Raw genomic sequence first — 57671 nt, forward strand, 5'->3', positions numbered from 1 at the left:
CCGGTGTACATGTTCGGCATGTTTTCGATGGCACCCAGTACGTTACCAACCGAAACGGTGAAGCCGTTCGAAGTTACCCAGAAACGCGGGGTGTTGAAGCCTGCGGTACCATTCGAAACCGAAGTAACAACGGTAATTGTGGTGGTGCCACCTGGGGTCAGGACGGGGCCCGACGCGGTGCTGGCCGAGTCACGGGTTGCGCCGTGGCCATCAGCCTGGTAGCGAACCTGTGCGCCGAACGACAGGCCGTTGTCCGACTCTGCAGTGCCAGTCACGATCAGGCGGAAACGGCTGGTCAGCGACCATTCGTCAGCAGCACCTTCCGAATACAATACACCAAAGCGGCCGTAACCGCCAAAGGTCACGTCTGCTGCTGCGACACCGGCGGTGGCAACCAGAGCAGTCGTTGCGAAGAGAACTTTTTTCATAGTTTTTCCCTCGGATTTCCAATTCATGCGCCCAAACCGGGGAATCCGGAATGGGTATGCAGTGTCTGTCGCTTTTTTCAGGGGGTCTTTGCAAGCATGCGAAGCCTGATCGAACCAAAGCCGAAGGATATGGTGCAGGGATGCCACAGTTTCGGCCGCCCAAATCCAATCAAGCAGGGAATCGCCCGCAATTGCTACGCGATATAGCCTTGCCCAAATGAGCCCTCTTGGATAGGACGGTATCAACATGACGAACTGGGCAGGTACAATGACGCAAAGGGGCACCCTCGGGATTCTGGCGGTCTGCATCGCGCTGACGATGCTGTCATCCTGTGGTCGCAACAGAACGGTGACAACATCGGGCGAAGGCGGCTCTTATCTGGATCGCGACAATGTCGGCAATCCAATCGAGAACGATCAAATCACAGGAACCAAGAACGGCTCGACCATCTGGGAGATTTTTGAGCCCGACAATTCCGACGTGACCGTGCGGGTGAACAAATACATCTGGAATGCGTCGCTCGAAGTGCTGGATTTCCTGCCGGTTCAATCGGTTGACCCATTCTCTGGCGTGATTATCACGGGGTATGGCACCCCCCCCGGTGGCGGGCGCTCTTATCGGGCAACCGTATACATCCGCGACCCCGCACTGGACGCACGCTCACTCAAGGTGGCCATGCAGACACGCAATGGCTCTGCGGTATCTCCCGCCACCGTCGAAGCTGTCGAAGATGCGATTCTGACACGCGCGCGGCAAATGCGGATCAAGGACGGCAAGTTCTGATCCAACGCCGACTGTGTCGCTCTGTACTTAGAACGTGAAGCGTCCAGGCTGCATCGCCGCCAATCGGTCGATCCAGTCCAATTGCTGTGGCAGACAGACTGACCGCAGATCAAAGCGCTCAACGGCATGTTTTCGGGCCGCCGCTCCCAAACGCTGACGCAGGTCCGGGTCGTCCAGTGCGCCGTTGATCTCCTGCACCATCTGTTTTGGGTCAAAAAACGGAAACAGCCGCCCGGTGTCATCCTGACTGATAACTTCGCGCAAGGGGGCTGTGTCGCTGGCCACGATGGCGGCACCGGCGCTCATCGCTTCGATCAGCGACCAGCTCAGCACAAAGGGATAGGTCAGGTAGACGTGGCACCGGCTGACCTGCAACAGGGCGATAAAACGATCATAGGGAATCTTGCCCAGGAAGTGCACCCGCGCCCAATCCTCGTCCGGGATCTGAGCGCGCACCTCGTCTATATAGATCTGCTTCCAGGTTTGCCCCTTGGGCGGTTTCGCCCCATAGCTGACCTCGTCTCCCCCCACCATCAAAACCTGAGCCTTGGGGCGCTCTTTCAGCAACTGCGGCAGGGCACGCATAAAGACATGATAGCCGCGATAAGGTTCGAGGTTGCGATTCACAAAGGTGATGACCTCATCCTCGCGCGTCAGCACCCCGGAACCTTCGACCGGAAACTGCACCTCTGGGTTGGGACACACGACATCCGTATCAATACCGTCATGAATCACGCTGATCCGTGAGCGCACGGCCTCGGGGAACGTGTCTGCCTGAAACGCGGTCGGGCTGATCCCCAAGTCCCCCACCTCTGCGTGCAGAATGCTGTTGAGGTTCTTCAGCCGCAGGCGGATCGGTTCCTGATCAGCGATGCGATTGGGAAACTCGGGGTCAAAATTGATGTCGCCATCCTGTGCCTTGTAATACAGCTCGCAATACAGACCAATCCGCGCCTCGGGCCAGAGATCACGCAGGAACATCGACTCGCCCCAGCCCGGATGCGCAATGATGACATCAGGCATATACCCCTTTGCCTTGAGCTGGGCCGCGGCCGCATAACAGCTTTCTGCCCGCAGTAACTTGGTTTCAAAGTCCACCAGCCAAGGATGCAACCCCTTCCCCGGTTTGCGACGCAACCCATAGGGCAGGATCTCAACCCCTTGCCACTTAGTCGGCTCTTTGACCCGCAAGGTCAGCGCCAACACCCTGTGCCCACGCACCACAAGTGCCGGGGCAAGATGTTTGAACTGTCCGGGAAAGTTCTGGTGAATGAAAAGAACGTTCATCTTATGGGCCTGCTCGAAATTGGCTTTTCCTTATCTATAACGCAAATCCATCCTCGCGAAAGTCGTGCATTTTTTGCCGCGAACCCCTTTCACCCCCTAGACCACGCCGCCCGGGCCGCATATCACCCCTTGCAAACAAGCGTTTGAGTGAAAGGTGACATCCATGTCGCGCTATTCCGCCACCGAAATCGAGGCCAAGTGGCAAGAGGCCTGGGACAAGGCCGAAACCTTCAAGGCCGTCCGCGATGCATCGAAGCCAAAATACTATGTGCTTGAGATGTTCCCGTACCCCTCGGGCAAGCTGCACATGGGTCACGTGCGCAACTACACGATGGGCGACGTGATTGCGCGCTACAAGATCTCGACCGGCCACAACGTGCTGCACCCGATGGGGTTCGACGCTTTCGGCATGCCGGCCGAAAACGCCGCCATGGCCATCGGCGGTCACCCCAAGGAATGGACCTATTCCAACATCGACACCATGGTCGAGCAGATGAAGCCGCTGGGCCTCTCGCTCGACTGGTCGCGCATGTTCGCCACCTGCGACCCCGAATACTACGGCCAGCAACAGGCGCTGTTCCTCGACTTCCTCGAAAACGATCTGGTCTACCGTAAGAACGCCGTAGTGAACTGGGACCCTGTCGATATGACCGTGCTGGCCAACGAACAGGTCGAAGGTGGCCGAGGTTGGCGCTCGGGCGCTCTGGTGGAACGCCGCGAGCTGACCCAATGGTTCTTCAAGATCTCGGATTACTCCGAAGAACTCCTCGACGCGCTCGACACACTCGACAACTGGCCCGCCAAAGTGCGCCTGATGCAGGAAAACTGGATCGGCAAATCGCGCGGTCTGCAATTTGCGTTCGAACGCACCGATGGCTCCGAACCGATCACCGTCTACACCACCCGCCCCGACACGCTCATGGGTGCGTCCTTTGTCGGCATCTCGCCGGATCACCCGATCTCCAAGGAACTGGAAGAGGGCAACCCGGAACTCGCCGCCTTCCTCGCTGAATGCCGCAAGGGTGGCACCACCGAAGAAGCCATCGAAACCGCCGAAAAACTCGGATATGACACCGGCATCAAGGTAAAACACCCGCTGAACCCCGATTGGGAGCTCCCGGTCTGGATCGCCAACTTCATCCTGATGGATTACGGCACCGGCGCGATTTTCGCCTGCCCGGCCCACGACCAGCGCGACCTCGACTTCTGTCGTAAATACGATCTTCCGGTGATCGACACCTTCTTTGATCTCGAAGACCCCAAGCCTGTCGAGACCGAAGCCTTTGTGCCGCCAAAAGAGCAAAAGGTGAAATGGATCAACCACTTCGCCGGTCTGGACGAGGCCACCGGTCAGGACGCCATCGACGCCACCATCGACTTTGCCGAAAAGGCGGGCTGGGGGACCGGCGTGACCAAGTTCCGTCTACGTGACTGGGGTCTTTCCCGCCAACGCTACTGGGGCTGCCCGATCCCGGTTGTCCACTGCGACAGCTGCGGCGTGGTGCCCGAGAAGAAAGAGAATCTGCCGATCACCCTCCCGGATGACGTCAGCTTCGACAAACCCGGCAACCCGCTTGACCGCCACCCAACGTGGCGCGATTGCGCCTGTCCGTCCTGCGGTGCGCCGGCCAAGCGCGAAACCGACACGATGGACACTTTCGTCGATTCGTCCTGGTACTTTGCCCGCTTCACTGCGCCCCGTGCGGAAACACCGACCGTGGCCGAGGACGCCGAGTACTGGATGAACGTCGACCAATACATCGGCGGCATCGAACACGCGATCCTGCACCTGCTCTATTCGCGCTTCTTCGCCCGTGCGATGCACATCTGCGGCCACCTGCCGGAGTCGGCCAAGGAACCCTTTGACGCGCTCTTTACCCAAGGCATGGTGACTCACGCGATCTATCAGACCACAGGCGACAATGGACGCCCGGTCTATCACTACCCGGCAGATGTCGAAGACCGTGATGGCAAAACCGTGCTCAAAGCCACCGGCGAAGAAGTACAGGTCATCCCCTCGGCTAAGATGTCGAAATCCAAGAACAACGTGGTGGACCCGGTGGATATCATCACCGCCTATGGCGCCGACACCGCCCGCTGGTTCGTCCTCTCCGATTCACCGCCAGAGCGTGACGTCGAATGGACCGCCTCCGGTGCCGAAGCCGCCTTTAAACACCTCTCCCGTGTGCACCGCATCGCCGCCGAAGTGGCAACCGCCGAAGACGGCCCGCAAGGGTCGAATGAGGACCTCCTGCGCGAAATGCACAAAGCCATCCGCGACGTGACCCTTGGCGTCGAATCCTTCGGCTTCAACGCCTCGATCGCCAAACTCTACGCTTTCACCAACACGCTCGCCAAATCCAGGGCAGGCGCCGCCGCCAAACGCGAAGCCACCAAAACCCTCGCCCAGCTCATGGCCCCGATGACCCCGCACCTCGCAGAAGACATCTGGCAAATGCTGGGCGGCGAAGGCCTCATCATCAACGCCCCTTGGCCGTTTGCCGACGAGTCCATGCTGGTCGAAGCCAATGTCACCCTGCCGATCCAGATCAACGGCAAACGCCGCGCGGAAATCAGCGTGCCCGCGGATATGCCCAAGGAAGAGGTTGAAAAACTTGTCCTGGCCCACGAAGCTGTCACCAGCCGGTTGGAAGGGGCCCAGCCCAAGAAACTCATCGTTGTCCCCGGTCGGATCGTGAATGTCGTCATATAACCGCCGCCACTTCCTGATGCTCACAGCTGCCAGCCCCGCGCTGGCGGCCTGTGGGTTTGAACCCACCTATGGGGCCAAGGGGGCCTCGTCCCATCTGCTCAACCAGGTGGTTGTCGACGCACCCTCGACCAACGAAACCTATCTCCTGGTGCGCGAGCTCGAGGACCGTCTGGGTCGTGTCAGCGAAGGCAAGTACGGCTTGACCACCTCGGTTGAAACCGACGAGCAAAGCGTCGGGCGAACGGTTGAGGGCGTGACCTCGCGCTACGACATCGTGGCTGATGTGACCTATGCCCTGCGCGATATGACATCCGGCGAGGTTCTGACCACAGGAAAGCTGCGCAACTATGTCGGCTATTCCGCGACGGGCACATCCGTTGCGACCCTTGCCGCACAGGATGACGCATATGCGCGGCTGATGTCGATCCTGACAGACCAGATCGTCGCCGAACTGTGGGCCTGGTCGGCTCAAAACGCCTCATGAAACTGACGGCGCGGGACGGCGCCCGGTATTTCTCGAAACCGGACGCGGGCCGCACGGGCGTCCTGATCTACGGCCCCGACGCCATGCGCATCGCCCTGAAACGGCAAGAGCTGATCGCCGCCCTAATCGGCCCACAAGGCGAAGAGGAAATGCGCCTAACCCGTATTCCCGCCTCTGACCTGCGCAAAGATCCGGCATTGTTGGGGGACGCCATCAAGGCCGCCAGCTTTTTCCCTGGCCCCCGCGTCGCCTTTGTCGAAGACGCCAATGACACTGCCGCCCCGGCCATTCTTGCCGCATTAGAAGACTGGGCCGAAGGCGACGCACAGATCGTGGTGACGGCAGGTTCGCTGAAAGCATCCTCCAAGATTCGCAAGGCCTTTGAACAGCATCCCAACGCCTTTGCCGCCGCGATCTACAACGATCCCCCCAGCCGCGAAGAAATCGAGGCAGACTTGGCCAAGTCGGGCCTGCGCGACGTCGACCGCGACGCCATGACGGATCTTTCGAATCTTGCGCGCGAGCTGGACCCGGGCGATTTCCGCCAAACGCTGGAAAAGCTATCACTCTACAAGATCGGTGACAGCACGGCTGTCTCATCGCAGGACATCATCAACTGCGCGCCAACCTCGACCGAGGCCGAACTGGACGACGTCCTGAACATCGTCGCCGAAGGCCGCGCGCCGGATCTGGGGCCGGTCCTGCGCAAGTTGCAGGCCCAGGGCACCAACCCGGTCTCGCTGTGCATCGGGGCAACCCGCCACTTCCGCGCGCTCTACACGGCTGCCTCGGACCCCGGTGGGGCAGCGGCAGGCATCGCCCGCATGCGCCCACCCATTTTCGGCCCCCGCCGCGACCGCATGCTGCGTCAGGCCCAGGGCTGGGGTGCTGCCAAGCTGGAGCAGGCGCTGACCATCCTGACAGACACCGACCTGCAATTGCGCTCAGCAGGCCAAACCGCACCGACCATGGCGCTGGTGGAACGCATGCTGTTGCGCCTCTCGATGCTCGCACGCCGCTGACACGCGACATTCGGGGGGCAGAACCACCCCCCGCTTCATCTTGCCAAAAATACTCGCGCCGCAGGCATGGGCCGTCAGGCCCATTACTCTTGCGGTGCAAACATCGCAAAGACCTCGGCCCCGGTCATCTTCTTAGTCTCACCGGCAAAACAATAGCTGTTCGGTTTTTCATCAATGAAAATCTCCTGCCCCAGCGGAATGCCATCTGCATCGTCCAGCGTCCCAAGCCCAAAGTGATAGACTCCCTGCTCTGGTCCCGGGGCCGTGACACGGTAGAACAGGCTGCTGCCGCATTTGGAACATGATGCTCTCTCGGCCCATTCCGACGACGTGAACACATGCAAGTGTTCTTCACCGCGCAGCGTTACGGTTTTGGGCGCCGCCATAAAGGCGACAAAGACTCCGCCGGTCCACTTGCGGCACATGCTGCAATGGCAGGCGCCGCTGTGCACGGGGGGTTCCGAAAGCGTGTAGTTGACTGCACCACACAGGCAAGATCCGGTTTTCGACATAACTCATACTCCTAAATTGAATTCCGCAAGGATGGGTTTACCCTCACACCCTGACAGATTTTGGCAATAAGGCTCATGTGCCCCAAGGTCACTTTGCGAAAGACTTGTTGTCCTGAACCTGCGCCGCCAAACTGCCCGGCAAAGCTGAAAGGAAGATCATGTACGAAGTCATCGGAAGCCCCACCAGCCGCGCCTTTCGGGTGATGTGGATGCTCGAAGAGCTGGGCCAACCCTTCACCCTGACCAAGGCCGCGCCGCAGTCGGACGAAGTGCGCGCGCTAAACCCCTCGGGCAAGATTCCGGTGCTGAAGGACGGCGAAGACGTTGTCACCGATTCCACCGCCATCATGACCTATCTCGCTGATAAATATGGCACTCTGACCTTTCCGGCGGGCACAATCGAGAGGGCACATCAGGACGCGCTGACCAACTGTATCCTAGACGAGATCGACTCGGTTCTTTGGGTTGCGACCCGGCACAATTTCATCCTGCCCGAAGACAAACGCGTCCCCGATGTGCGCCACACGTCCAAGTGGGAATACGAACGCAACCTGAAACATCTCATGGATCGGTGCAAAGGGCCCTACCTGATGGGTGATACCTTTACCGTGCCTGACATCATCCTCGCCCATTGCGGTGCATGGGCAAAGGGGGCCAAGTTTCCGTCGGACAACGAAGACTTCAAAGCCTATCTCAAACGTTGCCGCGCACGGGACGCGTTTCAGAAACTCACTGCAGGCTAAGCGGCGTAATGCGCCGCGTGCTGGCCCGCCCAGCGCCCGGTGGCAAGGCACGCGGTCAACAGATAGCCCCCCGTCGGGGCCTCCCAATCCAGCATTTCTCCGGCAGCAAACACGCCGGGGCGGTTTTGCAGCATCAAGCCTTTGTCCAAAGCATCAAGCCGAATGCCGCCTGCCGTCGAGATCGCCTGATCCATTGGACGCGGTCCTTGGTGTGTCACCGGCAACGCCTTTAGCAAAGCCGCGAGGTTGTCCGGAAGAGGACGTCCAAACTCCATCAGCAACGCCTGTTTCACCGGGTCCAGCTTCAATGCCTTGCGCAGATGATTGCCCAGGCTCGCCTTGCCCCTGGGCCGCGACAAGCGCTTGCGAATTTCGCTCTCGCTGAGGTCCGGCAACAGATCCAGCGTCAAAGCATGCCCCTCACGCATCCGCCGGGAAACGGCATAGATGCCACCGCCTTCCAAGCCCTGCGATGACACGACAAACTCGGCGCGCAGCTGCTGATCGCCCGCCTTCAAAGCGACCGATTTCACCGGCGCGCCAAAGTGCTTGGCCATGTGTGGCGACCAGTCGACGAGGAACCCCATATTGGCAGGCTGGAACGGGGCCAGTGGCGTCTCAAACCATCCGGCCCACTCACCATTCGATCCTAACCTTGCCCAACTCGCTCCGCCACAGGCCAGCACGGCCACATCAGGCCGAACACCCTGCACGCCCTCGGGCGTTTCAAACTGAAACCCATCCGCATCCCCAACCCAGCGCCAGCGGCTGCGAACCTCGACCCCCAGGCCCTCAAGCCTGCGCAGCCAAGCCCTGAGCAGCGGCGAGGCCTTCATCGCCTTCGGAAACACCCGCCCCGACGACCCGGTGAACATCTCCTGCCCCAACTCTTCGGCCCAGTCGCGCACCGCATCGGGGCCAAAGGCCTCCAGCATCGGACGCAACACTGGCGCGGCCTCTTCATAGGCTTGCAGGAACCGGTCGAACGGTTCGTCCTTGGTCAGGTTCAGCCCGGATTTCCCCGCCATCAGAAACTTGCGTGCGACCGTTGGCTTGGCTTCGGCCACGACAACCGACAGGCCCCGCGCCGCCATCACATCCGCCGCCATCAGGCCCGCAGGCCCGCCTCCGATCACCAGCGCAAATGTCATTTCGCGCGTGTGCGGATCTCGCCCTTGACGTGAACAACACGCTGCGGGAAGGGGATCTCGATACCGTTGTCCTTGAGCGCATTCCAGATGCGAAACAACACATCCGACGTGTATTTGTAACGCCCGTCATCAATGCCGTTCACCCAGAATTCCACCGCGAATTCAATGCCATTGTCACCAAAGGCCCGCAGCTCGCAATCGGGTGGGAACGGGTCACTCAGAACGTCCGGGTTTTCAGCGACGGCTGCCTCGACGATGGCAGGAATCTTATTGATATCAGTGTCATAGCTGACCGAGAACGGCGCCTCGTAGCGATTTGCGCTACCTTGGTCAGAATAGTTGACGACCCGCGTCGTGATGAAATCTTCGTTCGGAACCACGATCCAACGCCCGTCATATGTCTCAAGGATCGTGGCGCGCGCAGTCATCTTGACGATGGTGCCCGCTTCGCCGCCATCAAGCTCGACATAATCGCCAACAGTGGCCTGACCTTCGAGCAAGAGGATGACACCGGAGATGAAGTTCGAGGCGATTTTTTGCAGGCCGAAACCAAGGCCAACACCAATCACACCGGTCAGCACCGCCAGCGACGTGAGCGAGATACCCATGATGTTCATCACCAAGAGGAAGGCGACACCAAATATGGTAATCTCGGTGGCCTTGGCGGCCAGCTCGCGCATGGCGGGGCGCATTTCCTGTTGGGACTTGATAAAGGCGGCGGACTGGTCGTTGGACCAGCGACCGAGCCAGAAAATCGCGCCCGCCACCACGGCAAAGCGCACCAGGAACAACAGCGAGAACGACAGGTTGCCTAGGGGTACCACCGTTTCGTCCATCTTCATCATGACTTCGTCGAGGAAGCCCAGCGCATAAAGCCCGGCGATGGGAACCAACAGGTATTTGCCGAGCACTTTCAACAGCGGGTCGTCGATGATTTCCTTCACCAGAATACGCGCGGCAAGGAACATGAAGACGCGCTTGCCAAAGGCGATCACCTCACCCGAGCCAAAGGCGGCGCGGGTCACGGTTTCGCCCAGTCCGGTCAGTGCATAGGCCAGGAGAGGAAGTAGTAAGGGTATGAAAATAAACAGAAACCTGCGGCTTTTGGCAACAACGTTCTGGGCATCATCCTGAGGTGTGAGGAGGCGTTCCAGCAGCGGTTTCAGACGCCGCGACACCAGCACGGCGGCACCGTAGGCGACGACCAGCAGTCCGAACTGCGTCCACGCGGCGGGGCTGAGCAGCCACTCTAACGCGAGGTCCCTGCCCTGCTCAAAATAGGCCTGAGCCTGTTCCAACAATTTTGTGCGATCCACCGTCAAACCCCTTGAGAAACTCAAAACTCACGTCATTCTCTTGCCTCATAAGCCCTTGGAACTCAAGAAAAACGCTGTGCCAGACCCGATTTGCCCCATTTGCGCGCGCCCGATCCCGGCGGAGGTCCCGCAAAGCCTGCACCACCTGATCCCGCGGCTCAGGGGTGGCAAGAACGGGCCAACGGTGCTGCTGCATCAGATTTGCCACAAAGAGATTCACGCCAGCCTGACCGAGACAGAGCTGGCGCGAGAATACAGCACGATCGAGGCGCTGAGGAGGCATCCGAGACTGGCGAAATTCATCCGCTGGGTGGCGAAACGTCCGCCGGATTTTCTGTCAAAAACCACCGGGCCGCGCAGGCGTCGAAAGGGTTAAGGTGTGGTTAAATGACCAAGTTGTACAACTTTTTTCGGGGCGACTCTCCAAGTTGTACATAACTTTCCGTTAACAAAACCCGGAAAGTTTTAGACAAATTGGCGCGTTCAGGGGGCCGGAATGAGGGATGTTCCAAAAATGTCCGGCTGGGGTTCGGGCAGACCCTCGAGCTCGAGGCCAATCAACGACGGAACCGGGTCAAACACCTGACCGGCCACGTGCTGAAATTCGAGCGTGGTGTAGGGGCGCTTCCACAGCCACGCGCGATTGCTGACGGCGCGCAGATCGGGGTTGGGTGGCCTGTCGTCGGTGAAGGCAAAAAAGTGCAGGTCAAAGCCATGGGGTGCGACCGGTTGGAGCGACAGACAGCGCATGCCCAGCGCCGCACAGGCCGCCATGTCAGTGGCGATGTCACCGGTGCGGAGCGTGATCTGGCCGATCCGGGCATCCCCGCCAAGCGGCAGGGTTGCGTCCCCTGCCGAAACCGGGCGGTTGCCGTCAAAGTCATGCTGGAGCAGTTCGATGACGAACCCATGGGGGTCCGAGAGGTGGCACATGTAGCCGATGTCGCGGAATTGTTGCGGTGGGCTGACGGCAAGGCCCGCATCGCGAAGCTGCTGACAGGCGATGTCCACGTTGGGCAGGGTGATGCCGATCTTCCAATAGCGGTCGGTGCGCGCATGGGCATAGGTGACGCCGCCGGGATGCAGCACCAGGTCCGCGTCCTGACCGGGATAGCCAAGCCGTAGGGTGTCGCCCCGCACCTCTGCCAACATGCCGAGGTGATCGACATAGAAGCGCGCCAGAGCTTGCGGGTCAGGTACGCGCAGGTGCAGGCCGCTCAGTCGCACGGGATCAATGCCCGTTCTGGCAGAGCGCCTTGATGCCGGTGGCGATCTCGGGTTTGGCGGCAAGCGTGTCGGCGGCGATCTCGCGCGCGGTGTCGAGGAGAGCCGCAGGGTCAACGAGACGATCCACCAGACCAAATTGCAGCGCCTCATCGGCGAGGATCTTTTGTCCGCCCATCAGGATCAGCTTGGCCCGCGACGGGCCGATCAGGGCGGCCATGCGGGCGGGGTCCGAGGGTTGCGGCAGAAAGCCGAGCTTCATCACCGGGTAAAAGAACTTGGCCGTCGGCACCGAAAGACGCAGGTCGCAGGCCAGCGCCATGCCCATGGCACCGCCCGCGAGCGTGCCGTTGAGGGCCGCGATGGTCAGCCCCGGCAATGCGGCGATGTTGCCCGAGAGCCGTTCCCACACATCCGATGTGGCAAGGCCGGCGCGGGCCTCGTCCAGATCAGCACCTGCGGAAAACACCTTGCCCGTACCGGTCAGGATCAGCCCACGCGCGTCCTGAGCGGCCTTGGCGATGTCGGCCAGTTCCGAGAGCATGGCGTGGGTCAGCGAATTGGCCTTGTCCGGGCGGTTGATCGTGACGATCCACAGCCCGGTGTCTTCTTTTTGCAGCTCGATCATCAGATCAGCCCAACCTTGCGGCGAATGTCTTCGTCGCGCAGGGAAATCTCGTCTCCGATCCAGTCGTCGGCCTCGGGGCTGCACATCCACAGCAGGCATTGGCCGACCCATTCCGGTGGAATGTGGTCGGACCAGTCGAGTTTCGACACCGGGTTGATGCCGCTGGCCTTGATCTCTTTTTGCATCTGGGTGGCGACGGTGCCGGGTGACAGGCCGATGGCGCGAATGCCCTGATCGCGGGCCTCTTTGTCTACACAGCGGTTCAGCATGTTGGCCCCGGCCTTGGAGGCGCAGTAATGGCTCCATGCCTCAACCGGGCCGTGGGCCGCGCCGGAGGAAATGGTCAGGATCGAGCCACCTCCGGCAGCCATCATGATCGGCATGGCCGCGCGCATGCCGTAGTAGACGCCCTTGAGGTTGATATCGATGATCTTGCCCCAGTCGTCGGGGTCCGAGGTGGCCAGGTGCGAGATCGGATCGACCAGGCCTGCGTTGTTAATCAGCACGTCCAGGCGGCCAAATTTCGCGACCGTGACGTCGACCACGGATTGCACCGAGGCGTAATCGGAAACATCGCAGGTCAGGGCGATGGCCTGATCGCCGATCTCGCCCGCGATGCGCTCAATGTCGCCCGCGCTGCGCGCTACCAGCGCCACGTTGGCCCCGGCTGCGGCAAAAATGCGCGCTGCGCTTTCGCCGATCCCGCGGCTGGCGCCGGTGATCAGAACGGTTTTCCCAGTCATGTCAGTCATGGTGTCGCTCCTCGCGTTTCATGTTGTGCCCAGAGGTAAACCGCCGGATGAAAATGGTCCAGCCATTGCCCCTTGACCCCGCCGGAAAGGAGTCCGAAGCTATAAGGGAATTTCAGAGGATAAAGCATATGAAAAATTGGAAGAAATTTTCCGGTGCGGGTGGGCTGGCCCTCTTGATGTCCACCACTGCGGCGCTGGCCGACGTGAGCAATCGCGATGTCTGGGATGCGTGGAAGGGCGTGCTGACCAATGTCGGTTACGAGGTCAGCGGCAGCGAGAGCGAATCCGGTGGCGTGCTGACCGTCAGTGATCTGGTGATGAGCTTTGACATGGCGCCCGAAGAGGGTGACGTGCGCGTGGAGATGGGTGAGCTGCGCTTTGAAGAGCAGGGGGATGGCACCGTCCGGGTGATTATGCAGGACAGCATTCCGGTCCATGTGAGTGTGACCGAAGATGGCGACGCCAGCGACATGACGGTCCTGTCCATGATGAAGGGGGCCGATATCGTGGCCTCGGGCGATCCGGGCGACGTGACCTATACCTACAGCGCCGACACCGTGGACATCGTGCTGGACAGCATCACCGAGAACGGTGAACCGATTGAGGATCTGGAGTTCAAGGTCAACGCCATGGGTGTGTCCGGAAAATCCGCGGCCAATGTCGGGGATACGGTCAAGTTCTCGCAGCAATCCGCGATCAACAGCATGTCCATCGTTGCAAGCGGCGAAGACGAGGAAGAGGGCAGCTTTGATCTCAAGGCGGATATCATCGGCATGGCCATGGATTTCGCCGGTCTGGTGCCCGAAGGGATGGACGAAGCCGAACCGGGTGACGCGTTCCGGGCGGGGTTCAACATGAGCGGCACCTTTTCCAGCGAAGGATCGACCATGGTTCTTTCTGCCGATGAAGGCGCGGGGCCGACCAACCTCAACATGACCACCGGCAAGAGCACGTTGTTGGTGCGCGCGGGCGACGGCGAGTTTGAATACGATGGCGGTGTCAACAATCTGGCGGTGAACATGGTGAGCCCTGATCTGCCGCTGCCGGTCGTGCTGAACATGAACGAGTTCTCTTATGGCTTCCTGATGCCATTGCTCAAGGGCGACACGCCGCAGGACTTTGACGCGAGCTTTAAGCTGGCCGGGCTGACGGTTTCGGACATGCTGTGGGGAATCTTTGATCCCGGTGGCATGCTGCCACGTGACCCGGCGACCCTGTCGCTGGCGGTGACGGGCACGGCAACGCTGTTCGAGGACCTCGTGAACGAGGAAGAGATGGAAGGTGGCGACGAGATACCGGGTGAGCTGAATTCGCTGACGCTGAGCGAGATCGTGCTGGACATGGTGGGGGCAAAGATCACCGGCGACGGGGACTTTACCTTTGACAACACCGACCTGCAGACTTTTGACGGTTTCCCGCGTCCGACGGGTGCGGTCAACCTGCAGGCCAAGGGCATCAACGGGCTGCTGGACACGCTGGTGGCCATGGGCCTGTTGCCGGAAGAACAGGTCATGGGCGCGCGCATGATGATGGCGATGTTCACCGTGCCGGGTGAGGCCGAAGACGAAATGTCGTCGAAGATCGAGATCAACGAAGCGGGGCATGTGCTGGCCAACGGTCAACGCATTCAGTAACCGCTGACCTAAGGTTTCAAGGGCCGCACGGGGGTATCCGGCGCGGCCCTTTTCCGTTGCCACCCTTGCGTGTTTGGGCCGTGCGGTCTACCTCATGTGAGGAGAAAATGAGGGGCATATGGGCGACACTCTTGAAAAGCTGACACAGGCGATGCTCGAGGCGGCAACCCGCGCAGGTGCGGATGCGGCGGATGCGATGGCGGTGCAGGGCACTTCGGTTTCAATCGACGTGCGCGGAGGTGTTTTGGAACAGGCCGAGCGGTCCGAGGGTGTTGACCTGGGATTGCGGGTCTTTGTGGGTCAGCGGCAGGCCAATGTGTCGGTCAGCGACACCAGCCCAGAGACCCTGACCACCATGGCGGAACGCGCCGTGGCCATGGCCCGCGAAGCGCCGGAAGACCCCTATATCGGCCTGGCAGACCCCGACCAGATCACCACAAACTGGGACATCGCGGCGCTGGAAATGTCGGACCCGACGGCGGAACCTGCGCCGGCGGACCTGCAGCGCGATGCCTGCGAGGCAGAGGCCGCGGCAGCTGCGATCAAGGGCGTCTCCCAGGTGCAATCGGCCACCGCGGGCTACAGCAATTCAACCGTGCATCTGGCGGCCTCGAACGGGTTTTCGGGCGGCTATGGGCGCACCAGCCGGGCCGTGTCCTGCGTGGCCATTGCCGGGACCGGAGACCGCATGGAGCGGGATTTTGACGGTGACGGGCGCACGTTCCAGTCGGACATGCGGTCGCCCGAGGACGTGGGCCGCGTGGCAGGCAAGCGCGCGGTGGAACGGCTGGACGCGGTGCAACCGCCGACCGGTGCCTATCCGGTGCTGTTTGACGAGCGCATATCCTCGTCTCTGGTGGGGCATCTTTTGGCGGCGGCCAATGGCGCGATGATTGCGCGCGGCTCGAGCTGGTTGCGCGATGCGCTGGGCGATCAGGTTTTGCCCAAGACCCTGTCGATCATCGAAGACCCGTTCCGACCGCGCGTCAGCGGATCGCGTCCATTTGATGCAGAGGGGCTGGCCACCAAACGCCGGACCATTGTCGAGAACGGTGTGCTGACCGGCTGGACGCTGGATCTGGTGAACGGGCGCAAGCTGGAGATGCCCTCGACCGGGAATGCCGCGCGGGGCGTGTCGTCACCGCCGTCGCCCAGCACGTGGAACATCGCGCTGACCCAGGGCAACAAGAGCCGGGCGGGGTTGCTGGCCGATATGGGCACGGGGCTGCTGATCACGTCACTGATCGGGTCGACCATCAACCCCAACACCGGCGATTACTCTCGCGGGGCGGCTGGGTTCTGGGTGGAAAACGGCGCGATCACCCATGCGGTGAACGAATGCACCATCGCGGGCAATCTGCGCGATATGCTGAAGACGCTGGTGCCTGCCAATGATGCGCGCAGCCACCTGTCACGCGTCGTGCCCTCGGTATTGGTCGAAGGTCTGACCCTTGCCGGAAACTGATCTGCAGCTTTTGATTGCGGCGGCGCGGGAAGCCGGGCGTATTGCCCGGCGGTTCACCGGCAAGACAGCCGAGACCTGGGACAAGCCGGGCGGCGCCGGACCGGTGACCGAAGCCGATATTGCGGTGAACGACATGCTCGAGGCCGAGCTGCGGAAGGCACGGCCCGACTATGGCTGGCTGAGCGAGGAATCGGCGGATAGCGCGGCACGGCAGAGCGCCGAGAGGGTGTTCATCATTGACCCCATCGACGGCACCCGCAGCTTTATCGAAGGCTCGCGCACATGGGCGCATTCGCTGGCGATAGCCGAGGATGGCATCGTAACCGAGGCGGTGGTGTATCTGCCGCTGCGCGACAAGCTGTATCACGCCCATCGCGGCAAGGGTGCCTTTCTGAACGATATCGCGATCACGCCCACCTCGCGCGGAGAGCTGACCGGCGCCGAGGTGCTGGCCGCGCGGCCGGTGATGGAACGGCAACACTGGCAGAGGGATGTGCCCGCCGTAAAGCGCAGCCACCGCCCCTCGCTGGCCTATCGCACGGCATTGGTGGCCGAGGGGCGCTATGACGCGATGCTGACGCTCAGGCCCACATGGGAGTGGGACATTGCAGCCGGAGACCTGATCCTGCGCGAGGCGGGTGCGGTGACCAGCGACCGCTATGGCCACGACCTGCGGTTCAACAATGCCGATCCGCGCCTGCAGGGCATGGTGGCGGCGGGCAAGCACGTGCATCGCGAACTGACGCGGGAGTTGCGGTCAAAAGGCAGCGCGCCAAGGTTCTGACCTGTCCGGTAGGTCGGACAGTTTGTCCGACCTACGAGGTGGCGTAGCGATCCACGAAGTTTTTCAACACCGCTTCGGGTGCGTGCACATGGGCGGCGCGGCACATGGCGATCAGCTTGTCTGCGTCTTCAGGTGGAAAGTAGCCACGGTGTTTGTAGATGTTGATACGCACTTCAAAGCCGTCACTGTCGGCTTCGGGGTGGAACTGCGTGGCATAGACGTTCTGACCATAGCGGATCATCTGGTAGGGGCAGGTGGGCGACGAGACGAGGTGGGTGCAGCCCTCGGGCAGGCGTTGCACGGCCTCTTTGTGGCCAACGAAGGCGAGGAAATTCTCGGGCAATCCTGCGAGCATCGGATCGGTGCGGCCCGCGTCTGTCAGGCTGCAATCCGAGGTGCCGACCTCTTCTGAATAGTTTTCCTTGGAGACCACCTTGCCCAGATGATGGCCGAGGATGCCGATGCCGTAGCAACAGCCCAGGAACGGGAAGTCGCGGGTGGTGATCTCGGGCATGAGGCTCATCACCGCGTCTTCGATCCGGGCCTCGACCGGGGTTTTCTTATCCGCCGGGTCACTGACGCAGCCGGGGCCGCCGCCTACGATCACGCCGGAGAACTCATCGAGGTCGAGGTCCTCGGGGAGAGGCGATTGATCGAGCCGGATACGCAGGGTGTCAGCCGCGGACAACCCGCTTTTGCGCAGGATGGCGGCAAATTCATCGTCAGAGGCTTCGGTCTCGGGGCGGAGTTGCAGGATCAGGAACGGCTTCATGGTTTTCGCCCTGCCGCATTATGCCAAAGAGGTCAAGATGGCAGGGGGTGGTCGGACAATTATGTCCGACCTACGCGGAGCGCGCTGCCCTTGTTCCTGCCGGGGCATGGGCCTAAGTTCGGCGCCAACGCAACGGAGGTTCCCCCATGGCCCAACATCATTTCCCTTTGACCGGCACGCAGGGCTAAGGCGGGTATATGGCGCGATCGCTGGGACTGTCGGCCTATCTGGCCTTTGCGCGCAGGCAGGCGCCTGTTTTGGACCGGATCGAGGGCGAGCGCCCCGAGGGTCAGCTGGTCTGGCTGCATGCGGCGGACCCTGCGCGGGCGCATGTGCTGGCACAGATTGGTGTACGATTGGCGACGCAGCGCGGACGCACAGGGCTGATCCTGACCACACCACCGGGGCACCCGTTGCCACGGGCCTTGCCGGGGGATGTGGTGCATGTGGCCTGCCCTTCGGAAAACCCGACCGACATCCGGGCCTTTCTGGAGCATTGGCGTCCGGATGCCTGCCTGTGGGACGGGCCCTGGCTGCGTCCGGCGCTGATCGATGCGGCCTATCGCCGGGGGGTGGCGCAGGTGCTGCTGGATGCCGACGACCCGGCGCTGGCACACAAGCGGTGGCGGCTGGTGCCGGAACCGATCAAGGGCACCCTGCCGCTGTTTGACGCGATCCTGAGCCATTCGGACGAGGCCGCGAACAGGCTGTCACGCCTGGCGCCGGTGTCGGACCGGATGCATCGCAGCGGCCCGTTGCTGGAAGACAGCCCTGCCCTGCCCTGCAATGACACCGACCTTGAAGATCTGAGCGCGGCGCTGGGCGGGCGTCCGGTGTGGCTGGCCTCGCAAATCCACCCTCACGAGCTGCGCCCGATCCTGATGGCGCATCGCAGTGTTCAGCGGCTGGCGCACCGCACGCTGCTGGTGATCACGCCGGACGATCCGAAAGAGGCCGAGGCAATCCGAAACCTGTGCCGCAAGGAACGCTGGCATGTGGCTTCGTGGGATGACGGCGAAGTGCCGGATGCCAACACGCAGATCCTGATCAGCGAGGACAAGCGCGAGCTGGGCCTGTGGTATCGCGTCGCCCCGGTGACGCTGATGGGCAGTTCGTTGATCTCGGGTCAGGGTGGGCGCAATCCGCTGGAGGCCGCGGCACTGGGGTCTGCGGTGCTCTATGGACCGGGGGTTCGCGATTACCTCGACAGCTATTCGCGGTTGGCGCAGGCCGGGGCGGCGCGTATCGTCAAGGATGCCGACAGCCTCGCCAGCGCGCTGGGGCTGGTGACAGCCCCGGACCAGGCGGCGTCGATGGCGCATGCGGGCTGGGAGGTGGTGTCGGAAGGGGCAGAAGTGGCGGATCAGATCATCGCGATGGTGCAGGATATGCTCGACGCAAAGGACGTGGCCTGATGCGGGCGCCGGAGTTCTGGGACCTGCCGCCCGAGCGGCCGGGAGTGCGGGCAAGGCTGCTGGCACCTTTGGGGGCGATCTATGCGCGCGCCACGGCGAGGCGTGTGGCGCAGGCGGCGGGCTACCGTGCCAGCGTTCCGGTTATCTGCATCGGCAACATCAATGCGGGCGGCACCGGCAAGACCCCCACGACCATCGCGCTGGCCCAGCATTTGCAGGGCAAGGGGCTGGTGCCGCATGTGGTGACACGCGGCTATGGCGGCTCGCTGGAAGGGCCGGTTCGGGTCGATGAACGGACACATAGTGCTGCCGAAACCGGGGATGAGCCATTGCTGCTGGCGGCATTCACACCGACATGGGTTGCCAAGGATCGTGCGGACGGAGCCAAAGCGGCCGAGGCGGCCGGGGCCGATGTGATCCTGATGGATGACGGGTTTCAGAACCCGGCGCTGCACAAGGACATCTCGATTGTGGTGGTGGACGCCCATCGCGGCTTTGGCAACGGGCGTTGCATCCCGGCGGGACCGTTGCGCGAACCTGTCCGTGCAGGATTGGCGCGGGCGGATCTGGTGCTGTCGATTGGCAATGATGCGGCGCAGGCACGGTTTGGCGCGCAATGGGCAGAGCAGCTGGACCTGCCCCATGCCAAGGGTGCGTTGAACCCGTTGCAGATGGGTATGGATTGGACCGACACGCCGTATCTGGCCTTTGCCGGGATTGGTCATCCGGAAAAGTTCTTTGCCACGCTGCGCGAGCTGGGAGCGACCCTGTTGCATTGCGAAGCGCTGGAGGATCATCAGCCGCTGAGCCCGGCGCTGTTGGCGCGGCTGGAACGGGAAGCCGCAAAGCTGGGGGCGCAGCTGGTGACCACGGAAAAGGATCAGGTGCGGCTGCCGCCCGAATTCCGCCACAAGGTGCTGACCCTGCCTGTGCGGCTGGAGCTGGAAGACTGGTCTGTGGTGGATACGGTTCTGGAGCGGGTCGTGCCCCGGGGGTAGGTCGGACAAGATTGTCCGACCTACGGGATGCGGGATCAGCCGCCGATCTTGGCGTCGAGGATCGCTTTCAGATCAGAATAGCTCATGTTCGAGTGTTTTTCGCCATTGATGATCATCGTGGGGGTGCCGGAAATATCGTGGGTTTTCAGGTTCTTTTCCGACCACGCCACCAGTGCCTTGGCCTTGTCTTCGTCCTGCATGCAGGCATTGATCTGCTCTTCACCGAGACCCGCGAGGCGGCCCACCTTGCGTAGTTCACCCGAGATGGTCGCCGGATCGCCTGACCCGGCCCAGTCCTTCTGACCCTTCATCAAGAGGTCGGTCATGCCCCAGAAACGCTCTTCTCCGCCGCAGCGGGCGACCATCGAGGCCCAGAGACCAACGCGGTCGAAATAGACATCGCGGAACACGACCTTGACCTTGCCGGTGTCGACATAGTCAGCCTTGAGCGGTTTCAGCACCGCCTCGTGGAAGCTGGCGCAATGCGGGCAGGTGAACGAGGCATATTCGATCAGCTCGACCGGGGCATTGGGGTCGCCCATGACCATCTCGATGACACCCGAGGTGTCAGTAGTGGTGTCAACGTCGCCCGAGGATGTCACCTGGGTTTGGTCGGTTGGCGTGTCGCCGCCCTGGGTCAGATACCAAGCGCCGCCAGCCACAATGGCCAGGACGACAACAATGATGGGAATGAGACGGTTCATGCGGAAACCTTTCTTAGCGGTTCGTTTTGTTCAGAACATTTGCGGCCAGACGTTCAAGCGCCTGTCGCAGGTCGGGATCTTCGGTTGAGCGCGCCATGTCGGCGGCTTCGGCCTGGATTTCTGGCGAGGGCGTCTTGTCCTCGGGTTTTTTCTTGTGGGCAAAGACCGCCTGACCCTCGGCAAAGCCGGTGGCGGCGGTCTGGGTGATGCGCAGGCGGGCGATGGCGTTATAGCCGTAAACCGCGTTGACCTTGGCGCGCAGCGTTTCCTTTTGCATTTCCAGCATCGGTGCCTGCGGGCCGGTGGTCAGCACGGTGAGCGTGGCGCCAAAGCCCTGACGGCCATAGCTGACATCCACCGGCTGGCAGATGGTGGCGATGTCCTGGCCGACGATCTCGGCCCAATGGGTCAGCACACGCGACACCGCGAATCCCCGGCTTTCCCCGGCCTTGCGGATGTTCTCGCGCAAGAGGCTGGAGGTGCGGGCAAAGCCTTTGGTGGTGGATCGGCGCATTGCTGTCTTGCATCCTTGGTACGCGCGCTATTTTAGTGTGCCAAAAGCGCTGCGCCAGCGAAACCGACCCGAGGGGGGAATAAAACTTGCGTGATGAGGCCAAACCCGGGGAGTTGCTGGAGTGGTATGACCGCCACGCGCGGGTGATGCCGTGGCGTGTGGGGCCAGAAGAGCGGCAGGCCGGTGTGAGGCCGGACCCCTATCGGATCTGGATGTCCGAGATCATGTTGCAGCAGACCACGGTGGCTGCGGTTAAGGAATACTTTCAGCGGTTCACGGCGCTTTGGCCAACGGTTGAGGCGCTGGCCGGGGCCGAAGACGCGCGGGTCATGGGGGAATGGGCGGGCCTTGGGTATTATGCCCGCGCGCGGAACCTGTTGAAGTGCGCGCGGGTCGTGACGGAAGAACTGAACGGCGTGTTTCCCGAGACGGTCGAAGAGCTGCGCAAGCTGCCGGGCATTGGACCCTATACGGCCGGAGCGATTTCCGCGATTGCCTTTGACCGGCGTGCGGTTGTTGTGGATGGCAATGTCGAACGGGTGATGGCGCGGCTGTTTGACATTCACACGCCCCTGCCCGCCGCCAAGCCGGAACTGACAGAACGCGCCGAGGCGCTGACGCCCGAGATGCGACCCGGAGATTATGCCCAAGGGGTTATGGACCTCGGGGCGACGATCTGCACGCCGCGCAACCCGGCCTGTGGGATTTGTCCGTGGCGCGCGCCCTGTATGGCACGCCAGACCGGAACCGCAGCAGAGCTGCCCAAGAAAACCCCGAAAAAGCCCAAGCCTGTGCGGTTTGGCACCGCTTATATCGCGCGCCGGGTCGATGGGGCCCTGTTGCTGGAGCGGCGACCGGACAAGGGGCTGCTTGGCGGGATGCTGGGCTGGCCGGGGTCCGAATGGGCCGAAGGCGAGACCCCTGCCCATGACGCGCCGATCCGCGCAGAATGGAAAACGCTGAATGGCGAAGCGCGCCATACGTTCACGCATTTTCATCTGCGGCTGACTGTAAAGACCGCCCTCGTGCCGATGGAGCGCGCACCGAAACGTGGCGAGTTTGTCGAAGCGCAACGCTTTTCCAGCGAGGATTTGCCTACCGTGATGCGCAAGGTGTTTGATCTGGGCAAAGCAACCTAGAATCACGTTGCAGAAACGGATGATCCGACTCAGAATAGCGCCGCGCAAAGACCTCAGGAGGGTACCATGATCCCGTCGTCCCAAGTCGCGAAATTGCAGAGCGCATTGCCGTTCTGGATGACGCTGTTGCTGATCCCGTTGATCTGGATTGTCGCCGGGCTGGGCGGATGGTGGGTGCTCTTGGTGCCTGCATCTACGTGGTATCTGTTTTCGATTCTGGATGGGGTGCTGGGGCTGAATACTGAGAATGCCGATCCTGAGACCACGGACGACGACCTGTACTGGTATCGGTTTGTCACGATGATCTGGCCGATTGTGCAGTTCGTCACGCTGTTTGGCCTGATCTACTATGCCACGCACACCGACCACCTGTCGGTGGCGGCCAAGATCGGGCTGTTCTTTGGCGTTGGCGTGGTCACCGGCACGGTGGGGATCGTTTACAGCCACGAGCTGTTGCACCAGTCGAACAAGACCGAGCGCCGGCTGGCAGATCTGCTCTTGGCGATGGTGCTCTATTCACATTTCCGCACCGAACATCTGCATGTGCATCACCCCCATGTGGGCACGCCGCGCGATCCGGTGACGGCGCGCTACAACGAAGGATTCCATCGGTTTTTCCCGCGCGTTCTGATCGGTTGCTGGCGATCCGCCTTTCGGGCCGAAAAAGAGCGGCTTGCCAGGAAAGACCTGCCCTGGACCGACATGTCCAACCCGTTCTGGCGGTATTGGGCGTTGCAGGCAGCAATGCTGGTGCTGGCCGTTGTGGTGGGCGGCTGGGCCGGGTTCTTTTTGTTCATCTGGCAGGCCTATGTCGCGGTGTGGCAGCTGGAACTGACCAATTACGTCGAACATTACGGGCTGACCCGAAAGCATCTGGGTGAGGGCAAATACGAACACGTCAAACCACATCATTCATGGAATGCGGCGCATAAGGCGTCAAACTGGCTGCTGATCAACCTGCAGCGCCACTCGGATCACCACTATAAGCCGAGTCGCCGGTTCCCGCTGTTGCAGAACTATACCGAGGACGAGGCGCCGCAGCTGCCCTATGGTTATCCGATCATGACCATGGCGGCGATGGTGCCGCCTGTGTGGAAGCGCATCATGAACCCACGGGTGAAAAGGTGGCGGGGAATGTATTATCCTGAGATCACCGACTGGCACCCCTATAACAAGGCGCTGAACCCGGAGCCGGGGTCTGGATCGGCAGGGTGATAGCTGCGCAACAGGGATTGCATCGAGAGTGCCCGCTTTGACGGCACTGTCGCGTGGTCGAAAGCCCAATGGAGTAAAGAATGAGACTTGCGAATACCGTCACGGCCATGCTGGTTTCAGCCAGCCTGATTTTCTTCACATCCGGAGACGCCTTGGCAAAGGACAACAAGCCCAAGAAATCCAAAGCAGGTAGCGGCGCCAGTATTCAAATTCAGGACAAACCTGGAAATGGACCCAAAGCCGTACCACCGGGTCAGATCAAACGCTATACGCGTGGGGCCAAGCTGCCTGCGGATCTGAGGTTTACGGAGATCAAGGATCTCTCAAAGTGGAAACTGAAGGCACCCGGAAAAGGCAACCGTTACATTCGGATTGATAATGACATTCTGGAAGTGACAGACGATTTTTCGACGGTCGTTGACGCGATTGGTATCGTTGGCGATTTGGCGAAGTAACGAATGCACCATTGGGCCAGGATTGGGTGATGCGGAGTGCAAAACTCATGGGCGTTGGTAGGTCGGACATATTTGTCCGACCTACGGGTCAGGCGATATTCTGGTTCTCGGGGCGCTCGAACGCCCAGACTGTCAGCTTTTCCTCAACCCCGCGAATGTCCTGATCGTCGAACCGCAACAATCCGTCGAGGCATTTGTCGCCGCCCTCTTGCAGCACTTCGTTGCGCATGTTGTCTGAAATGACCAGTCGGGCATTGAGACCACGGGTCAGCGCCTCGAGCCGCGAGGCGATGTTGACGGTGTTGCCAACCACCGCAAACTCCAGCCGGTTGGCACCGATGTCGGCGAGAACCGCAGGGCCATAGTGCGCACCAAAGCCCACGCGCAGGGGCGGTTGGCCGCGCGCGATACGGTCGGTGTTCCATTCGTCCAGAACGTCCATCATGGCGCGCACACAGGCCAGGGCGTTCTGGGCGTCATGCTCGGTCGGCTCGGGTGTGCCGAAGGTCACCATCAACCCATCACCAAGGTATTTGTCGAGCGTCCCGCCGTGGCTGAACACCTCTTTCTCAAGCAGCCCATGGAATTCGCGCAGCGTTTCGATCACCTCTTCGGGGCGGCGCGCGGCGGCGAACTCGGTAAAGCCGACGATGTCGATGAACAGCACCGCGATCTTGTGGCTGCGGATCTTTTTCAGTGGTTCGTCATTGGTCGAGAGCGCCTCGACCACGTTGGGAGAAAAGTAGCGCGACAGGTTGGTGCGTTCGCGTTCAAGCGCGGCGTTTGAGCGGAGTAGTGTATCAAAGCGCCGCATCGACACGGCCAGCGTCAGCGCAATGATCATGAACAGCGCGATTTCCTGAATGCGGCGATCGATCTGGTAGCTGTTGGGATCAAGAAGATACGCTATTGCCGGGTGATCCGGAAAGGCCTCGACCATGGCTTCGCTCAGGCCCGGTGTTGGTTCGATGACCCAGATCGACAATGACAGCCCCACGATCCACATGGCCGAGGTCCAGGTGCCGATGGCAATCAGGGTGCGCCAGGAATAGGCGAGCGTTCCGCTTGCCAGGATGATGAAAAAGTATTGGAAGTTGTCAAAGCGATACTGCATGGCATGAGGCCACGAGTGATCGCTGAGAGGGTTTGGTCCCACCATACCAACGGTCATGATCAGCAGGTCGGCAAAGATCAGGGCCAGCTCGGCACGGGATTGGCCGACTTTGGCAACGCGGCGCATGATCCAGCCATTGATCGCCAACAGGGCCAGGATGAATTCGTAGTACAAAACATCGGGCCATGGCGCGATAAACAGGATGAGAATCGCGACGGCCGCCAGCGCGAACCAGCGCGCGCGCAAGGCCAACTCCTGACCCTGCTGCTTGTGCCGCTGAATGGTGGCTTCGGTGTAGCGGTATTCAGGGCTGTCTTTGTCCGGGAGATCGTCATCCCGGCGACGACGAAAGATGGACAGGATGGAGTTGTCGGCCATGGGTGAGGGCCCTTCGATAAAGATTTGTACCCTACATAGTGCCACAGAGGTGAAATAGAAGACAAAAAAGCCCCGCCAAGGTGCGGCGGGGCAAGGTGTAGGTGCCATGTGTAAGTCAGGCCACAGGCACCCGGCGGTATTCTTGGGTCTTACGAGGTATTCAGTTCGGGCGGTCGGCCATTTCGGCGCGGATCTGCTGGCGCAGCACGTCGATGGGCACCTTTTTGCCGTCTTGTTTGAAGCACCAGTAGGTCCAGCCATTGCAGCTGGGCGCGCCCTCGAGGTGGGCGCCGACCTGGTGGATCGATCCCTTGATGTCATCGCCGATCAGGGTGCCGTCTGCACGGACCTTTGCCTTGTGGCGTTTGTTCATCGAGTAAAGCTCTTCGCCGGGGCGCAGCATGCCGCGTTCAACCAGCTGGCCAAAGGGCACGCGGGGCTCAGCACGTTTGCTGACCGAGACCTGCAGGGCCTCGCGGTCGAATTTGCGGGTGTTTTTGAGACGCTTGAGGGCGACCTTGCGATAGGCCTCTTCCCGTTCGATCCCGATAAAGTCGCGGCCCAGCATCTTGGCCACTGCGCCGGTGGTTCCGGTGCCAAAGAACGGATCAAGCACCACGTCGCCGGGATTGGTCGATCCGACCAGCACACGGTGCAACAGGCTTTCGGGTTTCTGGGTCGGATGCGCCTTGTCGCCGTTTTCGTCCTTGAGACGTTCATGGCCGGTGCAAATGGGCAGAACCCAGTCGCTGCGCATCTGGATGCCTTCGTTCAGCGCCTTGAGGGCTTCGTAGTTGAAGGTGTATTTGGCGCCTTCTTCTTTCGAGGCCCAGATCATGGTTTCATGCGCGTTGGTGAAACGCTTGCCGCGAAAGTTGGGCATCGGGTTGGATTTGCGCCAGACAACGTCATTGAGAATCCAGAAGCCCTGGTTCTGCAACTCGGCCCCAAGGCGGAAGATGTTGTGATACGAGCCGATCACCCAGATCGCACCATTGGGTTTCAACAGGCGGCGGGCGGCTTTTAGCCATTCACGAGAGAACTTGTCATAGGCCTTGAAGCTGGCGAACTGGTCCCATTCGTCATCGACCGCATCCACCTTGGAATTGTCGGGACGGTGCAGGTCACCGCGCAGCTGCAGGTTATAGGGCGGATCCGCAAAGATCAGGTCGATCGAATTTGCGGGCAGACTGTTCATCATTTCGATGCAGTCACCGTCCAGAATCGTGTTCAGAGGGAGCGCTTTCGCGCCCTTTGCTTTGGTCTTTGTCGTCATATTCTGCCTCGTTACCCGGCGCAATTTTTTACGCTCTTTGGTTAAGACAAAGATGAGTCAAAGCTGACTCGCCGTCAATTTCTTTTTTGAATCAGTAGGTTACATTTTACTCTTGATACAAGATATTGTGCACCGGCTTGAACGAACGTCTATGGTGTGGGGTTACCCCAAGATTTTGCAGCGCCGCTTTGTGGCTTTTTGAAGGATATCCGGCGTTGGTCTCCCAGCCGTAGCCGGGGAACTGTTGCGCCAAATCCCACATCAGCCTGTCACGACATATTTTCGCCACAATTGAGGCCGCCGAAATCGACACTGATTTGCTGTCGCCTTTGACAATCGCCTCGCTGGAAAGGGTCAAACCACGCGGGATCATGTTGCCGTCGATAAGCAAGTGATCGGGCGGTGAGGAGAGACCGGCCACGGCGCGCTCCATGGCAAGGTGACTGGCGCGCAGGATGTTGATGTCGTCAATCTCGTCGACCGTGGCATGAGCGATGGAGACGTCGGCCACATCAAAGATCACATCATAGAGGGCTTCTCGTTTTTTCGCGCTGAGCACTTTGGAGTCATTCAGGCCCTCGGGGATATTGGCCGGGTCCAGCACCACGGCAGCGGCGGTCACCGGGCCGGCGATGGGTCCGCGCCCAACCTCGTCGACACCGGCGATGCGTTGAAATCCATTTTGATGGGCGAGGGCTTCATAAGAATAGTCTGGTCCGGTCATGTCCCCCATCAACAGGATGCGCCGGTCTCGTGCAACCAAAAACCCCGGGCAGCGGAACTGCCCGGGGCGGGGAAGAGAAGGCATGAGATGGACGCTCATTCTGCTCGGGCCTTCTCAATCCGTGAGTGGTTAGTATTGCGCCAGGCGGAAGCCATGTTTGCGCACGCAACGCGGTTTGTAGCCATGGCGGACACCGTTGCGCGTGCGCACTTTGGTCTCGCACCGCTCGGGCAGGCGATGCACGTGGCGGTAATGGCGGTTCAGGCAGCGCTGACCCAGCAGGCGCACGGTATCGCCGCGACGGCTCTCGACATACTTGAGGCAATGCGCCGGAATCGGTTTGGCCTTGCGGGCGCGGTCGGGCAGGGGGCGTGGGCGCAGGTCGGGGCGATAAGCAGGCGGGTACTCATGAGAGTTGGTGCTGACGCGGGGGCGATCTTTCTTGACGGTCTGCGACAGAGCATAAATCGCGGCAGCGCCCATGATGAGTTTGACAAAGTCGTCGTCGGCGCGGGCCGGGGCCGAAGAAACGGCGGTGACGGTCATGGCAGCGGCAACGATGGTGGCGATGAACTTGCGGGACATGAGAGTTTCCTTTCGGGTCGGGACTGTTTCGAACTGAGTTCAGCAGAGTTGCCAAACGGGATGACCCAACCCTGGCCCCGACCCCGAAAGACAGGCAATAACGGCGCCGTGTTATCGGATAGCAGTGCCCAAAACCCATTGGTGTTATTGAATATCATGCGAATTGCGCGCAGATTGGATGCCATGAAACACATGCGTGCCATAACCCTTGCCGTCTGTATGTCGGCCCTTGCTGCGCCGGTTTTCGCCGAGCAGTGTTTTGCCGACTACAAGGCCAAGAAGGACAATCCGTTGCGCCTGCATTATGGTGTGGCGGAGTTGTATCAGGGCTGTTCCAAGAAATCGGCCAAGTCCGAGATCAAAGCCCGGATTTCTGCTGATGGCTGGAAGCTGTTGAACGTGCTTTCGGTCTTTGGCCCCGAAGGACTTGCCGGAAAGGAATCCAGTGCCGGACAATTCTATCTCCGCTATTGAGGCGCGCCGCCATGGCGGGCGTGTGGTTGGCTTTGGGATTGCGGCCATTGTCGCGATTCTGGCGGCTGTGGCGGTTGTGCTGCTGCTGACCCTGCCCGACGCCAATGCGTTCAATGCGCGGGTCGAACTGTTGTTCATGGAGAATGACGACCTGACCAGTCAGGCGGAAATCAAGCTGTTGGAAATCCTCGCCCAGTCGGGCACGGCATTCTCGGACACGCTGGCCAGCTATCGGTTCGTGATCTTCGTGCTCTTGGTCTTTGCCAGCGCCATGCTGATCGCCGCGGTGATCTTTCTGGTAATGCTGATCGTCATGAACCGTCGTATGGCGGCGATCGAACGGTCGGGGATTCAAGTGAACTCGCTGTTGATCAGCCGCGAGGAAAAGGCCGTGTATCTGAACAACATGGGTTTCAAGCTGACCGATGCGGCGATGGAGACGCTGTCGGTATTGGCCGAGGCGCGCATGGATGACGACATGCTGAGCGGTGTGCAGATCGAGGCGATGATCTCGGGGCGCAGCGAGGCCGATTGTGAAGAAGCCGCCGGTGCGACACGCATCAAGCGGCTGCGCGACAGTCTGGGCAACCAGCTGGTCAGCGAGTTGCTGGTCAAGAATATCGCGCGCAAGGGCTATATGCTGGCGATTGACAAGGACGTCATTCGCGTTCTCTGATGGCCTGACGGGGCAGTCGGAGCAGACATATGGCATGGCCATCCAACAGGGGTGTGAGCAAGGAGCAGCTTGCCGACTGGCAAGCGCGGTTTCGCGAAAGCGATGCGGCTGCGGGGATTGAGGTCACCGAGGATTTCGAGCCCTTCAACCAGATCAACGACATGTTCACGCGGGCATTCTGGGATGACAGCGTCAAAAGCAAGCACACCGAGGCGTTCTTTGAGAGTTACCGGATGCAGGCGAGCTATCGCAAAGGCGATGGGTTCCGGCAAAAGGACTTTGCCCTGCGCAATGCCAGCTGGCTGATCTCGGATGTGATCTCGGACCGGGCGGCGCATGAAGGGCGACGCGAGGGGTTTCAGGCCCCGATTGCCACTGACACGCCGGTGGCTGAAAGCAAGGCTGAGATCGAAGACGCCGGATTGATGGCGGATGAGATCAAACGGATTGCCAGGTTCTTTGGCGCTGACTTGGTGGGCATCACCGAGATGGATGAACGCTGGCTGTATTCGGCGCGTGTGGACGTGCGGGACTTTTCCGAGGCCCCGAACGATCTGCCCGAGGGGATCACCTCGGTCATTGTGCTGGGGCATCAGATGGAACGCGAGCTGGTGGCGACCTATCCCAGTGCCTTGGCGGGCGCCGCGACGGGCCGCGAATACAGCCACGAGGCCGCGATTGTCATGCAGCTGTCGGCCTATATCCGTAACCTCGGGTACGAGGCTGTGGGGTCGATGAACGACACCGGGCTGGTGATCCCCTATGCGGTCAAGGCGGGTTTGGGCGAATATGCCCGCAACCAGATGGTCATCACGCCCGAGTTTGGGCCAAGGCTGCGGTTTTCCAAGATCTTTACCTCGCTGCCGCTGACCCATGATCGCCCGCAAAAGCTGGGGGTGACCGAGTTTTGCAACATCTGCACCAAATGCGCTGATGGCTGCCCGGCCAAGGCGCTGCCGTGGGGGCCGCCGGAAACCTCGAACGACGACCAATCCGCCATTAGCGGGGTCCGGAAATGGACCTCGGACGCCAAGGCCTGTTTCGGCTATTGGGCCAAGCTGAGATCAGACTGTGCGATTTGCATGCGGGTGTGTCCGTTCAACCGCGATTTCAGCCGTTGGCAGGACCGGCTGTGGCTGCGGCTGGCGTTAAGCCCGTGGCGCAAGCTGGCGTTGTGGTGGGACAAGAAACGGCCACAGGATGCGCGGACCAAGCCTTCGGACTGGTGGGCCGGCAAGGAAAGTTAAGGCGCTGGCCCTTGGCATGTCCTGTTTGAAGCCACATCTTTGAAAGCAACGGACATGCGACAAGGACGAAGTCATGAGCCAACATCCGCGCGACTTTACGCAGGATTACGCCATTCGGGTCGAACCTCTGGGCGGCGTGGTACGCGCCTGGATCGGGGATACACTGATCGCGGAAACAACCCGCGCGCAGGTGATGTATGAAACCCGCCTGCCCCCGGCGATCTATTTTCCCCGCGAGGATGTGTTGGTCGACCTGTCCGAGCCGACAGAGTTAAAGACCTTTTGCCCGTTCAAAGGCACGGCGCGGTATCGCGACCTGAGCAGCGGTGAAGACACGATCACCAACGCCGTCTGGAGCTATGACAATCCCTTGCCCGAGAGCATGGAGATTGCCGGGCATGTCGGGTTTTCCCAAGGCACCGCTGTACGGGTGGATCTGGGAGAGATTACGCTGAACCCACCGATGGAGGGGTCCATCAGCGCGCCATTGGTCGACTGGCTGCTGCGCACGGCTCCTTTTCTGGCAACACCAGAAGATTTTTCCAAGGCGCTTGCCGAGCAGTTGCTGATCAACGGCATCGCCGTTTCGCGCATCAGTGTCATGATGTGGTCTCTGCACCCCTCGATCGCCGGACGCCACTATATCTGGAACAAGGGTCAGGACGAGCTGACCACGATGTTGCCGTCTTATGAAATCTTCGATCATCCGGCCTTTGTAAACAGTCCGCTGTATCACGTGTCGCAAGGCCGGGGTGGTGTGCGCCAGAAGATTGGCGTGGATTACGAGGACAACAGCTTTCCCATCATCGAAGACCTGCGCAAGGAAGGGGCGACCGATTATGTCGCCATGCCGCTGTTCTTTTCTGACGGCACGGTGAACGTGTTGACCATGACCAGCGATCATCCGGATGGGTTCACCACGGGCAATCTGGGGCTGGTGTTTGAATGCAGCTTCATGATCAGCCGGATATTCGAGGTGTTTACCCTGCGCGATACGGCCCAGGGGGTTCTGGAGACCTATGTCGGCAAACGCACCGGCGCGCGGGTTCTGGGCGGCGAAATTCGCCGTGGGGACGGGGATGAGATCGACGCCGCCATCATGTTCTGCGATTTGCGATCCTCTTCACGGCTGGTCGAAGACCTTGGCCAGGCGGCCTATATCGAGATGCTGAATGCGTTTTTCGACACGGTGACTGATTGCATTCAGGACCACGGTGGAGAGGTGCTGAAGTTCATTGGCGACGCTGTGCTGGCGGTCTTTCCTGATGAGGGGGACGCCGACAAGGCCCGGTCCGAGGCCATGGCAGCCGCCCGCGAGATCATCGCACGGCTCTTGGTGCTGCGAGAAGAAGGGCAGCCCTGTGATTGTTCGATTGGTCTGGCTTACGGGCGGGTGACCTATGGCAACATCGGATCGCGAGACAGGCTGGACTTTACCGTGATTGGCCACGCGGCCAATGTTTCGGCCCGGTTGGGAGATTACGGCAAAAAGGCCGGGTACCGGATCATTGCAAGCAGCGATTTCTCGACTGCGGACTGCCCGGGCACGCCGCTGGGTGACGTCGAGCTGCACAATGTACGCGAGGCGGTGCCGTGTTTTGGGGTGTCGGACTAGGGGTCAGGGGCGAAAGCCACCTGCCTTGCGGAACAGGGCTGCAGGTTCTTCGATAAGATCTTTGGAAATGAACGTTTGCGCCATCAAGAGGTCGATACGCCCCTTGGGCCAGGCCTTTTGGTAATAGGATACGTAGTCGCGCGCGGCATCATGTGATCCAAGCTGCCAGAGGGCGGCGGCAATATAGAACACCGAGATTTCGCTGATTGGTTCACCCAGTTCGATGGCGGTTTCAATCTGACGCACGGTTTCCGCGTAATTGCCCAGATAGAATTGTGCGAGGGCATAGACATTTCTGTTGGTTGTCCGGCCCGTGGCCTCCCAATTGTGGGTCGCGGGGTCACTCATGGTGGCGGCACGTTGGAAATCAGCCGTGAAAAACGAAATGATGGCGTCGATCTCACCTGCATGTAGATCGGTTGGATCGAGCTCGATCGCGGTTTCCGAAAGACGTTTTGCGGTGGAATAGTCTCTGTTACTAAAGGCAACCCAGGCCGCGGCGGACTGTACCCAGGACGAGTCCGGGCGCAGCTCGACGGCCCTGGCCGCATAGCTGCGGGCCTGTTCCAACAACATCTGACGGCTGGCTGTCTCTGGCGTAAGGGACGCGATCAGCGCGCTTACCTGAGCGGCCCCGGCGTAGCCACCAAAGTAGGATGGGTCCAGGTCGATGGCGTGTTGCAGCAGGTTCAAAACAAGACCAAGGCGCACGGGATCAATTGCCGGGAACAACAAGTCACGCGCCTGTTCCGCCTGATTTGCAGCCTGGAGCGAGGCGGGTGATTTCTGCAGCATGGCGCGGCGGATGGCGGATTTGCTGTCCGCTGTCATGTCCACGCTGGTGGTGTCTGTGCCCTTCAAACGGTCGGTGAGCAGAAACGCCGTCAAAGCCACCACACCCAACAAAGCCACAATCGCAAGCGGGCTGGCGGCGCGCCGGCGTGATCGCTGTGGCGCGGGTTCCGCGACAACCTCGGGGGGGTGTTCAATGGTGAACTCGGGGCTGTAGCTGCCCGTGGGCACGTCGATCCTGAGCGGATCGTTTTGACCGGTGTTGGCGTAATACTCGCCAAGCCGACGTCTCAACCGACCCGCATCGACGCGCACAACACTGAGATCCGAGTCATTGCCACGCTTACCGCGCCCATAGACATCCTGAGCGATGGTGCGGGCACTGATCGCATCCTTGCGACCGGCGAGGGTTTCAGAGACGACATACTCTAAAAACTCGCGCAGCCGTTTGGCATGGCTGAATTCGGCACTGCGCAACACGCGTGCAACGGCGTCATGCACGTTTTGCGGGTCTATCTCGTTACGTGACGGCTCCAACACCACACCCCTTTGAAAAACACTAGAAATCAATAGGTTACCACCGGTTTCGATCTGCAGGAAACCGATTTTGTTACCGTAACAAACCTATTCAAGCCTATCCAGACAAATGGCGGTACGATAGGCTTGTACGTGTTTTAAGTTGGCAATTGGTCAACCGTGGAGGGACGGCGCGGGTGAGCTATCTAAGGTCCAGATTTCCAGGGCTTCACAAGCAGATCGAAGCGAGCCGCAAGCAAAATGCGGTTCTGGCCGAGATTTGCGACGATCTGGAGGCGCTGGCGGCTCTCTACGACCGAACCGAAACTGAGATGGATGCACAAGCGAAACAGGATGTGTTGGATTCGATCCGTGGGCTGGAGAATGAGATTTCCACCCTGTTTGAACCAACCGACCAATAGAAAAGAGATCCGGAAGGGGGCCTCAATGAAACGTCTGTTATTTACGGCTATCGCGGCAAGCGCCTTGTGCGGCGCGGCGGCGGCCAAGGACAAGCCAGTCGTGCATGACGCGGAGTACTATATTCTTCACGCCCAGAATGCCGAACAATGGGCCGAGGACAATGCCGCGGTTGATGAGAGGCTGGGCAAGTTCCAGGAAGGCAACGAGGGCAAGCCGCCAAACATCCTCTACATTCTTGTCGATGATATTGGCTTTGGCGACATGGGCATCCCCGAGCTGAACGCCGTGCGCGGTATCTCGACCCCGAACATCAATGAGCTGTCGGATCAGGGCATGCGCATGGCGCGGATGTACACCGAGCCGTCCTGTACGCCGACGCGGGTGGCCTTTACCACCGGGCGCCTGCCTGTGCGCATGGGTATGGGCGACACCACCGTGGACATCGCGGGATTTGGTCTGCCGGGCGCAGAGGTCACGCTTGCCGAGCTCTTGAAGGAAGAAGGGTACAACACCGTTCACGTGGGCAAGTGGCACATGGGTGATATTGCCGAAAGCTGGGCGATGAATCAGGGCTTTGACTGGGCCGGGCATCCGATCCACCAGCAGGGGCAATTGACGATCTATTCCGACTCGGCTGTGCGTGAGCAGGTCTCTGTCGGCATCAAGGACTTTGACGACAAATACGTTCTAGACAAGATGTTCCGCCCCAACCCATCTGCCATGGTTCTGGGCATCGAGGGTGAGGCCGGCGGCCCGATCCGCGAAGTTGGTATGGAGCCCGGCGAAACCTGGGATGCGCATAAATACGACGACATGAACCAGCGCTATCAGGATCAGACCATTGAACATATGCGCGCCTTGGCGGCCAAGGACGAGCCGTTCTTTCTGCAATATTGGCCGCTGATTCCGCTCGACAACACACGGACGGGCCGCACAGGGCCTGAGTCTCCGAATGGTGGTCTCTATGCGGATAAGCTGCAGCAGCTGGACACCTGGGTCGGCGATATCATGGCCGAAATGGATACCTTGGGAATTGCTGACAACACCATCGTTGTTCTGATGGGCGACAACGGGCACTTTACCAAGTACTCACCCCAATCCGGGTTTACGCCCATGGTTTTCCGCGGTGGCAAAGGTGACACGACCGAAGGTGGTATACGTGTGGATGCGTTCATTCGCTGGCCGGGCATGATTGAGGCCGACAGCATCGTGAACAACATCATTCACGTGTCTGACCTCTATACCACGCTGGCGCGTATGACCGGAGCGGACAAGCACATCCCACGTGATCGTCTGGTGGATGGTGTGGACCAATCCGCCGCCATCTTGATCGACGACACCAAGGGACGTCGGGACCACCTGATTGTCTATTCGGTTCATTCGCCCAAGGCGATCATCAAGGATCATCTGAAGCTGAACCTGCCCGGACCCGGTGAAAGCCCGATCCTTGCGGACTTCTTCGACGTCTACCGCGATACCCATGAGAAGTATCCGGTCTCGACCGAGGTGGGCGCCTGGGGCGGCAAAGAGTTTGTGCGCATTCTGGAGCGTCACATGGCGCGGAAACAGAAGTATCCCGACACTCCGCCCGCCTATGGCGTGCCGTATGAGGGCATCGAAAACCTGCGTCCCGAAACGCAGGCTGCGGTCGAAGCCTTTATGCTGAAACGCGCGTCGGTCGAACAATAAAGTAACACCGCCGGGGCGATATCTGCGCCCCGGCATTTCAACATTGGCGGGTGAAGCTGGCGGGTGGTACCCTGTCGGACAAGACAATGGCAAACCCGCATTTTCGTGAGGCTATTATGAAACATCGCAGACTTGCAGCGCTTTTGCTTTCGGCAGCAATCCTGCCCGCAGCTCAAGCATCCGCCCAATCCCTGGCCGCACCCGGTCAGACCGAAAGCGACTCGGAATGGCGCCACGCGGTGGGATTGTACATGTTCGCCCCGCTGCGCACCAAGGGCACGTCGACGGTTGGTGGTGTGTCGGCAGGCATCGATATGGATCTGGGCGATGTTCTGGATGTTTTGGACTTTGCGGCGTCTGGCCGTTACGAGGCATGGAAGGGTGATTGGGGCATCATCTTTGACGCCAACTATGCCGGGATTTCGGAAGAGTCCCCACTTGGGATTGGGAACGTCAAGGTCACCTCGCGCCAAAAATGGGCGGCTATTCTGGCTGGTTATCGCGTGGCGCAGGGCACCTCGGGCAATGGCCAGCCCTTTGCAATTGATGTTCAGGGCGGCGCACGCTGGAACTCGATCAAGCAGACCATTCGGACCGCCGGGCCGACCTTTGGTGGTGACGAGGGTTGGGTTGAACCTGTGATTGGTGTTCGCGGCATGTGGCGTCTGAACGACCGGTGGACAACCATAGCATCTGCGGATGCCGGTGGTTTTGGCGCTGGCGGCAATGATCTACAGTACAGCCTGAACCTGGGCTTTGATTATCAACCGTGGGAGAGAACGGCGATCACTTTTGGCTATCGTTACCTCAATGTGGACTACAGCACCCGTGGCGGCACGTTTGCCTATGATGTCGAACAGCACGGCCCCTATGTCGGTGTGAAGTTCTTCTTCTGATCCGGGTCAGATAGTCCAGAGTTTTTGGGCCGATCCCGCGGGGGTTGGCCCTTTTTCATGTCGCGGGATGCAGAAACGACAAGGGCGCCACGGAAACCCGTGACGCCCTTGCGAAGTGTTTAAAGTGATGGGTCGACTTTAGAAATGCATCGACTTGGCACCGGCCGGCACCTGCAGCGGCGGGGCGAATTTGGTCAGGTCGATGCCTTCGACAGCGGCCTTGTATTCTTCCAGCGTCGGCGTCCGGCCGAGGATGGCTGAGAGCACAACAACCGGGGTCGACCCCAGCAGCGATTCACCCTTCTTGTCAGGCGCATCGGCCACAACGCGGCCCTGGAACAGGCGCGTCGATGTGGCGAGAACCGTGTCACCCTTGGCCGCCTTTTCCTGGTTGCCCATGCAGAGGTTACAGCCGGGGCGTTCGAGATAGAGAATGTTCTCATACTCGGTACGTGCCTGCGCCTTGGGGAACAGATCGTCAAACTCAAAGCCCGAGTACTTTTGCAGGATTTCCCAGTCGCCTTCTTCTTTCAGCTCGTCGATGATGTTGTAGGTCGGTGCGGCCACAACAAGCGGCGCTTTGAATTCGACCTTGCCATGCTCTTTCTCGAGGTTCTTCAGCATCTGGGCGACAATCTTGATGTCCCCCTTGTGCACCATGCACGAGCCGACAAAGCCGAGATCCACGTGCTTTTCAGCGTTGTAGAACGAGATTGGGCGAATGGTGTCGTGGGTATAGCGCTTGGACACATCGGCGTTGTTCACGTCGGGGTCGGCGATCATCGGTTCGTCGATGACATTCAGATCAACAACAACCTCGGCATAGTATTTGGCGTTGGCGTCCGGGGTCAGGGCGGGTTTTTCACCCGACTTGATCTCGGCAATACGCCTGTCGGCGATGTCGATCAGCTTTTGCAGCATGCCATTTTCATGCTCCATGCCCTTGTCGATCATGATCTGGATGCGGCTCTTGGCCAGTTCCAGCGAGCCCACCAGCGTGTCGTCGTTCGAGATACAGATCGAGGCCTTGGCCTTCATCTCGGCAGTCCAGTCAGTAAAGGTGAACGCCTGGTCCGCCAGCAATGTGCCGATGTGCACTTCGATCACGCGGCCCTGGAAGACGTTGTCACCGTGCTGTTCCAGCATCTGTTTCTGGGTGGCATGAACAACGTCGCGGAAGTCCATGTGGTCGGCCATCTCGCCCTTGAAGGTAACCTTGACCGATTCCGGGATCGGCATCGAGGCCTCACCGGTTGCCAGTGCCAGCGCCACGGTGCCCGAGTCCGCGCCAAAGGCCACACCCTTGGACATGCGGGTGTGGCTGTCGCCGCCGATGATGATCGCCCAGTCGTCCACGGTGATGTCGTTCAACACCTTGTGGATCACGTCGGTCATGGCGTGATATTCACCTTTGGGGTCACGCGCAGTGACAAGGCCGAAATCGTTCATGAACTTCATCAGGCGCGGGGTGTTGGCCTGTGCCTTGGCATCCCAGACAGACGCGGTGTGGCAGCCAGACTGATACGCACCATCAACCGAAGGTGACAGCACAGTGGCGGCCATGGCTTCGAGTTCCTGGCTGGTCATCAGGCCGGTGGTGTCCTGCGAGCCAACGATGTTGACCTGAACCCGCACGTCCGATCCGGCGTGCAGGGTTTTGCCGGGGGTCGTGCCCTTGGCGTTCTTGTTGAAGATCTTTTCAACGGCGGTCAGGCCCTGACCTTCGTGGCTGATTTCTTTCGAGGTGGCAAAGACCTGTGGGGCCTCAACACCCAGAGTTTCAGCGGCAAATGTTTGCAGCTTTTTGCCAAAGACGATGGCGTAAGAGCCACCGGCCTTCATGAATTCCATTTTCTGGGGGGTAAACGCCGAGGACACATCGACCAGCTCTTGGCCGTCTTCGCTGTAGAGCTTCTGATCCTTGGTGTTGATCTTGAGAACGGTACCGGTTTCGACCGAGTATTTCTGCTCGAGGATCGGGTTGCCGTCGTTGTTCAGAATGGCGTTGCCGTCTTCGTCAACTTTCTTGACCCAGTTCTTGAGGTCCAGACCAATACCGCCGGTCACGCCCACGGTGGTCAGGAAAATTGGCGAGATACCATTGGTCCCCGCTACAACCGGCGCGTAGTTCACGAAAGGCACATAGGGCGAGGCCTGTTTGCCGGTCCAGAGCGCCACGTTGTTAACGCCCGACATCCGTGACGAGCCAACGCCCATGGTGCCCTTTTCTGCGATCAGCATCACCCGCTTGTCAGGGTGCTGGATTTTCAGCGCTTCGATTTCTTTCTGCGCTGCTTCGGTGATCATGCATTTGCCGTGCAGTTCACGGTCCGAACGCGAGTGGGCCTCGGCACCCGGGGACAAGAGGTCGGTCGAGATATCGCCTTCGCCAGCGATGTAGGTCACGACCTTGACTTCGCCATCCACATCGGGAAGCTTGGTGAAGAACTCGGCCTGCACATAGCTTTCCAGAATGTCCTTGGCCACGGCATTGCCATCGGCATAAGCCGCCGCGAGGCGGTCGGTGTCTGCTTCGTAGAGGAAGACCTGGGTCTTGAGCACATCCGCTGCTTTTGACGCATTCGACGCATCGTCCCCCAGGGCCAGATCCAACAGAACCTCGACCGACGGGCCGCCCTTCATGTGCGACAGCAGTTCAAAGGCAAAATCAGGGGTGATTTCTGCGACATCCGCAGCGCCCAGGATGATCTCTTTGAGGAACTTTGCCTTAACACCCGCAGCGCTGGTTGTGCCCGGCAACGTGTTGTAGATGAAGAAATTCAGAGAATCTTCACGATGCGCGTTGCCAGTGTCCCTGATTTGCGCGATCAGCTCTTTAACAAGCGCGCCGTCGTCGATTGGTTTGGGGTGCAGTCCCTGCTCTTTGCGAGCGTCGATTTCGGTTAGGTAGTCGGTGTAGAGGCTCATGACGTTCCCTAGAATTGATGGTCTCGAAAGCTCGATCACCGGCCCTCAGACATTTCTGGGAACCGGTGATCAACGCTGTTGTATGCTATTGTATACTGCACTGGTCCCGTTTGCAAGATACCCGGCAGCGACAAGTTGAAACACCTTTGCTTATTGGCGAATACACACGGGTTTGCCAAGTACGCACCTCGCCACAGGTGGTAAATTTCAGCTAAACCAGACATTCCGTCGAATGAAAAACACGCACGGAAAAGTTGCTTAAACTTGTCCAGAGGCTGAGTATGGGATATGCCTTTGATCAATACTGAACGATACATTTTTCCGTCCTCGAAAACAGGTGTCCCGCATTTTTGAAAAACACCTACAGTCCCAACCGAGACGTTTTCAGGAATTGAATATAGAATTGCTTTTTTGAGCACAGGCATTTTTGAAAGTAGCCAAAATGAATGAATCTGAATTGCTCCCTTGGTTTTTGGCCCAGGTCAAACCCAACGCCCACAATATCGCGATCCGGAATCTGGACAGGCAAGGTTACCAGACCTTTTTGCCGTTTCACGAGGTTTCAGTGCGCAGACGGGGAAAAGCGACCCAGGCCATCAAGCCACTTTTTCCAGGCTATGTCTTTGTTAGCCCAACGGCGCGCGTTTCTCGTCTGGACAAGATCAACAACACTTATGGTGTCAGCCGATTGGTTAGTTTTGGTGCGGATGCTGTCGAAGTGCCCGCGGACCTCATAAAGGGATTGCGCGATAGATGTGATAGTGCCGGGATGCTCCTGCCGCCAAAAGAGCTGGTTGCAGGGAGCACGGTCGAAATTGTGCGCGGACCATTTGCGGACTTTGTGGCGACGGTCGAAAAGGTGGGAGATCAACAGCGAGTTTGGGTTCTTTTGGATGTGTTGGGCAAGTCGACACGGGTGAGTATGAGGTCTGATAACCTGCGATCTGCCTGACAGCCCGATTGGGCCGATGCGCCTGAACGTGCACTGCGGGCGCAACTCAAGTTAACGGGGCTTGGTCTACCAAAAAACTGAGCAGGCGCTTGCTCAGTTCGTTCTGCCGGAGGTCTTATTTGTATTCATAGCGATAGTCATAGCTACCGTACTTCTGGCCTTTGGAGCGTTCAAAACCGTTGAAGATCGCACCAGCGATTTTGACGTTTGATGCTTCAAGCTCGCGTTGCATGGCCTGAACTTCTCGTTCCTGTGTTTCACCATATCTTATGACCGCAAGCGTCATGCTTGCATGCCTGGCGATCATCACGGGATCCGTTACAGCAAGCACCGGCGGACAATCGACAATGATGAGATCAAATTGATCTGAGAGTTGTGACAACAGCTCTGAGAGTGCTGGGCGCAGCAGCAGGTCAGCCGGGTTCGGAGGGAATTTCCCAGTCGGGATAAAAGATAGATTCTCGACTGCGGTCTCGGACACCACATCGTCGAGTTTGCCCTCTCCGGTCAGCCAATCCGCCAAGCCAGGTTGGTTCTTTTTCTGCCCAAAAAACTTGCGAAGCTGGCCACGGCGCATATCCGCATCAATCAAGCACACTTTCTGACCGGCTTGTGCAGAGACGGTGGCCAAGTTTACAGAGCAAAACGACTTGCCAACATTTGGGCTGGGGCTGGTAAGTGAAAGAACCTTGGAATCGCTTTCAAGCATTCCAAAATGCAAACTTGTTCGCAGGCCCCGGAACGCCTCGACCGCCAGGTCGGTCGGTTCATCGACCGCCAGGATTGGCCTTGTTTCCTGACCCTTAATGTCCTTTACAAAACTCGATTTCACTAAGTTGATTGCGGCAAAAACCGAAAGTCCAAGGGTTTCGATCTCGTCACTTGATTTGATCCCCTGGGACCTGAAGTTCCTTAGCAGAACCCAGCCAATGCCCAACATCAATCCCAAAATCCCGCCCATCGCGACGATCATGGACTTTCGTGGCGCGACTGGGATCGATGCTGTCTGGGCCCGGTCAATAACCCGCACGTTGCCGATGGTGCTGGCTTTGACCACACGGAGTTCCTGTGCTCGTATAAGCAGCTTGCTGTAGGTTTCGCGGGCGAGTTCCAACTCTTGAGTCAGGTCGAAAATCTCGCGTTGTGTCTCGGGCAGGTTCAACGACTTTGACTTGAGTGACTGGAGTTGATTTTCCAGCTGCTCTTTTTTGGTAAGCAATATCCGGTAGGTCGGATGGTTGGTCGTGTACTTTCTCTGGAGTTCTTGCTCTTCGATTTCGAGAACTGCCAGCTCAGCTTCAATTTGACTTCGCTGCTGCAGAAGAGCCTGTGTTTCAAAGCTCAGATCCAGGGTGTTACGTTCACTTTGAAGGTCTTTCAGCTGGCCCTCAGCACGGTCAACGAGGGCACGAACCTCTGGCAACCGCTCTTCGACAAATTGCAAGCTGCTTTCGGCTTCGGCTGAATTGCGGGAAATATTCTGGCGAAGATACGCGTTCACAATGGCGCCCAGTGCGCGCGAGGCATCTTCCTTGTTCCCATCTCTATATGTCAGATTAAGGACGCCGGAGTTTCGGCCTTTTTCGGACACTCCGATTTTCTCACGAACCGATTTTATGGCGTCCTCTTCGCTCTTTTGAATAACGACAAACTCGCGACCGACTGCCCCTTGAAGCTCGTTGACCTCGATCGAGAGGCCGGTCTCATTGTCGATGAACTGCTCGCCCAACTTGGCTGTAAAGGTTGGACCCTCTGGAACGGCAATAGAGAATTGAGAGTCAGACAGTTTTTCCAGGATAATCTCTTCGCCCAGCAGTTCAGGCGGTACTTGCAAGAACTTGAGAGTGATGGACTCGTCAGATTGCGAATAGGGTTTCAGGAACTCAGGGAGATCGACAAGATATCCAAATCTGGACACAAAGTGACCGACAACAGGGACTTTTTTAGGATTGGCAACCCAATCCAGGTTTTGTTCGGCGACGGCTTGGCCCAACACCATGCGAGACTTGATCAGTTCTATTTCTGTGACACTCGCCGGTTCGTCACCAAACCCCTCCAGCGCGGCAGAAAAAGGGTTTGAACCGGCTTTTTCTTCAAGTTGAAGCAGAGCATCCGCCTGATACGTCGGGGGTGTGTTGAGCGCCCAAAAAACGCTTAGTAGTACTACACAAAATGTGACCGCAGCGATGCGCCATTTACCGTACCACAACGTGGCAACAAGCTGGCCTAGATCAATCTCATCATCGACTCGGTCATTGGAACTGGGTGAAGATACGTTCATTTAGAAACTACTTTATTTTTTAAGCCGCAGCGCCCAACCGGTCATGGCCGCATCGAGTTGCTTATACACGTGTTCATGAAATTCTCTGGATTTTTTGTAGGGGTCCGCAATATCCCCCCCACCGGTCCAGTGGTCTGCCAGCATCACGCGCCCGCTGACCTCTGGGGCTATCCTGCTGACTGCTGCTTTGTGGCCCGTCTCCATGACGAGAATCAGGTCTGCTGATGCCAGTAACTCCGGAGAGGCCTGGCGAGCACTGTGCCCATCAAGCGACACGCTGTTTTCGGCCGCAACCTCTGTCGCCGTTGCATCCGCAGGCTTTCCAACCAATGCCCCTATGCCCGCCGAAGTAACGTTTAACTCGGGAACCTTGTCCTGAAGCAAACGTTCACCCAATGGCGATCGGCAAATATTGCCCACGCAAACGACAAGAACAGACTTAAACATGGCCCAAAACCCGCGCTTCCAAAGTGACGCTAGAAATTCCGCTGGAGTGTTTCAAGCGTACTGATCGCAGACACACTTGGCAAAAGCTGATTGATTGTATCGTTCCAATGCTGAAGCGGTGAACGTGTTATGAACACAACGTCCTGTGGCACCAGAGTAAACTTTGTACCCAAAAGCCACCCTTCTGGTGTCGTTGTGTCAAACTGATAGACGGTCATCTCGCCGCTGACCTGGCGAAAGACAAAGACGCCTCGGGCGTCGGACCGCACCTTGGCAGGGCCGCCGGCCTCGTTCACGGCTTCGGTCAGAGACACCAGCTCGCTTGTCACATCCACGGCTTCGTTGCGCAGCGCTTCGCCCATCACGAAAGCTTCCTGGTTCTCACGTTCGGGGACATGCACGACATCGCCAGAACGCAGGACCGGGTTGTTGCTCGCCATGTTGGCTTCGAGGAAGCCGCGCAAATCAACCTGATATGCACGCCCATCACGGCGTAGGGTGACTTGTCCGATATCCGCGTCCTCTGTCCAGCCGCCAGCGGCGTTGACCGCTTGAAGCATCGTTAGGGGCACAGTTGTCAAAGGTTGGCGGTTCGGTGTCTCAACCTCACCGCTGACCACAACGTTTTGAGAATTGAATGCGATCAGACGGACGTCAACTTGTGGTTCATTGATATAGGCGCGAAGCTTTTGCGAAACCTCCTGCCGCACTGACTGCACTGATTGCCCTGCAGCATGAATCTCACCAATGAACGGAAAGAAGAAGGTTCCGTCAGCCTGCACCTCGAACCCCAGGAGTTTCTCGTTGTCCGAACTTACCTGATTCAAGGAAAGCTCTGGGTGTTCGAATACGGTGACGGAAATGATATCGCCAACACCGATTTTGTACGACCACTCGGTTCCGGCAGGAACGGAGGCGCGCTGAAAGCTGCGGTTTGACGTGTGATAGCGGCCTATGTTTTTACTCGAAATTCTAACGATCTTGACGCTTTCAGGCAGTTCCGCTTGATCCGCTTCGCTAGTCGGAAACACGGTCATTGCCTCGGAACACCCCGACAGCACCACCGCACAGATGAGTAAAAAACGTATCATTCCTGCCCCAGGATAATCGCATTCAATAGCCGCTCCGGCCTCAACCGGTTTATTATGTCTGGTGACTATCATTGCTCAGAAGTCGTTTCAATTGCGCATTTGGGGATGTCCGCACAATTTATTGGTGTTTTTTTACTCGTACGGTCCATTATCTGAAAGCGAAAGGATTATAGGCGAAAATCCGCCGGCCCACGCAACCACAAGCCTTAAATTTGCCACGGCCGAGATCAACGCACCTCTCTGGGGCAAGGGGATAGACTTTGAACGCAAAAGGATTTGCAAGCCGTCAATGGGGCGTGACCACTTTCTAGAACTATCGGTGGTCCTAACCCCCCGCGTTAGCGTTTTATTAGCGAATCGGATTGATTCAACACGCTCTGACGTGTATTTTCGGCAACGGGCAGGACCTTTTTTGCTGCAAGTGCGAAATTGAACTATCGACCAGGCCTCCGAGTTGGGCAAACAACAACCAATTCGGTGAGGGCAGTCTTTTTTGACCGAACGCCTTTTCGGGTCGTACGATTGGTGATTTGATTAATAGCGAAGTGATAATTTGTGATGCAAACTCTATTTAGCCTCCTCTGGTTTTTCTATCCAGCTGCGTTGGTGAGCCTGGTCGTGTCGATCATTATTGTGCTCACCAAAAATTTGCATATCGGCTTTACCGCCAAAGGGCATGCCGGCCTGGAAATTCAAAGCTCTCACATGGTGCCGACACCGCGCATTGGCGGGATCGCATTTATGGCTGGCTTGATCACCTCACTATTTCTTGTGAGCAAAGAGACCGGTTTCCTTGCAATGGTGATGCTTGGTGCGGCTGTCCCGGTGTTTCTGGCGGGCCTTGCTGAAGATATCGGCATTGGCGCTAGCCCGAAAAAACGTCTGCTCGCTGCCATGGTCAGCAGTTTGTTCATGATCTTGTTGTCCGGCTACTATGTGAAGTCCGGTGTGGCTCCGGGGCTGGATTATCTTCTTGGTTTTGCAGTGATTGGTGGCGTTTTCACCATCTTCATTACAGCCGCTGTTTGCCACGCATTCAATCTGGTCGACGGGTTGAACGGGTTGGCGATGTCAATTGCGCTTTTGGCGTCCAGTGCTATGGCAATCATGGCATTGCAGACCGGAGACTTTCCGGTGGCCTTCATGGCCGGAGCAATCGCGGCATCGATTGCAGGCGTTCTGCTGCTGAATTTCCCTTTAGGCAAAATCTTCTTGGGGGATGCAGGGGCCTACACCCTTGGCTTCCTTGTCGCATGGACCGGCGTTTTGCTGATCACCAGGAACCCAGAAGTTTCCAAGTGGGCAGTTCTGCTCGCGGTCTTTTGGCCCTTCATGGACACAACCGCAGCCGTTCTGCGCCGCATCCGCAAAAAAGCCCCTATTGGCGAACCCGACAAGCTGCATTTCCACCACGTGATCAAGCGTGTCATTGATGTGACCTTGAGCTCGGCTGAGAACAACACAATCGCCAATCCACTTGCGACCGTAGCAATGCTGCCGTTTGTTGCGCTGCCTCCGCTGCTGGGCATCCTGACCGCGCAAAGTGTCAGCGCAAGCCTGATGGCGTTGGCGTTTTCGATTTGTATGTATTTTGCGATCAAGATCTCGATCGTGCGGAATTTCAGACGGATTGGCCGGGCAGCAGGTGAAAGAGTATCTGCTCCGGCTCAACAGCCTCTGCGCGAGGTGGCTTCGAACGAAGGTCACTTGTCACGCAAAGAAGAACCAAGCCAGCAAGCGGCGTAATACTGCGCCTGTGAATTTTTCTGCCGGGTGATGACAAGTTGCCCGGCATTTTTCTGTGCACAACACTCTTTCTTACGGTGCACTTGGGGCTGGCTAGAGCGGTATTGGGTCTGGCGGTGCCGTGGGTGCAGCACAGCAGCGTTCCTATCTTAAAGGCGTTCAAAGGGGCCTTTTACGAGGCTGACCTCTGGTTGCGGACACATGCGTCGAAAACGCTGAACCCCGGACATGGCAACACAGTGTTACGCTGACGCCCAAAGGGAGTGTCTGACCTCTCGCCACACACCCCCAAAAGAATACCTGCCAAGTCATCGGCAGGCACATTCCTATCAAACGAGAACGAACATATCCTCGGAGAAGTCCGAGATTTGTACGCCTTCAAAGGTGATAGTAGTCCCACCCTGTGTCAGGGTGACATCATCCCCAACCTGGCTCAGGGCAGCGAGCGCCGCGGCCCCGTTTGCAAATCCAAACTGCTGAAGTTCGATCATATCCCAGGCCTCGAGGCCAATCACCGAATGGGATCCGGCTTCGGTGCTGTCAAATACGAACGTATCTGATCCCCAGCCTCCAAACAACGTATTGGTCCCGGCACCACCATCGATACGGTCATCTGCGCCGTCAGTGCGCTGGAAGTCGATGAAGTCGTCCCAGGAATTTGCAATGAACTCTAAGCTTTCTGAAAATCCGAGAACAATCTCTTCGCGTGTCATGCTCCCGCTTTCCAGCGCGTTCAGCCAGCTCGCCAGACCCGCCGCATCCGGAGCGCGGTCAAGTACGTTGTTGTACAAGAGCGTTACGAACTGTGTATTGGTCGTGGAGCCATAGATGTTCTGGAATTCGGTACTGGCCATCAAACCCGACGCGGCCCATTCCAGCGTTTCTCCATTGGCCAAGGCGGCGGTCCAGTTCCAAAGGCCGGCGATGTCCGGAGCACGGTCCAGAACAGCCTGATAGAGGCGGAACATGTTGTCAGTCCAATACGACTGATACCCGGACCAGCTGTAGGACAGTGCCGAGCCGGATGTGTTGTTTTGGAACTCAGCGCTTTCGGAGAAGCCCAGCACAACTTGCTCTCGGGTCTGGGTGTTGTTGTCCAATGCCGCCACCCAAGGGGCCATTTCACTTGCGCTTGGATTGCGGTCCAACACGTTATTGTAAAGCAGCGTAACAAACTCTGTATTCGAGGTTGCCCCATACGTGCTTTGAAATTCTACGCTGTTAACGAAGCCTGACACGATGTTCTCGAGGGTTTGGCCGCCAATCAGTGCTTCGGTCCAAGAGCGATGCCCGGCATAATCCGGTTCGCGGTCCAAAGTCGCGCGGTACAGGCGATAGACCTGGTTGGCCTGAAAATCAAAACTTCCGATCCCCTGCTCGCCGTTCAGGAAATCGTCGCCCTCGTCCCCTTGAAGGGTGTCCTGACCGTTTGCCCCTTCGAGGTGATCGGCGCCCTCACCACCTGACAAGCTGTCATTTCCTGTGGAACCAACCAAAAGATCGCTGCCTTGATCGCCCATAAGAGTGTCATCGCCCTGACCGCCGATCAAACGGTCCTGACCTCGACCACCCGACACATTGTTGTCAGCGTCGTTGCCGGTGACCGTGTCGTTGCCGTCGCCCAGGATCACGTTTTCGATGGCATCGTTCGCCAGGGTGGCCCATTGGGTGCCGTCCACCTGAATGGACCCGCCGCTGGCCAGATTGATCGAGACGTTGCCGGTTACGGCTGCAAAGACCAACGTGTCCGTACCACCGTCCGTATCACTGATCGACTGGCGCCCGGATTCCACCGAGGCGAGCGCCTGAAAGTCATTGGTAAAGAACCACTCGGTATCCGCAGATTGCGCGCTGCCACGGAATTCAAGATCCAGATCGCGCAGCCAACCTGTATCCCCTCCGGCAAAATCCCGAACTTCAATGCTCCACGTTCCGGCGCTGTCCACTCCGCGGAAATTGGTCATCCCAAAGGTATAGTCACCGGTGATGTCGGTGCCCCATCCTTCGCGGTAGAATAGCTGATGGCGTTCCCCATCTGGTGAAATCAGGGTGATTGCAAGATCACCCGAGTATGTGTGTGTCAAATCGACATTTACATAGAGGTGTTCGATTTCAATACTGCCGGAAACGGTCACACTCATGGTGACGGTTCCATAGTCAGTAATCTGCATCGCCGATTGCGATGAGCTTGCCGTCACAGTCTGCACATTCGCCGAGGTCGCCGCAGTGTCATACATGAGGCCCCAAATTTCGGCCAGACGCACTGCAGCAAGAACATCAATGTGGCCGTAACCATAGCTGGGGTTAAAGCTGACTCCGCCGCCATTCCAGTTGCCAGCTGAGTTGCTGGTCCATGCGGCAACTTCGTACCCGCTGCTCGAACTGCCATAGTTCGAACCGGTCTGTGCCGCAGACATGGCCAGAATGTTCTGAACATCTCTCCAACCCAGATCTGGGTTGGCCTCGAGTATCAGCGCAATAACCCCGGACACCACAGGTGTTGCAGCCGAGGTGCCATTGAAGCCCGTTGTGTATTCCCCGCTGGAATATCCGGCTGACCCGGTCCTGTCAGTTGTCACTGAGGCGGCAGGTGCGGAAATCAGAAGGTTGTGACCGTAGTTCGAGTAGCTGGAAACTGCGCCACCCTGCTCGATAGCGCCAACGGTAATGACGTGATGCGCCGAGTTTAACCCAGCGCCTTGAGCGTTGCCGTACACGCCATAGTTGTTGATCAGAGACGAGTCATTGGCTTCGTTGCCGGCAGCCTTGACGATAATGGTACCAAGACCGCCGCGGCCATTGATCGCGCCGTATTCAAAGGCATTGGCCTGCTGGGCCGCTGCAGAGGAAAAGTCCCCGATATCATGGTTGTTACCATAGACGCCCAAGCTGCCCCAGCTGTTGTTCACGATGTCGAACTCGGCGCTCCACCGCAGTGTAGCCAGGTTGGTTGACCAAACATTTTGGAGATCGTTCAGATAGTCGACCCCGGTGATCGATGAGTCAAAAGCAATCCCGACGCCACCGAGATTGTTATCAGAGGCGCCAATGATCCCTGCAACAGCCGTGCCGTGCCCGTCTGAACTACTGTTGGGTTGTCCATTGTCGCCGCTGAAATGCAACGAGGCATCATAGTTGCCCACGAGGTCCTCGTGCGTACGCTCAACCCCATCATCGTAGACCCCAACACTAACACCTTGTCCGGTGTAGTCTTGCCAAACAGTTTCGATATCGCCGATCTGGGGCAAATGCCATTGCGAAGCGTAAAGTGGGTTTGTGCTGGTCACGGGCCTAACCTATTGTAACTAAAATACAGTTAATACCCCGACGACTTTACATCGCTCAACTTGCAACGCAATTGAAATCACTCGCCTCAGAGTCGATTGGCGGATTTGTGCACAGATTCCCGCCAATGGTCAGGTGAAAGCGGTGAAACCCAGCCTTCCTATGGACTCATACGCTGTGAAGCCTGCCCGCTTGGCGTCACGTGAGCTATAGATGTTACGCAAATCGGCCAGGTGTGGAGTCGCCATTTTTCGTGCGAGTCGCTTGAGGTCAAGCGCGCGAAACTCGTTCCATTCGGTGAGAATTACCAAGAGATCCGCTTTGTGAGCAGCCTTGTAGGCATCTTCAACCCAATGCACTCCGGGCAAAAGGGCTTCGCCTTCGTGGCGGCCCTGTGGGTCGGTGACGCGCACCTTGGCACCCCCGCCAACCAAAGCAGGAACAATGGTCAACGCGGGCGCGTCGCGCATGTCGTCTGTGTTTGGTTTGAACGTGACCCCCAATACGGCAATGGTCTTGCCGTTGAAACTGCCGCCGCAAAGCTCCAGAAGCTTGTCGATCATTCGCCGTTTGACTTCGTCATTAACCTTGATCACGGCCTCGGTGATCTGCATCGGAACAGCATGTTCCTGGCCAATCCGAGCGAGTGCCTTGGTGTCTTTGGGAAAGCACGAACCGCCGTATCCGGGGCCGGCATGCAGGAACTTGTTGCCGATGCGCCCATCCATACCCATGCCCTTGGAGACCTGCTTTACATCCGCGCCAACGCGTTCGCAAAGCGCCGCGATTTCATTGATGAAGGTGATCTTGGTCGCCAAAAAGGCATTGGCCGCATACTTGATCATCTCGGCGCTTTCCAGATCGGTGGTCACAATCGGAAACTCCCGCAAGTAGAGTGGTCGGTAGATTTCGTTCATGACCTCTGCGGCGCGTTCGTTCTGTACGCCAACCACCACGCGATCGGGCTTCATGAAGTCATCAATCGCAGCGCCTTCGCGCAAAAACTCCGGATTGCTGGCGACATCGAAATCGAGATCAGGGTTGGCTTTGCGTACCGCCTGTTTGACCAGACGGTTGGTGCCAACCGGAACCGTCGATTTGGTCACGATCACGACGTAATCCTTGGCCAGTTCGGCAATCTCTTCCGCGGCCGCCATCACATAGGTCAGATCGGCGTGGCCGTCGCCACGGCGCGTTGGCGTGCCAACCGCAATGAAAACTGCCTCTGCCCCTTCAAGAGCCTGCGCCAAGTCCTGAGTGAAGGACAACCGACCTGCTGCAACGTTCTTGGCCATCAACTGATCCAGGCCCGGTTCGTAGATGGGAACTTCGCCAGCATTCAGCTTGTCGATTTTTCCAGCGTCTTTATCAACGCAAACGACATCGTGTCCAAAGTCCGAGAAGCAGACGCCGGAAACCAACCCGACATATCCGGTACCGATCATTGCGATTTTCATGGTTGACTGCCCTCATACCTAACTGAAACGCACGAAACCATGCGCGCGGTTTTCTATTTTATTTCTGCGTTTATTGCCGCAACGCCCAATTTCTTCAATACCCTGAAATGCGCTGTTTGACCGCTTGGACGTCAGTAACACCCAGCAGGGTGATGACGCTGCTCCCAAGCCGCAACAAGACGCCTTGGTGGGTTTTGACGATATCAGGAGGATTGGGCCAAGCGCTCAGATCCAATGCGCACTGGTCCGTCCAGTCTGTGATTGTGCATATCCCGCCGTAAGCCACGTGATAGGTATTCGCCCCCGGACCCCCGGTAATGGTGTTTACTCCGGCGCCAACGTGAAATTCATCGTCGCCATCTGCGGAAACCACCACGTTGCGCCCGGGACCGGTGTCAATGACCGAGGCCCCTTCGCCGTCTTCGATCACGTCATTGCCCGGCCCGGCGAAAATCCTGTTGCGCCCGGTTCCGCCGTGAATGGTGTCGTTGCCTGTGCCACCATCTAAAAGGTCATTGCCCGCGCCGCCGATCAGGACATCGTGCCCTTCTCCGCCAAAGAACTGGTGTTGATCCTTGCCGCGGCCGGACAGTGCAATCAGTCGATCATTGCCCGCACCGCCATGAAACACCGCCCCGGCGTACTTGGGGCCGATCATCACGTCGTCCCCATGACTGCCGACCACGTCAACCGAGACCCTTTCGGAAGTTTCGAAGTTGAGCGGACTGTCGGGATGGGCGACGATACGCAGGACTTTGCCGTGCGTGGGGTCGGCCTCTTCTCGCGAGACAACCGTGGCGACGCGCAGGTTTTCAATGTTGGCAGGGACGCGCAGCACATAGTCATCGGGCCCCGCCATGTACCAGAGCGTGTCATTACCGCCGTCTTTTTCCTCAACGATCTTTTCGGCGTTTTTGCCATAAGCCCAATAATCGTTGTCAGCATTCCCACCCGCCATGGCGACCGTACCATCCACAGCCATCATGGCATTCACGCCATCTTTGGGGTTTTCTGCCCCGCTCAGGTCAAGCCCCAGATTGTCAGCGGCAGCGACCAATTCAGCGCGCAGGAAATCCATTGGTGCCGTCTCGACCAGGTTCTCCGTTTCGCCGGGGTCGTTCACCACGTCGTAAACATGCTCTTCCCCATTTGGATAGCGCATGTAGCGCAAATGCTCATAACCTGGAACCGATGGGCGCACCGACAGCGTACCAAACACGCTGGTCATGGGGGACTTGCTGCGATCAAACTCGCCAAACGAGGGGTCGATCAGGGGCAACAGGCTCTGACCCGAGGTCCACTGTGGGCGCGGTGTGATACTGGCGAGATCCATGATGGTCTTGGGCAGATTGTGCAGCGAGATGGGCAGCTCTACATCCTTGCCCTGCCCATTCATGCGCGGCGACCAGATGCCCAGCGGCACATGCGCGGCACTGTCCCATTGGCTCATCTTGTGGAAACTGTCGTGGTTGCCGAGGTTAAAACCGTTGTCGGACAACATCACCACGGTGGTATTCTGCCCCAACTCGGAGTTGCGGAGTGCATCCATAAAGCGGCCTATTTCGTGGTCCACGTGACTGGTGGCGGCAAAATAGGCCCTGACAACCTGTCGCCAGGCCTCATCCCCGGCCTTTTCGGGCGTCCACTGACCATTGACGATATAGGCCGCCTCGTAGACCGCGAAACATTGCTGTGGGCCGTAGTAGTCCTGAGCATCGGCAATGTCGGGCCATTTGATGCCCTCCACATCATAGGTCTGATAAAACCGATCCGGCGTCACCAGATTGAAATGGGGATGCTTAAAGCCCAGCTGGATCAGGTTTCTACGATTTGGGTCGGCGCGCTGCAGAAAATCGATGGCATTCTGCGCAACCGTGAAATCGTAGAACTTGTGATCCTGGCTGCCGTCATCATCGGGATGATTGACCCCGGCAATCCCTGGCCCCTTGTCGAGGTACTTTTTTACCTTGTCCCGGCGACCGGCATCCTTGGCCTGCACGTCTTCGTGAAACAGAACCCGGCGATACTCCTCGGGCATGGGTTTGTAGGTGCCGTCGGTCTTGCCGGTTGTGAAATTGTAGAACCCTGCCCGTCGCAGGTCGTATTGCCAGGCGGCGGTGGGCGGCAGAACATCGCGCCAGAGGCGGTTCAGGTCCACAAGTCCCGTGCGGAAGGGCGAGAGACCGGTGGTCAGCTCGGCGCGGCACGGCGCACAGAGCGGTACAGTCGCATAGGCGTTCTGAAACCGCACCCCCTCGGCCATGAAGCGATCAATGTTGGGTGTCTTGAGCTCGACCCCAAAGGCGTTGCGCCACGTGAAGACGTCGATCAGATCATCGATCCAGATGACACAGATATTGTCGTTGCGGATGGACTGCGCATCAAAGGGCACGAGTGATCACCTCGGTGAAATAGCTCTGCAGCAAATCATACTCGGGGCCTGTTTCCGGTCCAGAGGTCTTTGAAGCCGAGGTCAATATATCCTTGTCCGGCCAGACGAACACATCCGCCAAAAGGAAATCCCCCAGTGTTTTCAAGATTCCGGCCCGGTGGCTACGACAGCCAACAAACAGATCGCATTGCCGATCTTTTTTGGGCTGCAGAGATTGCTGCGAAATGGCACCCAACCCTTCAACCATAAGGCTGAACTGCGCGCCATCATAGCTGAGCACAACCAGCCGGAACCCGTCTCCGGCAGTCTTCAACGGATGGCCCAGTGCGAAACTGCCCTGATCATCAGTGAACTCAATCGCATTATCCCGTTCACTGAGGAACGCATAGTTGCCCTTGTCCCAGGGATTGATCGTGAACAGGGTGCGGGGCTCATTGGTGCCTGAGGGGGCGTAGATAATCGCGATCGAAAAGGGGCCTTGGGTCCGGAGGGCCTCGGGGATGACATAGCCGCAGTTGACGCGTTCGGTGAACTTCAGACAATGCACTCTGTCAGCCACTGCCAACGTTGAGTTGCCATTGTTTGGTTTGGTGGGATGCGCGGTTTTTACACCACACCGGCCCCACCAGCTCGGGGCTTCCTGGGAGCCGGGTTTCGCAGAGAACAGGGTTGGTTCGCTGCAAAACCAGAGCGCTCCGCTGTCTTCGAAACGATCCGTGTAACCGGATGGGAGCGGGTCCAGAAGCAGCGATTGCGGCACCGCCTGATCTGTCATTAGAGGCGCAGGGCTGGCAGGGTTGGGAACATCCGTCATGGTCACCCCTAATTCACTGGCAGAACGCACGGGAGCGCCCAGCGATAGAGTTGGCGACCATCCGAGCAAGGCGCCGACCAGCCATCACGCACAGAACCGCGGTTAACCGGAAAGCCCACGCGATCCGGATCAAAGGCAAGCTCCGACCGCTGCCCGCTTGCGTAGCGCAGGCGCAGGTTTGTGCCCTCGGGCGGCTTGTCACAGTCCAGAAAGATATCCAGCGGCGCATCGGGGCTTGTTCGGACATTCACAATCTTTGCCCCGTTCTCAACATTCTCGAACGAAAACCCGGCATGGGTCACATTGCCGAAATCCGGCTGGCCATCGATGACCAGTGCAGAGCGGGCAGTGGCGCTGATACGAATGGTGGTGCCCTCTGGGCCGCCTTCGCGTTCGGCCAACAGAAACGTTGGGCACCAAAGCGGGCCGAAGATGCTGTCAAACTCACCCTCGATCCTTTCGCCAGAGGACCAGGCCCGGATTGCATGGGCATCCATCTCGGCCATTTGGCCCAGCGCTGCGGGCGTTGGGCGTCCAATGGCGTTTTGCTCGAACATGTAGCCGGGTGCGGAATAGATCAGGTCCGATGTGCCCGGGTTCACGGCAAGCTGCCACTGGGCCTCGGTATGGCACTCATCATCCGACAGCAAACCACCGCACTCGAACTGGCTGATAAAACAGGGTTTGCGAAACCCCAAACGGCCCAGCGCCTGTTCGGTTTTTTGCATCAGGGCATAGATGCCATCGCGAAACACGTCCTCGGTGCTGGTGGTGTCTTCGATACAATAGTCCAGCCCGACCGCCAAAATCCGCGCCGTTTTGCCCATCGACCGCGCGACGGTCGCCAATGTTTCAGCCGAGGCCAAGAGGTTGTCAAAAGCCGCTCCTCGCGACAGTGCGGTCGCGTCATGGGACTGGTCCGCTTCACAGCGCGCCATGATCAGGGGCAACGCTCTGCCGGCTGATTTCTGGTGCTGCAGAATCGCATGGGCAATCAGCGTATCACGGGTCTGTTCACCGATGGTGGAAAAGCCGGTCACGGGTTGGGCACTGCCAGATCCAATCAACCCAACCGCGCCCACATCATCATTGGGCGCAACCACATGATACGGAAAGCGGCCATGGCCTTCGATACCTGTTGCCCGGCGGGGTCCGCCAATACTCAACAACCCAAGCACCGCGCCGGGCGCATCGGCAAAGATATCTCCGCCATGAACCGGCTTGCGATAGCCGCGCGGACCATCCGCGCCCCTGAGATTTGCCTGAAACCGGAACCAATCGCCATCCTGAAGCACGTGCCATGCATCGACGTCCCCCAAAACCTCGGCGTCAATCAGCGATACCGATCCGGTCGTGGTCTGCAAGGGTGCGGCTGTCGTACTGCCGTCTTCGACATCAGCCAATCGCGCCGCCAGATCCCGAACCACCTGATCCGAAAGTTTCATGATCAGCCCGCTGTCGTCGAATTGGATCACGTCGCCATTTGGCGCCGAAATCAGAACACCATTATCGCCGCGCAGTGCGAACGACAGGTCAGGCGGTGTCGGATCTTTCTTGGACATGGTCTGTGGATCCTGAAAACTGGTGGTCTGGTGTTACCTTATGCGCCGATTTGGGTTGCCGCCAGCCTCGGGCACCTCAAAGTTCGAACTGACGGATTTTCTTGACGCCCACCTGATCGTGCAGCATTTGCTTGGCAAAACCTGCGAGTTCGTTTTCGGCAAGAATTTCCCACTTGCGATAGTGCACCGTGTAGATGCCCCGGTCCTTGGGAAAAGGTGTGTTCCTGAGAACGCCGCCAAGAATCCAATGCTGTTCTTCTGGCATCAGGTGATAGTCGATCCCGGCCTTCTTGATGGCAACAGGCAGGCTCATCTGGTCCAGATAGGGGCGCTTCTTTTCCAAGCCGTCAATGCGGTCAATCTGCTGCGCAACATCCATCCAGGTTTCGGCAAAGCGTTTGCCGGTGTGTGGCAGCGGTTCGTCAGGAAACGTAAAAAATCCAGAGCTGAAATAGGGTATCTTGGGGCGTCCCTTTTGGCGCAGCAGGAAAATGCGCTCTTCCGGAATATCCATCTCCAAAGCCCCGTAGATCGTCGGCCAAAGCGATCGATCCGCCCAGTACATGGACGCTGCCGGCGTTAACGACACTTTGTCGGGGGTCACGATGTTTTCGATCTTGTTCTTTTTCAGGAACAACACATCGGAATCCACGAACCCCGCATAAGGCGTGTCGCGCTCCTGTAAACAGGCGAGCAGTTTGTTGCCATGGGGGTATTCCGGATCGAATTTCCCTTCGGCTTCGAAGGTGCGCACTTCGACGCCCATCTTTTCCAGCACGCCGATAACCTTGGGGTCGACTTCGTCACGCCGGTGCGCCGGACAGTATCCGATCAGCTTAATCGGCTCATCAAACTGCTGCCTGATCGACGCCGCAAGATAACAGGCCATGACCGTGTAGTTCGGCGGCTCGACAATAAAAAACAAGGTGAGATTTGCTGATGACATGATGCTCGAAATTCTTGCGAAATCTTATTGGTTGATCGTCATTCTGAGCATACTCACCCAACACACAAGCAAAAAATTACGCGCCCTGCCCGGCGGCGGCCGCTTTGTCAAAGACCCAAATTCCCTTGTCGGTCCAATCTTGAACAGGATTGAATCCGCACGCTTTCAGTGCGTCCTGATAGGTTGTGAGATCCTCGGCAAGGGCCTCGGGCAGAATGATCCGCCTGAGGTGCCCCATATCCAGTTTGCTCAGTCGTTCAGGCGTTATCTCGGGATCACACAGCCGCAGGATTGTCGGGCGGTAATCTCTCAGCATGGCCTGCAAACCTCCGGCCTCGTCTTTGCTGTCCCCGTCAAAAACCAGGGCGCCAGACGTAATCTTGAGTCGACCGGGATCCATGAGGTCATTTTTGTCAGCCAGGGTTTCCGTCACCCTCGCCAGATCCTCGCGGCGTGTGTGGGTCATAACGCGCAAGTTTGGATGCATGGACAGGGCCTGCAGCGCAACGACGCCTGCTTCTCCCCCGACGTTCAGAACTTTGTCGCTGTCTGACACCAGCCAATGAATGCTGCGCATCTGTTTGCGGGCATATTTCCCGGCAGCCACCAGATCCAGCGCCTCTGGTCCAAACACGGCGGCGTCGGCCGGGATCATGATGGCATGGTTTTTGACCACCTCGATATGCGCATTATCCTGCAACGCCACGGGCTCGGGCAGAAAATCATCATCCCAGCCTGTCGCAACCGGGTTACGCCGTTCAGCTTTGGGGCGGCCCTGGGATTTACGTTCAACATCGCTCATCAAAGCAGCGATCTTGGCCGGATCACGGGCCTTGGGGGGTTTCGCGACCACCTTGTTGATCGGGATCTTGCCCGCTTCGGCCAGTCCCACAACCATATCTTTGTAGGCTTGGGTCTGCTTGTGCTCTTCGAGCCGCTTTTCGACGCGTTCCAGTGCAGCAAAGTGCAGCTTGTTGAGCACCGGGTCTTTCAGCAACTCTTGCATGATCTCTGCACGTCGGGCGGAGTGGCGAAGGATGGACTCATCACGCACTTCATTCCTGTCCTGAAGCGCCCAATAGTCCGAGTTGTATTTGTCTTTCTTGTTGTTCACGTTGCCGCGCATCTTACGCAGGGCGTAGCTGTCCACGGATTTGAGCGCATAGTGGTTCATTTGCGCCCAGTCATACCCCAGCGTGCGCCGGATCGAGCGCCAGCCGCGGAAC

The 57671-nt window shown here is 58.6% G+C and carries 50 protein-coding genes (2 of these 50 running past the window's edge); 23 read left to right on the forward strand and 27 right to left on the reverse strand.

The window, feature by feature from the left end:
* Positions 1–428: the 5' portion of a porin gene (locus EK369_RS18290; RefSeq protein ID WP_127115709.1), read on the reverse strand. Its footprint begins 553 nt before the window's first position; only the first 428 of its 981 coding nucleotides appear in the window; it begins with the start codon at positions 426–428; the stop codon falls past the left edge of the window.
* Positions 429–675: 247 nt separating this feature from the next.
* Between EK369_RS18290 and EK369_RS18295 the strand changes: the two genes are divergently transcribed.
* Positions 676–1212, forward strand: coding sequence for a DUF3576 domain-containing protein (locus EK369_RS18295; protein ID WP_235871476.1), 537 nt, complete (start codon positions 676–678; stop codon positions 1210–1212).
* 27 nt (positions 1213–1239) lie between these two features.
* Here the strand turns inward: EK369_RS18295 and EK369_RS18300 are convergent, their stop codons facing one another.
* Positions 1240–2499, reverse strand: coding sequence for a glycosyltransferase (locus EK369_RS18300; RefSeq protein ID WP_127115710.1), 1260 nt, complete (start codon positions 2497–2499; stop codon positions 1240–1242).
* 163 nt (positions 2500–2662) lie between these two features.
* On the opposite strand from EK369_RS18300, the gene leuS reads away from it, so the two are divergent.
* Genes leuS through holA form a run of 3 tightly spaced genes read left to right on the forward strand, consistent with a single transcriptional unit; the run spans position 2663 to position 6718 of the window.
* Positions 2663–5212, forward strand: a complete 2550-nt coding sequence (gene leuS / locus EK369_RS18305; RefSeq protein WP_127115711.1) for a leucine--tRNA ligase — start codon at positions 2663–2665, stop codon at positions 5210–5212.
* Positions 5199–5696, forward strand: a complete 498-nt coding sequence (gene lptE, locus EK369_RS18310; RefSeq protein WP_127115712.1) for an LPS assembly lipoprotein LptE — start codon at positions 5199–5201, stop codon at positions 5694–5696. Before leuS ends, lptE begins: the two co-directional genes overlap by 14 nt.
* Positions 5693–6718, forward strand: coding sequence for a DNA polymerase III subunit delta (gene holA / locus EK369_RS18315; RefSeq protein ID WP_127115713.1), 1026 nt, complete (start codon positions 5693–5695; stop codon positions 6716–6718). The genes lptE and holA overlap by 4 nt, the downstream gene beginning before the upstream one ends.
* An 83-nt stretch (positions 6719–6801) precedes the next feature.
* On the opposite strand, the gene EK369_RS18320 is transcribed toward holA, so the two are convergent.
* On the reverse strand, positions 6802–7230 hold the full coding sequence (locus EK369_RS18320) for a GFA family protein (protein WP_127115714.1): 429 nt from the start codon (positions 7228–7230) through the stop codon (positions 6802–6804).
* Positions 7231–7388: 158 nt separating this feature from the next.
* Here EK369_RS18320 and EK369_RS18325 point away from each other — a divergent pair, with 158 nt between their 5' ends.
* Entirely contained in the window at positions 7389–7973 is a 585-nt protein-coding gene (locus EK369_RS18325) for a glutathione S-transferase family protein (RefSeq protein WP_127115715.1), read from the forward strand.
* On the opposite strand, the gene EK369_RS18330 is transcribed toward EK369_RS18325, so the two are convergent.
* Both EK369_RS18330 and EK369_RS18335 read right to left on the reverse strand, forming a co-directional pair.
* Positions 7970–9124, reverse strand: coding sequence for a TIGR03862 family flavoprotein (locus EK369_RS18330; protein ID WP_127115716.1), 1155 nt, complete (start codon positions 9122–9124; stop codon positions 7970–7972). The genes EK369_RS18325 and EK369_RS18330 overlap by 4 nt on opposite strands.
* Complete coding sequence (locus tag EK369_RS18335) at positions 9121–10440, reverse strand: mechanosensitive ion channel family protein (RefSeq protein WP_127115717.1); 1320 nt, start codon at positions 10438–10440, stop codon at positions 9121–9123. The genes EK369_RS18330 and EK369_RS18335 overlap by 4 nt, the downstream gene beginning before the upstream one ends.
* A 76-nt stretch (positions 10441–10516) precedes the next feature.
* On the opposite strand from EK369_RS18335, the gene EK369_RS18340 reads away from it, so the two are divergent.
* On the forward strand, positions 10517–10816 hold the full coding sequence (locus tag EK369_RS18340; protein ID WP_127115718.1) for an HNH endonuclease: 300 nt from the start codon (positions 10517–10519) through the stop codon (positions 10814–10816).
* Positions 10817–10923: 107 nt separating this feature from the next.
* On the opposite strand, the gene EK369_RS18345 is transcribed toward EK369_RS18340, so the two are convergent.
* The 3 genes from EK369_RS18345 to EK369_RS18355 are packed head-to-tail and all read right to left on the reverse strand — an operon-like array spanning position 10924 to position 13044.
* Positions 10924–11667 carry a VOC family protein gene (locus tag EK369_RS18345; protein WP_127115719.1) on the reverse strand — a complete coding sequence of 248 codons (744 nt, stop codon included), beginning with the start codon at positions 11665–11667 and terminating at the stop codon, positions 10924–10926.
* Positions 11668–11671: 4 nt separating this feature from the next.
* Positions 11672–12292: an enoyl-CoA hydratase/isomerase family protein gene (locus EK369_RS18350; protein WP_127115720.1), complete on the reverse strand. Its 621-nt coding sequence runs from the start codon at positions 12290–12292 to the stop codon at positions 11672–11674.
* Positions 12292–13044, reverse strand: a complete 753-nt coding sequence (locus EK369_RS18355) for an SDR family oxidoreductase (RefSeq protein WP_127115721.1) — start codon at positions 13042–13044, stop codon at positions 12292–12294. The genes EK369_RS18350 and EK369_RS18355 overlap by 1 nt, the downstream gene beginning before the upstream one ends.
* A 128-nt stretch (positions 13045–13172) precedes the next feature.
* Here EK369_RS18355 and EK369_RS18360 point away from each other — a divergent pair, with 128 nt between their 5' ends.
* The 3 genes from EK369_RS18360 (at position 13173) to EK369_RS18370 (ending at position 16927) form a co-directional block, all read left to right on the forward strand.
* Positions 13173–14678 (forward strand): DUF2125 domain-containing protein, encoded by a 1506-nt coding sequence (locus tag EK369_RS18360; RefSeq protein WP_164727040.1) that lies wholly within the window; start codon positions 13173–13175, stop codon positions 14676–14678.
* Between the two features lie 118 nt (positions 14679–14796).
* Complete coding sequence (locus EK369_RS18365) at positions 14797–16143, forward strand: TldD/PmbA family protein (RefSeq protein WP_127115723.1); 1347 nt, start codon at positions 14797–14799, stop codon at positions 16141–16143.
* Positions 16130–16927, forward strand: coding sequence for a 3'(2'),5'-bisphosphate nucleotidase CysQ (locus EK369_RS18370; RefSeq protein WP_127115724.1), 798 nt, complete (start codon positions 16130–16132; stop codon positions 16925–16927). The genes EK369_RS18365 and EK369_RS18370 overlap by 14 nt, the downstream gene beginning before the upstream one ends.
* A 31-nt stretch (positions 16928–16958) precedes the next feature.
* Here the strand turns inward: EK369_RS18370 and EK369_RS18375 are convergent, their stop codons facing one another.
* Entirely contained in the window at positions 16959–17699 is a 741-nt protein-coding gene (locus tag EK369_RS18375; protein ID WP_127115725.1) for a glutamine amidotransferase, read from the reverse strand.
* A gap of 197 nt (positions 17700–17896) precedes the next feature.
* Between EK369_RS18375 and EK369_RS18380 the strand changes: the two genes are divergently transcribed.
* Positions 17897–19114, forward strand: a complete 1218-nt coding sequence (locus EK369_RS18380) for a 3-deoxy-D-manno-octulosonic acid transferase (protein WP_127115726.1) — start codon at positions 17897–17899, stop codon at positions 19112–19114.
* On the forward strand, positions 19114–20112 hold the full coding sequence (gene lpxK, locus EK369_RS18385) for a tetraacyldisaccharide 4'-kinase (protein ID WP_127115727.1): 999 nt from the start codon (positions 19114–19116) through the stop codon (positions 20110–20112). Before EK369_RS18380 ends, lpxK begins: the two co-directional genes overlap by 1 nt.
* Before the next feature lie 35 nt (positions 20113–20147).
* On the opposite strand, the gene EK369_RS18390 is transcribed toward lpxK, so the two are convergent.
* Both EK369_RS18390 and EK369_RS18395 read right to left on the reverse strand, forming a co-directional pair.
* Positions 20148–20816, reverse strand: coding sequence for a DsbA family protein (locus tag EK369_RS18390; protein WP_127115728.1), 669 nt, complete (start codon positions 20814–20816; stop codon positions 20148–20150).
* Between the two features lie 13 nt (positions 20817–20829).
* A complete protein-coding gene (locus tag EK369_RS18395; RefSeq protein WP_127115729.1) occupies positions 20830–21330 on the reverse strand; it encodes a DUF721 domain-containing protein in 501 nt (166 codons plus the stop codon).
* A gap of 86 nt (positions 21331–21416) precedes the next feature.
* Between EK369_RS18395 and mutY the strand changes: the two genes are divergently transcribed.
* The 3 genes from mutY to EK369_RS18410 all read left to right on the forward strand — a co-directional run bounded on the left by mutY (position 21417) and on the right by EK369_RS18410 (position 24139).
* Positions 21417–22469: an A/G-specific adenine glycosylase gene (gene mutY / locus EK369_RS18400; protein WP_127115730.1), complete on the forward strand. Its 1053-nt coding sequence runs from the start codon at positions 21417–21419 to the stop codon at positions 22467–22469.
* Between the two features lie 66 nt (positions 22470–22535).
* Positions 22536–23684, forward strand: coding sequence for an alkane 1-monooxygenase (locus EK369_RS18405; protein ID WP_127115731.1), 1149 nt, complete (start codon positions 22536–22538; stop codon positions 23682–23684).
* An 80-nt stretch (positions 23685–23764) separates the two neighbouring features.
* Positions 23765–24139: a hypothetical protein gene (locus EK369_RS18410; protein ID WP_127115732.1), complete on the forward strand. Its 375-nt coding sequence runs from the start codon at positions 23765–23767 to the stop codon at positions 24137–24139.
* Between the two features lie 88 nt (positions 24140–24227).
* Here the strand turns inward: EK369_RS18410 and EK369_RS18415 are convergent, their stop codons facing one another.
* The 4 genes from EK369_RS18415 to EK369_RS18430 form a co-directional block, all read right to left on the reverse strand.
* Positions 24228–25631: an adenylate/guanylate cyclase domain-containing protein gene (locus EK369_RS18415; RefSeq protein WP_127115733.1), complete on the reverse strand. Its 1404-nt coding sequence runs from the start codon at positions 25629–25631 to the stop codon at positions 24228–24230.
* 160 nt (positions 25632–25791) lie between these two features.
* Positions 25792–26907, reverse strand: coding sequence for a site-specific DNA-methyltransferase (locus tag EK369_RS18420; protein ID WP_127115734.1), 1116 nt, complete (start codon positions 26905–26907; stop codon positions 25792–25794).
* A gap of 106 nt (positions 26908–27013) precedes the next feature.
* Positions 27014–27631, reverse strand: coding sequence for a ribonuclease HII (gene rnhB, locus EK369_RS18425; protein ID WP_127115775.1), 618 nt, complete (start codon positions 27629–27631; stop codon positions 27014–27016).
* Positions 27632–27760: 129 nt separating this feature from the next.
* Positions 27761–28216, reverse strand: a complete 456-nt coding sequence (locus EK369_RS18430; protein ID WP_127115735.1) for a hypothetical protein — start codon at positions 28214–28216, stop codon at positions 27761–27763.
* A gap of 183 nt (positions 28217–28399) precedes the next feature.
* Here EK369_RS18430 and EK369_RS18435 point away from each other — a divergent pair, with 183 nt between their 5' ends.
* The 4 genes from EK369_RS18435 to EK369_RS18450 all read left to right on the forward strand — a co-directional run bounded on the left by EK369_RS18435 (position 28400) and on the right by EK369_RS18450 (position 32228).
* Entirely contained in the window at positions 28400–28690 is a 291-nt protein-coding gene (locus EK369_RS18435; RefSeq protein ID WP_127115736.1) for a hypothetical protein, read from the forward strand.
* Positions 28662–29366, forward strand: a complete 705-nt coding sequence (locus tag EK369_RS18440; RefSeq protein WP_127115737.1) for a winged helix-turn-helix domain-containing protein — start codon at positions 28662–28664, stop codon at positions 29364–29366. The genes EK369_RS18435 and EK369_RS18440 overlap by 29 nt, the downstream gene beginning before the upstream one ends.
* A 29-nt stretch (positions 29367–29395) precedes the next feature.
* A complete protein-coding gene (locus EK369_RS18445) occupies positions 29396–30613 on the forward strand; it encodes a 4Fe-4S double cluster binding domain-containing protein (RefSeq protein WP_127115738.1) in 1218 nt (405 codons plus the stop codon).
* A gap of 73 nt (positions 30614–30686) precedes the next feature.
* A complete protein-coding gene (locus EK369_RS18450) occupies positions 30687–32228 on the forward strand; it encodes a DUF427 domain-containing protein (RefSeq protein ID WP_127115739.1) in 1542 nt (513 codons plus the stop codon).
* Positions 32229–32231: 3 nt separating this feature from the next.
* On the opposite strand, the gene EK369_RS18455 is transcribed toward EK369_RS18450, so the two are convergent.
* Complete coding sequence (locus EK369_RS18455; RefSeq protein ID WP_127115740.1) at positions 32232–33557, reverse strand: tetratricopeptide repeat protein; 1326 nt, start codon at positions 33555–33557, stop codon at positions 32232–32234.
* Between the two features lie 176 nt (positions 33558–33733).
* Here EK369_RS18455 and EK369_RS18460 point away from each other — a divergent pair, with 176 nt between their 5' ends.
* The 3 genes from EK369_RS18460 to EK369_RS18470 all read left to right on the forward strand — a co-directional run bounded on the left by EK369_RS18460 (position 33734) and on the right by EK369_RS18470 (position 36544).
* The gene (locus tag EK369_RS18460; RefSeq protein WP_127115741.1) at positions 33734–33958 is read left to right on the forward strand and encodes a hypothetical protein; all 225 of its coding nucleotides are present in this window, start codon (positions 33734–33736) and stop codon (positions 33956–33958) included.
* Between the two features lie 25 nt (positions 33959–33983).
* Positions 33984–35648 (forward strand): sulfatase-like hydrolase/transferase, encoded by a 1665-nt coding sequence (locus tag EK369_RS18465; RefSeq protein ID WP_127115742.1) that lies wholly within the window; start codon positions 33984–33986, stop codon positions 35646–35648.
* A 116-nt stretch (positions 35649–35764) separates the two neighbouring features.
* Positions 35765–36544, forward strand: coding sequence for a hypothetical protein (locus tag EK369_RS18470; protein ID WP_127115743.1), 780 nt, complete (start codon positions 35765–35767; stop codon positions 36542–36544).
* Between the two features lie 138 nt (positions 36545–36682).
* Here EK369_RS18470 and EK369_RS18475 read toward each other — a convergent pair whose 3' ends face one another.
* Positions 36683–39472: a bifunctional aconitate hydratase 2/2-methylisocitrate dehydratase gene (locus EK369_RS18475; protein WP_127115744.1), complete on the reverse strand. Its 2790-nt coding sequence runs from the start codon at positions 39470–39472 to the stop codon at positions 36683–36685.
* 442 nt (positions 39473–39914) lie between these two features.
* Here EK369_RS18475 and nusG point away from each other — a divergent pair, with 442 nt between their 5' ends.
* Positions 39915–40424, forward strand: coding sequence for a transcription termination/antitermination protein NusG (gene nusG / locus EK369_RS18480; RefSeq protein ID WP_127115776.1), 510 nt, complete (start codon positions 39915–39917; stop codon positions 40422–40424).
* A 115-nt stretch (positions 40425–40539) separates the two neighbouring features.
* Here the strand turns inward: nusG and EK369_RS18485 are convergent, their stop codons facing one another.
* Genes EK369_RS18485 through EK369_RS18495 form a run of 3 tightly spaced genes read right to left on the reverse strand, consistent with a single transcriptional unit; the run spans position 40540 to position 44243 of the window.
* A complete protein-coding gene (locus tag EK369_RS18485) occupies positions 40540–42705 on the reverse strand; it encodes a polysaccharide biosynthesis tyrosine autokinase (RefSeq protein WP_127115745.1) in 2166 nt (721 codons plus the stop codon).
* Positions 42706–42717: 12 nt separating this feature from the next.
* Positions 42718–43152, reverse strand: coding sequence for a low molecular weight protein-tyrosine-phosphatase (locus EK369_RS18490; protein WP_127115746.1), 435 nt, complete (start codon positions 43150–43152; stop codon positions 42718–42720).
* 29 nt (positions 43153–43181) lie between these two features.
* Positions 43182–44243, reverse strand: coding sequence for a polysaccharide biosynthesis/export family protein (locus EK369_RS18495; protein ID WP_127115747.1), 1062 nt, complete (start codon positions 44241–44243; stop codon positions 43182–43184).
* Positions 44244–44801: 558 nt separating this feature from the next.
* Between EK369_RS18495 and EK369_RS18500 the strand changes: the two genes are divergently transcribed.
* Positions 44802–45989, forward strand: coding sequence for an MraY family glycosyltransferase (locus EK369_RS18500; RefSeq protein WP_127115748.1), 1188 nt, complete (start codon positions 44802–44804; stop codon positions 45987–45989).
* A 329-nt stretch (positions 45990–46318) separates the two neighbouring features.
* Here the strand turns inward: EK369_RS18500 and EK369_RS18505 are convergent, their stop codons facing one another.
* The 7 genes from EK369_RS18505 to EK369_RS18535 form a co-directional block, all read right to left on the reverse strand.
* On the reverse strand, positions 46319–49276 hold the full coding sequence (locus EK369_RS18505; RefSeq protein ID WP_127115749.1) for a DUF4214 domain-containing protein: 2958 nt from the start codon (positions 49274–49276) through the stop codon (positions 46319–46321).
* Between the two features lie 129 nt (positions 49277–49405).
* Positions 49406–50731 (reverse strand): UDP-glucose dehydrogenase family protein, encoded by a 1326-nt coding sequence (locus tag EK369_RS18510; RefSeq protein WP_127115750.1) that lies wholly within the window; start codon positions 50729–50731, stop codon positions 49406–49408.
* Positions 50732–50825: 94 nt separating this feature from the next.
* Positions 50826–53123: a sulfatase-like hydrolase/transferase gene (locus EK369_RS18515; RefSeq protein ID WP_127115751.1), complete on the reverse strand. Its 2298-nt coding sequence runs from the start codon at positions 53121–53123 to the stop codon at positions 50826–50828.
* Entirely contained in the window at positions 53113–53937 is an 825-nt protein-coding gene (locus EK369_RS18520; RefSeq protein WP_127115752.1) for a hypothetical protein, read from the reverse strand. Before EK369_RS18520 ends, EK369_RS18515 begins: the two co-directional genes overlap by 11 nt.
* Positions 53938–53945: 8 nt before the next feature.
* Positions 53946–55499: a hypothetical protein gene (locus tag EK369_RS18525; protein WP_127115753.1), complete on the reverse strand. Its 1554-nt coding sequence runs from the start codon at positions 55497–55499 to the stop codon at positions 53946–53948.
* 76 nt (positions 55500–55575) lie between these two features.
* Positions 55576–56445, reverse strand: a complete 870-nt coding sequence (locus EK369_RS18530) for a GT-B fold glycosyltransferase domain-containing protein (protein ID WP_127115754.1) — start codon at positions 56443–56445, stop codon at positions 55576–55578.
* 76 nt (positions 56446–56521) lie between these two features.
* Positions 56522–57671 carry the 3' portion of a glycosyltransferase family 2 protein gene (locus EK369_RS18535; protein ID WP_235871477.1) on the reverse strand. 650 nt of this gene lie beyond the right edge of the window, so the window shows 1150 of its 1800 coding nt (coding positions 651–1800); its start codon lies off the right edge, out of view; the stop codon is at positions 56522–56524.

It is taken from the genome of Shimia sediminis (assembly GCF_003990645.1).
GTDB lineage: Bacteria > Pseudomonadota > Alphaproteobacteria > Rhodobacterales > Rhodobacteraceae > Shimia > Shimia sediminis.

Coding starts and splice junctions, on each gene's coding strand:
- EK369_RS18295 (WP_235871476.1), top strand. CDS start 676: ATGACGAACTGGGCAGGTACAATGACGCAAAGGGGCACCCTCGGGATT.
- EK369_RS18300 (WP_127115710.1), bottom strand. CDS start 2,499: ATGAACGTTCTTTTCATTCACCAGAACTTTCCCGGACAGTTCAAACAT.
- leuS (WP_127115711.1), top strand. CDS start 2,663: ATGTCGCGCTATTCCGCCACCGAAATCGAGGCCAAGTGGCAAGAGGCC.
- lptE (WP_127115712.1), top strand. CDS start 5,199: ATGTCGTCATATAACCGCCGCCACTTCCTGATGCTCACAGCTGCCAGC.
- holA (WP_127115713.1), top strand. CDS start 5,693: ATGAAACTGACGGCGCGGGACGGCGCCCGGTATTTCTCGAAACCGGAC.
- EK369_RS18320 (WP_127115714.1), bottom strand. CDS start 7,230: ATGTCGAAAACCGGATCTTGCCTGTGTGGTGCAGTCAACTACACGCTT.
- EK369_RS18325 (WP_127115715.1), top strand. CDS start 7,389: ATGTACGAAGTCATCGGAAGCCCCACCAGCCGCGCCTTTCGGGTGATG.
- EK369_RS18330 (WP_127115716.1), bottom strand. CDS start 9,124: ATGACATTTGCGCTGGTGATCGGAGGCGGGCCTGCGGGCCTGATGGCG.
- EK369_RS18350 (WP_127115720.1), bottom strand. CDS start 12,292: ATGATCGAGCTGCAAAAAGAAGACACCGGGCTGTGGATCGTCACGATC.
- EK369_RS18355 (WP_127115721.1), bottom strand. CDS start 13,044: ATGACTGACATGACTGGGAAAACCGTTCTGATCACCGGCGCCAGCCGC.
- EK369_RS18360 (WP_164727040.1), top strand. CDS start 13,173: ATGAAAAATTGGAAGAAATTTTCCGGTGCGGGTGGGCTGGCCCTCTTG.
- EK369_RS18365 (WP_127115723.1), top strand. CDS start 14,797: ATGGGCGACACTCTTGAAAAGCTGACACAGGCGATGCTCGAGGCGGCA.
- EK369_RS18375 (WP_127115725.1), bottom strand. CDS start 17,699: ATGAAGCCGTTCCTGATCCTGCAACTCCGCCCCGAGACCGAAGCCTCT.
- EK369_RS18380 (WP_127115726.1), top strand. CDS start 17,897: ATGGCGCGATCGCTGGGACTGTCGGCCTATCTGGCCTTTGCGCGCAGG.
- lpxK (WP_127115727.1), top strand. CDS start 19,114: ATGCGGGCGCCGGAGTTCTGGGACCTGCCGCCCGAGCGGCCGGGAGTG.
- EK369_RS18390 (WP_127115728.1), bottom strand. CDS start 20,816: ATGAACCGTCTCATTCCCATCATTGTTGTCGTCCTGGCCATTGTGGCT.
- EK369_RS18395 (WP_127115729.1), bottom strand. CDS start 21,330: ATGCGCCGATCCACCACCAAAGGCTTTGCCCGCACCTCCAGCCTCTTG.
- EK369_RS18405 (WP_127115731.1), top strand. CDS start 22,536: ATGATCCCGTCGTCCCAAGTCGCGAAATTGCAGAGCGCATTGCCGTTC.
- EK369_RS18410 (WP_127115732.1), top strand. CDS start 23,765: ATGAGACTTGCGAATACCGTCACGGCCATGCTGGTTTCAGCCAGCCTG.
- EK369_RS18415 (WP_127115733.1), bottom strand. CDS start 25,631: ATGGCCGACAACTCCATCCTGTCCATCTTTCGTCGTCGCCGGGATGAC.
- EK369_RS18420 (WP_127115734.1), bottom strand. CDS start 26,907: ATGACGACAAAGACCAAAGCAAAGGGCGCGAAAGCGCTCCCTCTGAAC.
- rnhB (WP_127115775.1), bottom strand. CDS start 27,631: ATGACCGGACCAGACTATTCTTATGAAGCCCTCGCCCATCAAAATGGA.
- EK369_RS18430 (WP_127115735.1), bottom strand. CDS start 28,216: ATGTCCCGCAAGTTCATCGCCACCATCGTTGCCGCTGCCATGACCGTC.
- EK369_RS18435 (WP_127115736.1), top strand. CDS start 28,400: ATGAAACACATGCGTGCCATAACCCTTGCCGTCTGTATGTCGGCCCTT.
- EK369_RS18445 (WP_127115738.1), top strand. CDS start 29,396: ATGGCATGGCCATCCAACAGGGGTGTGAGCAAGGAGCAGCTTGCCGAC.
- EK369_RS18450 (WP_127115739.1), top strand. CDS start 30,687: ATGAGCCAACATCCGCGCGACTTTACGCAGGATTACGCCATTCGGGTC.
- EK369_RS18465 (WP_127115742.1), top strand. CDS start 33,984: ATGAAACGTCTGTTATTTACGGCTATCGCGGCAAGCGCCTTGTGCGGC.
- EK369_RS18470 (WP_127115743.1), top strand. CDS start 35,765: ATGAAACATCGCAGACTTGCAGCGCTTTTGCTTTCGGCAGCAATCCTG.
- EK369_RS18475 (WP_127115744.1), bottom strand. CDS start 39,472: ATGAGCCTCTACACCGACTACCTAACCGAAATCGACGCTCGCAAAGAG.
- nusG (WP_127115776.1), top strand. CDS start 39,915: ATGAATGAATCTGAATTGCTCCCTTGGTTTTTGGCCCAGGTCAAACCC.
- EK369_RS18485 (WP_127115745.1), bottom strand. CDS start 42,705: ATGAACGTATCTTCACCCAGTTCCAATGACCGAGTCGATGATGAGATT.
- EK369_RS18490 (WP_127115746.1), bottom strand. CDS start 43,152: ATGTTTAAGTCTGTTCTTGTCGTTTGCGTGGGCAATATTTGCCGATCG.
- EK369_RS18495 (WP_127115747.1), bottom strand. CDS start 44,243: ATGATACGTTTTTTACTCATCTGTGCGGTGGTGCTGTCGGGGTGTTCC.
- EK369_RS18500 (WP_127115748.1), top strand. CDS start 44,802: ATGCAAACTCTATTTAGCCTCCTCTGGTTTTTCTATCCAGCTGCGTTG.
- EK369_RS18510 (WP_127115750.1), bottom strand. CDS start 50,731: ATGAAAATCGCAATGATCGGTACCGGATATGTCGGGTTGGTTTCCGGC.
- EK369_RS18520 (WP_127115752.1), bottom strand. CDS start 53,937: ATGACGGATGTTCCCAACCCTGCCAGCCCTGCGCCTCTAATGACAGAT.
- EK369_RS18525 (WP_127115753.1), bottom strand. CDS start 55,499: ATGTCCAAGAAAGATCCGACACCGCCTGACCTGTCGTTCGCACTGCGC.
- EK369_RS18530 (WP_127115754.1), bottom strand. CDS start 56,445: ATGTCATCAGCAAATCTCACCTTGTTTTTTATTGTCGAGCCGCCGAAC.